The sequence below is a fragment of the Maribacter aquivivus genome, from assembly GCF_900142175.1.
In the GTDB taxonomy this organism is placed as follows: Bacteria; Bacteroidota; Bacteroidia; order Flavobacteriales; family Flavobacteriaceae; genus Maribacter; species Maribacter aquivivus.
Genome location: NZ_FQZX01000001.1, coordinates 865,071 through 922,741 on the forward strand (window position 1 = coordinate 865,071; position 57,671 = coordinate 922,741).

28 protein-coding genes and 1 tRNA gene (2 of these 29 cut by a window edge) are annotated in these 57,671 nt (G+C 35.8%); 13 read left to right on the forward strand and 16 right to left on the reverse strand.

Annotated features, from left to right (window positions below; translation table 11 throughout):
• The 3 genes from rlmF to BUC31_RS03810 all read right to left on the reverse strand — a co-directional run.
• Positions 1–892: the 5' portion of a 23S rRNA (adenine(1618)-N(6))-methyltransferase RlmF gene (gene rlmF, locus BUC31_RS03800; RefSeq protein WP_073241406.1), read on the reverse strand. The gene continues 80 nt to the left of window position 1, outside the view; 892 of the gene's 972 nt are visible here — the first part of the coding sequence; the start codon lies at positions 890–892; its stop codon lies beyond the left edge, outside the window.
• Between the two features lie 42 nt (positions 893–934).
• Positions 935–1,513, reverse strand: coding sequence for a PepSY domain-containing protein (locus tag BUC31_RS03805; RefSeq protein WP_396627737.1), 579 nt, complete (start codon positions 1,511–1,513; stop codon positions 935–937).
• Positions 1,514–1,633: 120 nt separating this feature from the next.
• Positions 1,634–4,402, reverse strand: coding sequence for a M14 family metallopeptidase (locus BUC31_RS03810; protein ID WP_084134934.1), 2,769 nt, complete (start codon positions 4,400–4,402; stop codon positions 1,634–1,636).
• A gap of 258 nt (positions 4,403–4,660) precedes the next feature.
• Here BUC31_RS03810 and katG point away from each other — a divergent pair, with 258 nt between their 5' ends.
• Positions 4,661–6,907: a catalase/peroxidase HPI gene (gene katG / locus BUC31_RS03815; protein ID WP_073241408.1), complete on the forward strand. Its 2,247-nt coding sequence runs from the start codon at positions 4,661–4,663 to the stop codon at positions 6,905–6,907.
• Positions 6,908–6,977: 70 nt separating this feature from the next.
• Here the strand turns inward: katG and BUC31_RS03820 are convergent, their stop codons facing one another.
• Positions 6,978–7,337: a bleomycin resistance protein gene (locus BUC31_RS03820; protein WP_073241410.1), complete on the reverse strand. Its 360-nt coding sequence runs from the start codon at positions 7,335–7,337 to the stop codon at positions 6,978–6,980.
• Positions 7,338–7,553: 216 nt separating this feature from the next.
• On the opposite strand from BUC31_RS03820, the gene BUC31_RS03825 reads away from it, so the two are divergent.
• Positions 7,554–8,483, forward strand: coding sequence for an SPFH domain-containing protein (locus BUC31_RS03825; protein ID WP_073241412.1), 930 nt, complete (start codon positions 7,554–7,556; stop codon positions 8,481–8,483).
• A gap of 276 nt (positions 8,484–8,759) precedes the next feature.
• Here BUC31_RS03825 and BUC31_RS03830 read toward each other — a convergent pair whose 3' ends face one another.
• Complete coding sequence (locus tag BUC31_RS03830) at positions 8,760–10,436, reverse strand: glutamine--tRNA ligase/YqeY domain fusion protein (RefSeq protein ID WP_073241414.1); 1,677 nt, start codon at positions 10,434–10,436, stop codon at positions 8,760–8,762.
• A gap of 224 nt (positions 10,437–10,660) precedes the next feature.
• Here BUC31_RS03830 and BUC31_RS03835 point away from each other — a divergent pair, with 224 nt between their 5' ends.
• Both BUC31_RS03835 and BUC31_RS03840 read left to right on the forward strand, forming a co-directional pair.
• Complete coding sequence (locus tag BUC31_RS03835) at positions 10,661–12,907, forward strand: T9SS type B sorting domain-containing protein (RefSeq protein WP_084134935.1); 2,247 nt, start codon at positions 10,661–10,663, stop codon at positions 12,905–12,907.
• Between the two features lie 7 nt (positions 12,908–12,914).
• Entirely contained in the window at positions 12,915–15,134 is a 2,220-nt protein-coding gene (locus BUC31_RS03840) for a PorP/SprF family type IX secretion system membrane protein (RefSeq protein WP_073241416.1), read from the forward strand.
• A gap of 372 nt (positions 15,135–15,506) precedes the next feature.
• Here the strand turns inward: BUC31_RS03840 and BUC31_RS03845 are convergent, their stop codons facing one another.
• The 4 genes from BUC31_RS03845 to BUC31_RS03860 all read right to left on the reverse strand — a co-directional run bounded on the left by BUC31_RS03845 (position 15,507) and on the right by BUC31_RS03860 (position 17,668).
• Positions 15,507–15,899, reverse strand: coding sequence for a hypothetical protein (locus BUC31_RS03845; RefSeq protein WP_073241418.1), 393 nt, complete (start codon positions 15,897–15,899; stop codon positions 15,507–15,509).
• A 744-nt stretch (positions 15,900–16,643) separates the two neighbouring features.
• The gene (locus BUC31_RS03855; RefSeq protein WP_073241422.1) at positions 16,644–16,841 is read right to left on the reverse strand and encodes a hypothetical protein; all 198 of its coding nucleotides are present in this window, start codon (positions 16,839–16,841) and stop codon (positions 16,644–16,646) included.
• On the reverse strand, positions 16,831–17,013 hold the full coding sequence (locus BUC31_RS20470; RefSeq protein WP_244533999.1) for a hypothetical protein: 183 nt from the start codon (positions 17,011–17,013) through the stop codon (positions 16,831–16,833). The genes BUC31_RS03855 and BUC31_RS20470 overlap by 11 nt, the downstream gene beginning before the upstream one ends.
• 82 nt (positions 17,014–17,095) lie before the next feature.
• Positions 17,096–17,668: a class I SAM-dependent methyltransferase gene (locus BUC31_RS03860; protein ID WP_244534000.1), complete on the reverse strand. Its 573-nt coding sequence runs from the start codon at positions 17,666–17,668 to the stop codon at positions 17,096–17,098.
• Positions 17,669–18,676: 1,008 nt separating this feature from the next.
• On the opposite strand from BUC31_RS03860, the gene BUC31_RS03865 reads away from it, so the two are divergent.
• The 4 genes from BUC31_RS03865 (at position 18,677) to BUC31_RS03880 (ending at position 37,583) form a co-directional block, all read left to right on the forward strand.
• Positions 18,677–36,037, forward strand: coding sequence for a T9SS type B sorting domain-containing protein (locus BUC31_RS03865; RefSeq protein ID WP_073241424.1), 17,361 nt, complete (start codon positions 18,677–18,679; stop codon positions 36,035–36,037).
• Positions 36,038–36,054: 17 nt separating this feature from the next.
• Entirely contained in the window at positions 36,055–37,005 is a 951-nt protein-coding gene (locus tag BUC31_RS03870; protein WP_449817039.1) for a PorP/SprF family type IX secretion system membrane protein, read from the forward strand.
• A gap of 44 nt (positions 37,006–37,049) precedes the next feature.
• Positions 37,050–37,421, forward strand: coding sequence for a dihydroneopterin aldolase (gene folB, locus BUC31_RS03875; RefSeq protein ID WP_073241426.1), 372 nt, complete (start codon positions 37,050–37,052; stop codon positions 37,419–37,421).
• 88 nt (positions 37,422–37,509) lie between these two features.
• A tRNA-Cys gene (locus BUC31_RS03880) sits at positions 37,510–37,583 on the forward strand.
• 44 nt (positions 37,584–37,627) lie between these two features.
• Here the strand turns inward: BUC31_RS03880 and BUC31_RS03885 are convergent.
• Both BUC31_RS03885 and BUC31_RS03890 read right to left on the reverse strand, forming a co-directional pair.
• A complete protein-coding gene (locus tag BUC31_RS03885) occupies positions 37,628–38,032 on the reverse strand; it encodes a DoxX family membrane protein (protein WP_073241428.1) in 405 nt (134 codons plus the stop codon).
• Positions 38,033–38,040: 8 nt separating this feature from the next.
• A complete protein-coding gene (locus BUC31_RS03890; RefSeq protein WP_073241430.1) occupies positions 38,041–39,201 on the reverse strand; it encodes a DNA polymerase III subunit in 1,161 nt (386 codons plus the stop codon).
• A 124-nt stretch (positions 39,202–39,325) separates the two neighbouring features.
• Between BUC31_RS03890 and BUC31_RS03895 the strand changes: the two genes are divergently transcribed.
• From BUC31_RS03895 to BUC31_RS03905, 3 genes are all read left to right on the forward strand, one after another.
• Positions 39,326–40,516: a phosphoglycerate kinase gene (locus tag BUC31_RS03895; RefSeq protein ID WP_073241432.1), complete on the forward strand. Its 1,191-nt coding sequence runs from the start codon at positions 39,326–39,328 to the stop codon at positions 40,514–40,516.
• Positions 40,517–40,635: 119 nt separating this feature from the next.
• Positions 40,636–42,264, forward strand: coding sequence for a LysM peptidoglycan-binding domain-containing protein (locus BUC31_RS03900; RefSeq protein ID WP_244534001.1), 1,629 nt, complete (start codon positions 40,636–40,638; stop codon positions 42,262–42,264).
• Positions 42,265–42,276: 12 nt separating this feature from the next.
• A complete protein-coding gene (locus BUC31_RS03905; RefSeq protein ID WP_073241434.1) occupies positions 42,277–43,281 on the forward strand; it encodes a DUF4837 family protein in 1,005 nt (334 codons plus the stop codon).
• 103 nt (positions 43,282–43,384) lie between these two features.
• Here BUC31_RS03905 and BUC31_RS20625 read toward each other — a convergent pair whose 3' ends face one another.
• The 5 genes from BUC31_RS20625 to BUC31_RS03925 all read right to left on the reverse strand — a co-directional run bounded on the left by BUC31_RS20625 (position 43,385) and on the right by BUC31_RS03925 (position 55,116).
• A complete protein-coding gene (locus BUC31_RS20625; RefSeq protein ID WP_317614936.1) occupies positions 43,385–43,561 on the reverse strand; it encodes a DUF6747 family protein in 177 nt (58 codons plus the stop codon).
• A gap of 322 nt (positions 43,562–43,883) precedes the next feature.
• Positions 43,884–46,427 carry an OmpA family protein gene (locus tag BUC31_RS03910; RefSeq protein ID WP_244534002.1) on the reverse strand — a complete coding sequence of 848 codons (2,544 nt, stop codon included), beginning with the start codon at positions 46,425–46,427 and terminating at the stop codon, positions 43,884–43,886.
• A gap of 334 nt (positions 46,428–46,761) precedes the next feature.
• Entirely contained in the window at positions 46,762–46,947 is a 186-nt protein-coding gene (gene tatA / locus BUC31_RS03915) for a twin-arginine translocase TatA/TatE family subunit (protein WP_073241438.1), read from the reverse strand.
• 166 nt (positions 46,948–47,113) lie between these two features.
• Positions 47,114–48,046, reverse strand: coding sequence for a PorP/SprF family type IX secretion system membrane protein (locus BUC31_RS03920; protein WP_317614937.1), 933 nt, complete (start codon positions 48,044–48,046; stop codon positions 47,114–47,116).
• Between the two features lie 8 nt (positions 48,047–48,054).
• Complete coding sequence (locus BUC31_RS03925) at positions 48,055–55,116, reverse strand: T9SS type B sorting domain-containing protein (RefSeq protein ID WP_073241440.1); 7,062 nt, start codon at positions 55,114–55,116, stop codon at positions 48,055–48,057.
• A 361-nt stretch (positions 55,117–55,477) separates the two neighbouring features.
• Between BUC31_RS03925 and BUC31_RS03930 the strand changes: the two genes are divergently transcribed.
• Together BUC31_RS03930 and BUC31_RS03935 are read left to right on the forward strand one after the other, a co-directional pair.
• The gene (locus tag BUC31_RS03930; RefSeq protein ID WP_073241441.1) at positions 55,478–56,350 is read left to right on the forward strand and encodes a M23 family metallopeptidase; all 873 of its coding nucleotides are present in this window, start codon (positions 55,478–55,480) and stop codon (positions 56,348–56,350) included.
• 6 nt (positions 56,351–56,356) lie between these two features.
• On the forward strand, positions 56,357–57,671 hold the 5' portion of the coding sequence (locus BUC31_RS03935) for a GH3 family acyl-acid amido synthetase (RefSeq protein ID WP_073241443.1). 182 nt of this gene lie beyond the right edge of the window; 1,315 of the gene's 1,497 nt are visible here — the first part of the coding sequence; its start codon is at positions 56,357–56,359; its stop codon lies off the right edge, out of view.

Here is a 57,671-nt window from a genome sequence, read left to right on the forward strand (position 1 = left end):
GTTTATTTCCTTGAGCCATTGGGGTGGTTTTGTGCTCAACAACACCTACTTTCTCTAATCTGTCATAAAAAGCCCTTAAATTTGATTGTTTTGAAACTAAAGTAGAAAACCATGCGCAATTTTTGGCATATTGGGCACTTTCATTAATCATGTTAAGTACAAAACGTTTTTCGCCGCCGTCTGTCCAAAGTTCTCCTCCTTGTCCGCTAAAGTTAAGCTCTGGTTTCTTTACCCTCTTTTTCTTGAGATTGCTTAATTTTCTAAGTGTTCCCGCTTCAGCTTCAGCTTGTGTTGCGTGAAATGGAGGGTTGCAAATAGCTAAATCAACTTTTTCATCAGCATTTAAAATACCAGAAAATATATGTTCAGGTTTCGGTTGAAGTCTAAATTCTACTTTACCGTGAAGTGAAGGGTTAGAGGTTACAATTTTCTGTGCAACTTCAATAGCCTTTGGATCTATATCAGAACCAATAAATGACCATCCATATGCACTATTACCAATTATAGGATATACACAATTTGCCCCTACTCCAATATCCAGGCATTTAATCTGATCTCCTTTGACCAAAACGCCATTATTACTTGCGGCTAAAATATCAGCTATATGGTGAATATAATCTGCTCTTCCTGGTATAGGAGGGCACAAGAAACCATCTGGTATATCCCAAAAGTCTAAACCATATTGAGAAATTAAAATTGCCTTGTTTAGGGCTTTTACAGCAACCGGGTTAAAGAAGTCTATTGTAAAATTTCCGTACTTATTTTTAGTTACAAATGGCTTTAAATCAGTATTTACTAGTTTAAGCGCCTTTAGATCGTAACGACCGGTATGTTTGTTTCTTGGGTGTAAAGTTGGTTTTTCTAAACCTTCTTTTTTCTTTTGGTCTGCCATAATTATTGAGCCTTATTAAGACCCCAAAGCTAACCTTAATTTTTATTCCGTTGTTTTATTTTTTCGCATACGCTTTGGTCCATACCACAACCAAAAGCCGGTTATTGTAAAAAGGAGAAGGGCAAGCCCCATTACTGTTGTGTAAAATACCTTGATTTGATTATTGCTTGTGCCTAAGTAATCATCTAAAATTGAACCATCATGTAGTTGTTCTATTAGGTCAGAATATCTACGATCTACATGAAGTAATTTACCAGTTGCTCCATCCAATTGTAGTCCCCAAAGATGATCTGCGTATACAAATTTGACCATTCCTTTTTCTTTTCTGATGTCAATTCTATCAATCTTGGTTGATAATTCTGGCGATACGCTTTCTAAAAGATATGAATTTGCGAGAATGTGTAAACTATCAATAGGTAACCAATGTTTCAATTCGGTCGAAGTGCCTTCGTACGATTTTGATAAAATTACTCCTCCACTGTGTTTTTTCCATCCTAAAAGAAGTCCGGTAATGGAGATGAAAAAAAAGAATATAAATAATGCTGCTCCTGTGGCTCTATGTGCTTTTCTAAAAAGACGCAACCATTTAGCTTGTTTCTGTCTTTTAGTATCTTTTCGCATTATTTTTGGTTGGTGAACAGGCAATATAATCAGATTTATAAAAGCTATATAAGAAGGAATTGTTAAAATAAAATGTTTAACATTTAAGGGCTCTTTATAACCGGTAATCCTACTATTTAGTTAATTTGAAATTTGCTTTTGTTCTATGGATTTGACCTCAAGTTCTTTCTCTGTTTTTTCGTCTTCGGTAGTAGACCACTCTTCTAAAACTTCATGGTTTTTTGCGATAGAATTTGTGTATAACAACGCGTTGAATAAAGCTCTATAGGTTCCCATAGATTGTCCTCGCCATTGGGGCTGAAATCCAAAAAGAATAACATGTCCATCTTTATACCGAACATCTACAGCCGCAGCTTTGTCATTCATATATTCTTCACCTACCAAATAACCAGATAGTAGAGGCGAACCTTTTTCTTGATATTTAGATAGTATTTCGCCATCAAAACCATCAAGTGTTTTAAAAACGGGACTACCAAAAACAAATACACCAGATTTTTCTGGCATACCCGCCATAATAGGATGTTGATTATTATTGGTCACTTCTAGTATTGAACCGCCCGTGAAAAATTGACTTTTTGTTAATTCTTGTACATTGTTTTCAATTGGTAAATGGAGTTCATTTATTGCAAAACTTGTGCTTTTATTTAGGCAAACTAATGTTCCGCCGGCACTTACAAACGAGTCTATGTTTCTAACGCCCATTCCTTTTAATCCTCCTGCATACTGTGGTGGAGCCATACCTTTTTGAAAGCCATTTTCTATGATTCCCGGTTTTTCTGAAGCCATTAAAATAACATCAAACCTGTCATTTAGACTTCCGTTATTAATATCTGCATTTCTAATTATAACATATGGTATATTAAAATTATCTAAGAGCCACCTTGTCCAGCCCATATCCATACTAGCGGTCCACGGATCATAAACTGCTATTCTAGAGTGCACCTTGGTTTTAGGTTTGGTTGATGTAAGTCTAGCATTTACGGCATAATCTTTCACCCACTTTTGAATTTGTGATCTTGATGCATTACTTATACCATACGTCTGTTGTTTTCCGTTAAAACCAATAGCTAGATTTTGGTTCATTGCATCGCCAATTATTCGAAATGAATTGTTCTCTTTTGGGTCAATAACCAAGGTGCCACCACTACCCTTTAAAGTTCCGGGTAACGGCACTATTCCTGCAGCCACTTCATTAGTGTCAAAACCCGCCCCGCCAATAAAATCTGCTTTACTTAAATCTATACTGGTATCTGTGTTTTCCTCTAATGCTATTCCCTTAACCGGAATTAAAGATGAAGATATTGATTCTGGTAAAGGAGACATGGCTGCAACAACTTCTACTTCCATTTGATATGGTAAAGTCCAACCTGCAGCATCATAGGGTTGTTCTAATGGACCGTCTGGAGATTCCCTCAAATCTGTATATTCTTGAATGTCTATTAATTGTCTTGCCAACTCTCCGAATTCCTGAGCCATAGGAATAACCCAGGTCCCTTTAGGATAGGTATTCCCTTCAAAAAATGTTTCAGAATCTAATTGAGAAATTTTAATTCCGTTAAAAGCTAGTCTTTTCAAGAATTCTACCGGGCGTACGGGATCGCGTTGTTTTTGTTTAATAAAATAGGCATAAGGTGGTTCTTGCTTATATTTTTCAATTGTGGTTACGCCTGCCTGATACTTGTTGAAAAGTAGAGTTTCTTTATATTTTGAGGCATAATCTAAAACTGCTATAGATGCTGTTTGCATATATTGAACAGCGTCTCCTAGACGCCACCACCCACCTTTCCATGGGCTAGAGTACAGAGATTCAATACGTAAATCTGCTCGTTCTTTCGGAAAATCTTTAATGGTATAAAAGTGCGGAGTTGCAAATTTATAAAGGGATGTTTCTGTCCAGAATGATGGTATGTTCTGCATCATTGGCATGTAATCAATATAGCCAGGGTACCAAGCATCAAAGCCTTTGCCCATATGAACAGCGCCTGGTAAACCCTCTGTTTCTAATTCTTGTGCCATAGCCATACCAATCATATTTACTTCTCTGGCCATTAATGGCGGAGTTTGGGGAGCAACGGGTTCTGCAAAAGGTGGCAGCCATATTCTAGTAGGAAATGGGGAAGATTGATGATGTACATGAATAATACTTGGTTCCCACTCACGCCAAGTGCTACCAACAACACGAGATTCAAGCTGATTTAGCATATAGGCATCACGATTATTATCGTGACCTACATATTTTTGATATAGCCACGGTGTAGGCGCAGTTTCATAAGGGGTACCCACATTTCCTAAATACCAATTGGCAATGATATCTTGTCCATCAGGGTTTAAAGAAGGCCATAGAATAAGTATTACATCTTCAAAAATGGCCTGGTACTTTTCTGTTTTGGCATTATTTACCAATTCATAGGCTAATGTTATAATGTGTTGTGCTCCTGCTACCTCTGAGGCGTGTAGACCTCCACTAATATCCACAATTGCTTTTCCTTCTTTTGCCAATCCTTTTGCCATCTCTCTTGTTAAGTTTTCAGGATGTGCTAATTGTTGTGAAATAGATTTGTAGTGATCTATCTTTTGTAGATTTTCTGGTGTAGAGATTAATACATATTGCCATTCCCGTCCTTCAGATGTTTTTCCGGCATATCTCATCTCTACCATATCACTTGTGGTAGCTAGTTTTTCAAAATAATTAATTGACTGATCGTAAGTTGCTAAATTAAAATCCGAACCGATTTCAAAGCCTATAACTTCATTGGGATTAGGAACTACTTGAGCTTTCGATTGCTGTATGAAGGAAAGAATTAGAAATAAGGGTGATAATATCAGATGTGTAAATGCCACTTTTATTTTTGTGAATTTTGATAATATGCTTTTATCAAATGATTTCATGAGGTTTGGTTGTTAGTTTGTCTTACTAAATTATTAATTATGAGATAGCTAGTGTTATAAAGAGGCTTTAAGTGATTATCTTTATGATATTCTAATATTTATGGTAAAATTTAAGTCAGTTTGATAATCGAATTGGCGTAACGCAAAACAATTAAATATTACACAATAGATTTTATCTATTTAAAACGAAATATTGATAAGTAAAATATTTATAGTTTTACTGTTCAGAAGTAAAAACAACTTAAAATTTATATAATCATGAGTAGTACTAACGGAAAAGGGGAAGCTTGGGATGTTAATGATCCCGCTGCAGCAAATTGTCCATTTTTAAATGGTGAAATGCACCAAGCAGCTGGTGGTGGAACAACTAACAAAGATTGGTGGCCAAATATGTTGAATCTTAATATATTAAGATTGCATTCTAAAATGGCAGATCCAATGGACGATGATTTTAATTATACCGAAGAGTTTAAATCTTTAGATTTAGCCGCTATTAAAAAGGATTTAACTGATTTAATGACTACTAGTCAAGATTGGTGGCCAGCTGATTATGGACATTATGGACCATTTTTTATACGTATGGCTTGGCACAGTGCTGGAACGTACCGTATATCTGATGGTAGAGGTGGTGCAAGCGCAGGTAACCAACGTTTTGCACCATTAAATAGTTGGCCGGATAATGCCAATCTAGATAAGGCCCGTTTATTATTATGGCCTATTAAACAAAAATATGGTAAGAAAATTTCTTGGGCAGATTTATTGATACTTACTGGTAATGTTGCTCATGAAAGTATGGGATTGCCAATGTTCGGGTTTGCCGGTGGTCGTGAAGATATATGGCAACCAGAAGAGGATATCTATTGGGGATCTGAAACAGAGTGGTTAGGGAACAAACAACGTTATGATGAAGATGGCAATGAGTTAGAAAACCCTCTAGGTGCTGCTCATATGGGATTAATCTATGTAAATCCAGAAGGGCATAATGCCAATCCTGATCCATTAGAAGCTGCTCATTATATTAGACAGACATTCAAAAGAATGGCAATGGATGATTATGAAACCGTTGCGCTTATTGCAGGTGGACATACATTCGGAAAAACACACGGAGCTGCAGATCCAGAAAAGTATGTTGGTTCAGAGCCTGCTGCTGCAGATATCACAGAACAAGGTTTAGGTTGGAAGAGTACTTATGGTACTGGGTCTGGTGCAGATACTATAACAAGTGGTATAGAAGGCGCATGGTCACAAACACCTACAAAATGGAGTCATTATTTCTTTGAAAACTTATTTGGTTTTGAGTGGGAATTAACTAAGAGTCCGGCTGGAGCTTGGCAATATAAGCCAGTTGGCGATGCCGGTGCTGGTGAAATGCCAGATGCTCATATACCAGGTAAGACACATCAACCATTTATGTTGGTTACCGATATGTCGCTACGTTTAGATCCTGAATATGAAAAAATTTCAAGAAACTTTTTAGAGAATCCAGACGAGTTTAAAGATGCCTATGCAAGAGCTTGGTATAAACTAACTCACCGTGACATGGGACCTACTAATCGTTATTTAGGACCAGAAGTACCAAAAGAAGTGCAGATATGGCAAGATCCAGTACCTGCCGTTGATTTTGATTTGATTGATGATGCCGATATTGAAAATTTAAAGACATTAATTTTAGCTTCAGGACTTTCTACGGCAGAACTAGTTTCTACTGCATGGGCTTCTGCATCCACTTTTAGAGGGTCAGATAAGCGTGGTGGTGCTAATGGTGGTCGTGTGCGTTTAGCTCCTCAAAAAGGTTGGAAAGTTAACAACCCTACACAGTTGGCTAAGGTTACCGCTACTTTAGAAAGAATTCAGAAAGAATTTAATGATAATCAATCTGGTGGCAAGAAGGTGTCTTTTGCCGATTTAGTTGTTCTTGCTGGTTCAGCTGCTGTCGAAAATGCCGCAAAGTTGGCTGGTTTTGATACCAAAGTTGCTTTTAACGCTGGTCGTACAGATGCAACTCAGGAGAGTACCGATATTGAATCTTTTGATGCGCTTGAACCTATGGCAGACGGATTTAGAAATTATACAAAACAAAAACTATCTGTTCAAGCAGAAGAGTTATTAATTGATAGAGCAAACCTATTAACTTTAACTGCACCAGAAATGACTGTTCTTGTTGGTGGTCTTCGTGTACTTGGCGCCAATTATGATGGTTCTGATTACGGAGTATTTACTGATAAACCAGGATTGCTTACAAATGATTTCTTTATCAATTTATTGGATATGGGAACTACTTGGAAAGCTGCTTCTGACAACGATACAGTATTTGAAGGTAGTGACCGTAAAACTGGTCATGTAAAATGGAAAGGGACTAGAGCAGATTTAATATTTGGTTCTAATTCTGAATTACGAGCATTGGCAGAAGTATATGGTACGGAAGATGCGAAACAGAAATTTGTTCGTGACTTCGCAAGAACTTGGACCAAGGTTATGAATTTAGATCGTTTTGATATTAAGTAAGTAAACTTAACACTATATAAAAAAGGCAACTCATACGGGTTGCCTTTTCTTTTTCAATACCTCTATATTTTTAGCCCAATGATTCTCCAAATGTTAGTAAGTTACTATCAGGGTCTAATAGAGCAAACTCCTTTTGTCCCCATGGCTTAATCTCTAGACTGCCATTTGGATGAATGGGCACATTGTTTTTTAATAACGATTGGTATAAGGTTTCTATATCGTTTGTGCGGATATAGACCTGACCGTAGTTCTCTTTTGGATTTAGAGCTTCGAACAAAAAGAAATGTATTTCGATGTCATCCTTTTCTACCATCAAATACTCAGGATAATCTATTGTGCCTACTTTTTTAAACCCGAGTGAATTAACATAATAATCTATGGTAGTACTTTTGTTTCGCATCGGTAACTTCGGATTTATAGAGACAAGCATAGTTTGTGTGTTTTGATTAGCTCTAAATTAATCAATCTAAACCTAAGTTATGAAAGTCAGAAGTTCATTGATATAGTTTGAAAACCTATCGTAATCACAAAGTAGATTGAAGATTATGTATTTCTAGGCGCTATTCTGTAACAAATATGAAATAAATGCTACTAATACTATGAAGGCATTTAGTATCTTTCAATATTAACCTTAAAAGAAATAATTATGGGCTCATTTATTTGGATTCCGATTGCGTTTTTAGTGATTGCCACTATTCTATCGGGTGTATTTATTGTAAAACAGCAAACAGCGGTATTAATTGAAACATTTGGAAAATTTACCAGTGTAAGACAATCTGGTATTCAATTTAAAATTCCTTTTGTACAACGAATTGCCGCACGTATTGGTTTAAAAATTCAACAATTAGATGTTATTATAGAAACTAAAACCTTAGATGATGTTTTTGTGAAACTTAAAGTATCAGTACAATATGTGGTGATTAAGGAAAAAGTTTATGAAGCATATTACCAGTTAGAATATCCACATGAACAAATTACTTCTTATGTATTTGATGTGGTTAGGGCTGAAGTACCTAAAATGAAATTGGATGATGTTTTTGTTAAAAAAGATGATATTGCCATAGCTGTAAAATCAGAATTGCAACAAGCAATGTTAGATTATGGATTTGATATTATTAAAACTTTGGTTACCGATATTGATCCAGATGCACAAGTAAAAGAAGCCATGAACCGTATTAATGCTTCTGAGCGTCAAAAAACTGCTGCGCAGTTTGAAGGAGATGCTGCGCGTATCTTAATTGTAGAGAAAGCAAAAGCTGAGGCTGAAAGCAAAAGATTACAAGGTCAAGGTATTGCTGATCAAAGAAGAGAAATTGCTCGCGGTCTTGAAGAGTCTGTAGAGGTATTAAACAAAGTAGGTATTAATTCTCAAGAAGCTTCTGCTTTAATTGTGGTAACACAACATTATGACACTTTACAGAGTATAGGTGAGGCTACTAATACGAATTTAATATTATTACCTAATTCACCTCAAGCAGGTAGTGATATGCTGAATAATATGGTTGCTAGTTTTACGGCAAGTAATATGATTGGCGAAACAATGAAAAAGACCAATAAGCCTAAACTTAAAGAATAAGTATTTTTAGTTTATTTTTCTAGTATGTAACCCGAGAACATTTGTTCTCGGGTTTTTTTATGTTTTCAAACACTATTCTTGGTAATATACTAATTTAGTTATCGAGCTTTCTTAAAAGCCTATTTTAAAGCCATTAGTGCTTGTTTTTATTTGAATTAATACCAATTAGTCTAAAAAAAGAAAACCACCTGTAGACATAACGTCTACAGGTGGTTTTTTATAGTAAACCTTAATAAAACTGAGGTTTTACAATAAGATATACTTATACTAAGTTATCTATTGAATTTTTGCCCAAGAATCGCGTAAACCAACAGTTCTGTTAAAAACTAAATTATCGGTAGTGGTATCTGGATCAACACAGAAATATCCAATACGTTGAAATTGAAAACGATCTCCTGGTTGGGCATCTTTTAATGCAGGTTCAACATATCCTGTAATTACAGATAAAGAATTAGGATTAATAAAATCCATGAAATCTTTGTCTTTATGTGTATCTGGACTTTCATCTGTAAAAAGACGATCGTATAATCTTATTTCTGTTTTTACAGCGTGTTCTATAGATACCCAATGTAATGTTCCTTTTACTCTACGTAAGCTTTCTTCGGTACCGCTACCACTTTTACTTTTTGGGTCGTACGTACATTGCACCTCTGTTATATTCCCATCGGTATCTTTGGTACAACTTTCCGCTTTAATAATGTATCCGTTTTTAAGACGCACTTCATAACCAAGCTTTAGACGAAAGAACTTTTTATTTGCTGCTTCTCTAAAATCTTCTTGTTCTATATATAGTTCTCTTGAGAAGGGCACTTGTCTTGTACCGGCATTTTCATCTTCTGGAGAATTTTCTGCTTCTAACCATTCCGTTTCTCCTTCAGGATAATTAGTGATAACCAATTTCAAAGGATTCAAGACACCCATAACTCTATGAGTGGTTTTATTTAGATCTTCTCTGATATTAAATTCAAGTAAGGAAACATCTATAAGATTGTCTCTTTTGGCTATACCTATAGTATCTACAAAATTACGGATCGAATCTGGAGTATATCCTCTTCTACGTAATCCTGATATTGTTGGCATTCTTGGGTCATCCCAACCATTTACAACGCCCTTTTCAACCAACTGTGCCAATTTCCGCTTACTTACTACGGTATGGCTTAAGTTACGACGAGCAAACTCTCGTTGCTTAGGTCTTACCTTAGTTTCATCATATACTTGATCTAAAAACCAGTTATATAGCTCACGGTGCATTGCGAATTCTAGCGTACAGAAAGAATGTGATACTTGCTCTATATAATCACTTTCACCATGTGTCCAATCATACATCGGATAAATACACCAATCGGTATTTGTTCTATGGTGTGCTTTATGTAGTATACGGTACATAATAGGATCTCTCATTAACATATTAGAAGAAGCCATATCTATTTTGGCTCTTAATACATGAGTACCTTCCTCAAAGTCTCCGTTTTTCATCTTTTCAAAGAGCTCTAAATTCTCTTCGATAGATCTATTTCTATTCGGACTATCGGTTCCTGGTTCTGTAGGTGTGCCTTTTTGGGTGGCCATATCTTCAGAAGATTGATTATCAACATAAGCTTTGCCCTGTTTCACTAATTCAACAGCCCAATCATATAATTGTTGGAAATAATCCGAGGCATACCGTTCGGTATCCCACTTAAAACCTAACCATTCTACATCCTTTTTGATGGCATCTACAAATTCTTGCTCCTCTTTTGCTGGGTTGGTATCGTCAAACCTCAGATTTACAGGTGCATTATATCTAAGACCTAAACCAAAGTTTAAGCAAATAGAGCTTGCATGCCCAATATGAAGGTAACCATTAGGCTCTGGAGGAAAACGAAAACGTAATTCGTCTTTGGTATAACCATTTACCAAGTCCTCTTCAACAATTTGTTCAATAAAATTCAAAGACTTCGATGTCTCACTCATGTCATTATTTTTCAGGGTACAAAAGTAGCAAAATTGGCTTAATTGGCAGGTTTAAAATAAATACACCTTACATAAAATGAGTTTCACAACAGAAATCTTCCTTCCGACAACATAAAGTTCCACTTCGTCGTATTTAATGACATATTTGTCTAAGAAATGTTGAAGACATAAAAACTTATTAACCAACTTTTCAACCGTAGTGGCCCCCATAACTACAAATACATATGAAAACTTTAAACAAACTTACCGTATTTACAGCACTATCCATGCTATTCTGCGCTTTTCAATTATCTGCGCAAGCAATAGTAATTAATGCTCCAGAACCTGCAGACAATCCAAACCTGTCAGGTAGTACTCCGTGGTCTGCCGTATGTGCAGGTAATGGTGGATTCAACGAATACTTTGTCAATATTACCTGGATAGGTACCGCAAATGCAGGCAATGAGTTTATTCTCGAATTGTCTGATGCCAGTGGTAGCTTTACAAATGCTCAAACTTTGCAAACGATTACGGACCAAAATGCCGTTAAGGATTTTGATACGAGTTTCGCAATACCTACCGACACTCGTGGAGAAGGGTATAAGATGAGAGTAAGAAGTACTGACCCTGTAAAAGTGGGAAGCGAATCTGAGGCATTCAATATGTATTATATGGATGTTACTTCTAATCTTAATATTAGTGAATTGGGTGATGGTGTTCCTCCTGGTACAGTTTGTAGTACAGGAGCTATAACACTTCAAGTTGATAATATAGCTAACCCAGAAACCTATCAGTATATTTGGTTTCGTAGTGGAACAGAATTAACAAGTGAAACTGGGCATACATTAAACGTTACGCAATCGGGTATGTATAATGTATATATTAATTACGGACCAAGATGTACAGGTTCTGGTAATACAGATTCTAATATTGTAGATGTAACTATTGGCGGTTCAGGAACTGGTATTGCAGTTATTGCTCCAACCAAAACTTCTTTATGTAGTACAGATACAGAAATGTTAAGTATAGATCAAACTGATGCTTCTTGGAGCTACCAGTGGTTTAAAGATGATGTTGAGATTGTTGGTGCAACAGCAACTTCATATAATGTTAATGCTGCAAATGCAGGTTTCGAAGGAGATTATGCAGTAGAGATTTCTGGAACAGGTATCTGTAATGAAAGATCAGCTGTAGTAACGATAACCAATGCAGAATTATATACCGTAACTGTAGAAAATGAAATCAATATGGTTTTATTACCTACACAAAACGAAGTTTTATCAGTTAGTACAACAGCGGTTACACCAAGTTATAAATGGTTTAGAAATGCTATTGAGATTTCAGGTGAAACTAATAGCACACTTACAATTACTGAAGATGGCGAGTATTATGCAGAAGTAACACAAACAGGCGGTGCTTGTTCAGTATCTTCTAAAAACTCTGATGTTACTACAGTAGTGTCTCCAGCTTCTTTTGAAATAACCATAAATTATACCGATGCGTATACATCTTGTGAAACCACAAGTACTATATTAGGTGTTGAACTTATAAATGCAGTTGCCGCAGATGGTACCATAACTGATGTTACCAGTGCATTACTTGATGGATTTACTTATGAGTGGAGTAAAGACGGTGCAGCTATAAGTGGTGCAACTAGTAACAGTATTAGTTTGGCTTCAAATTCTGAAAATGGTGATTACGATTTAAATGCGGTAGTTGGTAGTTTCAATGTAGATTCTAATGTTTTACCTGTTCAATTATTAACTAATGAAACAGTTAGTATTACAAGTTCAGGAACTGTTTTCTGTAGCGGTGGCGAAACCATTACATTAAGTACAACCACCGACTTAAGTTCAGCTACATATCAATGGCAACTAGACGGTGTATCTATTAATACTACAGATGAGGTATTAACAGTTTCTACTGCTGGTACATATACTTTAGCGATAGATAAAGATGGTTGTTCTTTAATCTCTAATGCGATCGTGGTAACACCGTTAGATGAAAACCTAATTACACTTGACCCAGGTACAGAAATAGTAATGCCAGAAGGTACTACTAGATTGGTTACTGCAAGTGGAGGTACAGCCTACAGATGGTTAGATGCTAATGCGGTAGAAGTAAGCAACTCTGATAGTATAAACTTTACCGAAGCGGGTAGTTATACTCTAATAGCTTCTATTGACAATTGTGAGATTGTTAGACAGATTGAAGTAACCTACTTAGACACTTTTAAAGTGCCTAATGTAATTACCGTGAATGGAGATGGTATTAATGATCAATGGATCATACCAAACTCTTATTCTAATAAAGCCGATGTCAATGTAATTATCTACAATGAGCAAGGGCAAGAAATTGTAAACGAATTCGATTATAAAAATAACTGGCCGCAGTCAACTACTGCGTTCACCAAACAAAACATGGTATTCTATTATAAAATTAGAAATGCCAGTGAAGTACTTAAACAAGGTACGATCACAGTAATACGTTAAGCTCACCATGCTAAAGAAAAGTGTTTTATATCTATTGTTATTTGTGTTAGCTATCATGAAGGTTAGCGGGCAAGAGGAAAATCCGTTTGTATCATACGATGTTCCTGCCCAGAACCTTTTGAAGTATAACCGATTCTTAATCAACCCAACGTTTTCAACGGTTAGGGAAGACAAATCTTATATCAATTTGTTACACCGAAACCAATCGGTACAATTTGATGATAACAATCAAAACTATTTCTTAAGCTATAGTGGACGTATCAATGATAAAACTGGATTAGGACTTAGTCTATATTCTCAAAGAGAAGGTATCTTAAGTAACTTTGGTGTGTTGGCAAATTATGCCTACGGTATTAAATTGAACGACAAAAGTAACTTTACTTTTGGTGCAAACGTTTCTTACTACCAAAGTGGTTTTGATAACGGTAGAGCATCTACTGTAGAAGAGGATCCTTTTTTAGCTGGATTGCAAGATCAGAATCTTTTATCATTTCAGCCTGGTTTTAACCTTTCTTACGGTAAGTTCGATGTTGGTGTTTTTGCAGAAAACCTTTTTGATTACAACTTAAAGACAAGCGAATCGGTAACGGAGTTTAAAGACAAAACATACTCCGGTCACTTACAATATACCCATCAGTTTGAAAAGCAAGATGGTATTTTTGAACAAGGTCGTTTAATGCCTTTGGCAAGAGTTAGAAAAGTAGGAGAAGAAGATGTTACTTTAGGAGGAAGTTTAATTCTTGACCTACCAAAATTAGGATGGATCCAAGGTGGATATGATAGTTTTTATGGTGCAGCCGCAGGTGTAGGTTTTAACCTTAACCAAAGAATTTCTTTAGGCTATACCATGGAAAAAGGATTGTCTAACAACTTTGATAATTTTGGAGTTACGCATGAGATATCATTTGCCTATTCATTCTCTCCAAACCTTACTGAAGATAGGGTAATGTTAGAAGATGACTTTGAAGATGATTTGGTTCAGAATGATGAAGAACCAGAGAATATAGCTACCAATGAAGAGATAGAAGAGTTGAAGATGAAATTGGCAGAAAATGATGCCATCATTGAAGAACTAATGTTCCGTCAAGATTCTTTAGAAGCTATTCGCCAATCTGATTTAGAAAGACGTTTTGCTATGGTAATGCGTATGGTTCGTAATGAAACCAACGGAGAAAGACCTGACTTAGAAAATAGAGCTAAAGAGCTTTTCCTTGATGAGAATAGCAACACCGAAATTGCATCTAACTACAACCCAAGTAATACGGGAACGCCAGAAGTTGCATCTAATTACAACCCGAGTAATTCTGGTGAGGCAGTTACAGGTAATCAAGCTGCTAGTCAAACACAGCAAGATAGGGTAGCAGTGGTAACAAACGAAAGAAAAGACCCTATAGCAGAAACACAAGAAGTAGCAGAAACAAATACGGATACCAATTCTTCTGTTGATAATAGATTTAAAGAACAAGTGCAGCCAAAAGATGCTGTAGTTGCAAATAGACCTCGAAACTCTTCTGCACCTGTTGCGAAAGCAACTAGAGAAGTGGCGCAAGACGGAGTGAAAAGTAGAAGGTTTAAAGACTTACCAGATGTTACAGACGGTTACTATGTAGTTGCTAATGTATACAAAGGTGGGCAGTATATGAATAACTTTATTGACGGCCTAAATGAGCAGGGCATTAATGCTGATTACATTGACAACCCTAATACTGGTTTAAAGTATGTTTACCTAGAACGTTATGATACTTTTGAAGAAGCAGTAGCGGCACATGATAATAAACTGAACGGTACATATGATGGTGCCACTTGGATTATGAATGTTGATAACAGATACACAAATGAGGCTTACGCAAGCAATGTAAACAAAATCAAAGAAAAATCTTCGAAGTATGATTCTAATGTTTTAACCTCAAATGAGGTGGTTAGAGATAATGTAGATTCTAGAGAGGCTGATTCAAAATCTTATGTTATTGAAGGTGCCGGTTCTGGTTATTACCTTATTGCAAATGTGTTCGCTAATCCTAAGAATGCAAAACGATTTGTAACCTTACTAAATTCATTCGGATTAAATGCGAGTTACTTCATTAACCCTAAGAATAATTACAGATACGTATACCTTAAAAAGCACGACTCTTGGACTAAGGCTTTAATCTCTTACTACTCTAAGCTAAACGACGCTTACAATGAGAAGATGTGGATTATGAGGGTCAATCATGAGCTGCTGGTTTAGAACCACTATAAGTTAACTTAAAGATTATGGAAAGACCTTATCATTTTAGATGATAAGGTCTTTGTTGTTTCTACTGAATACTACTTCTAGCCTATACACAATTGTATTTTATTCTAAATATACTCTTCATTATATTTTAATTGTTGTTGGATATTGATTCATTAAGATTCATCTATAAAATTGAGTTGGAAAAAATAGAATACATATATAGATTATGATACCAATAAGTATTTTTATATATCACTTTTATTTGATTGTACTTTAAACCTAGATTGCATTTCTGCTCAAAAGCGAAAATACCTTAAGTTTAAATTCATCATTTTCATAATTGCTAAATGCTATATATCGATTGAATATTGATTTCGTGATGCATTACTTCTTACTAATTCTTATCAAATGAATCGCAGTCAAATTACTAAGAAGTAAAATCAACTTACATTCTTCAAAAGAGATTTTTGAACGATATACTTCTTGAGTATTCTTTAATTTTATAATAAGATGTTCATCTTCCAAATACCAACGTATCTCCTCTTCATTAGGTAGCTGAAACCAGTCATTATTTGATATGACCAATAGCTGCTGTTCTTCTTTAAATTTAAAAGTAGTCCCAATCATTTCTCTAAAATCATTTTGTAGGCAAACTCCTGTTCTGGTAACTTGAACTTTTTCAATCTTCCATGTACCGATTAATTCTTTCTTCAGTATAATATCAGACGCAACTTGAGTTTGAATTAGTATAAGAAGTACTATTAGTATTCCTTTCATAAATTCAAGACGAATGAAATCACCTCAGGTTACTTGAGATTAAAATTAAGTACCAACTTTTCAATACTAACTTATCATATTGGAAATATGAAAGTACTTGTACATCGGTTGGAACAGTTCTTGTTTTGACCAGTTTATGAGATAATCAATAATCCTGCTGGTACTCTTTTTTGCTCAATTATGTTTTGGTCAAGAGAAAGAAATATCTAAATCTTTTCTAATTGATCGTTGAAAGGTTGATAAGACTATAAAAGAAGGTGATACTGAAATTACAGTTTATAGGCGAAGTAGGACTTTGAAAATTGGTAACGAACTTCTTTTTTTGAGTACAGGCGAATATCGCATAACCTTTAATTCAGGAAGGAGAATAGGGCGTCGGTGCGGAAATGAAATTAGGACGGAAGGGATTAATGGATATTATCGTTTTAATTCCCAAGAACAATCAGTAACCCTTGAAAGCTACAATACAGATCCAATTATTAACTGGGATCTTGTGTGGATTGATGAGAATTCATTTGGAGTAAAAAAGCAAAAGATAACATCACTTATAATTGAGTAAGTCTTTTTGCCGTAGGTATTTTGCCAATCGATATTAAAAAAAATACTTAGCAAGTAACCGGAAACCAAATAGATTTCCGGATGTTACTTGTTATATTAAATCTTGATAATCAAGATTATTGTTCTTCCCGTTTAAATTGAAGTCCGTTTTTTGAAAATCAACCTAGCTGATATTTATTTTCAATGTCATCTACGTTTTTTGTTTACAATGCTATACTTACAAATGCTGTTTTCATCATATCTAATTCTATGTTCAGATAATAGCTGTGTAATTATTTCTCTGGTTTCACCTTCATCTAATTGTATATTTTCTCCTAAGTCAATTTCATTTAATTGATTCTTATTTTCAACCAATGCTTTAAAGTATCTGTCTTTATTTTCCATGTTTTTGTTTTTTTACTGCTATCATCATATGCGGACTAAAAGGTAAAATGTAGCTGTCGTTTTCTGTAATTTTTAATAATTCAATTAAGTTTTCCCTCTTTTTATCATTCTGCATATTTGCAAAGAAGTCTTTATCAAGCCAAGCCATTCCTTCAACCGCATATGTGTTCAAGTAGGTTAAATCTTGATGTCTGAATTCTTCTTTTAATTGCTCGGGATGGTGATAATATGCCTCAGCTAAAAGCCAAGGAAAATCATTTTGGCGGATTGTGTATTCCAGTAGTCAATTCATTCTTACACATTTCAAAGAAAGAACTTTTATGTATTAGACCATTTAAGAGCCCAACTAAAGTTGATGCCGTATAATTGATAGCGAACCCTAAAATGATACCGCCATTTTTTAAAACACGTTGAGCTTCTTTAATGGTTAATTCTCGATCTTCTTTTTTCTGAAGATGATAAAGAGGTCCATGAAGTAGTATTAGATCTGCATAATTATTTTTGAAGTCTAATTTTCTAGATTCACCTAAATGAACCGAGAACTTGTTCTTTAATTTCTTAGCCCTATTTTCTGCTAGTTGTAAATGTTTAGCAACGGGTTCTACTAAATGAACTTCATGACCTTTTTTGGCAAGCCATTCAGCATACTTACCTGTACCGCCGCCAACATCTATAATCTTTGAAGGTGATGTAAAAAGGTATTTCTCTATGAGCCATTTAATTCTCTCGAATTCAAATACACCCATGCCTTTTTCAAGTCTGGTTTCTTCAGATGCTTTGTTATAGAACACCTCTATATTTTTTGATATTAACTGTTCACTGTTCACTTTTCATTTTTGATTCTGGGTAATAACACCACACTTAAAATTGCAAAATGCAATTGAAAGAGATAATGCAATCAATTTTTCAATCAATCTTTTTTGTTTAAAAATTTATAAAACAATGGGTTGTTATTATCTATGCATTAGAAAGCTTCTATGCATTAGGCACTCGTTGGTCGAGTTCGTCTTTTTAGAAAGACCTAGATAATATGTAGAGTTAGTATAACAGATTTTAAAGATAGCCAATCTTATTTAATACCTGTCGTAGGTTAAAGACTATTAGCCAAGTTAGGGTTTAAATAAGACCGCTCATGTCACTTTTTAGCCTCTTTTAGATGAGAACTATTTAGAATTTCAACAAAGAGCTTACAAATAAGGATCTGTTCTTTAAAGCGGCTTTATAGCACCTGAAGCAAGTAACTTTTAATAGACCACTTACGAATTTCTATTTGTGAAATTAGCTTATAATATGCTTTTAAAAAACACTCTTTATGTCGTTTGTTTTAATATGGAATCCTCTTTAATCATACAATTATTTTCATTTCTACGACCCTTTTTTTGACAGAACACACACCATATTGTAATTTAATTGATACTGCATTTATGTCGCTTTCGGCTAAATCATCATCATTTCGTAACAGGATTACATTGAATATTTTATTTTTTAAAAGCCAAATTCATTGATAAAAATTAAGGGGTTTTTAAACGATAATTGCCTCTTTAAAATTCAAAAATTATCAGTTTGTTTTGAGAATATGAACAACTTAAATTTATCTATTTTCCACAAAAGGTAAAATATTAAAGTTGCGCTAGTGCTTACTTAATCGTTGAAATACACTCTTTTCTAAAAAACGTAAACCCATTCTATTTGCTGTTTCACAACAGAAAACATCGTTGCTACAACAATAAATTCTTTAGCCAACTAGTATGGTTAATATTTGTTATTGGAAAATTCCCCATTGAACGATGCGATATTGATATCGAATGATAGGAAGGCTTCAACAAATTTACAAAATGACCAGACTGACTCAATTTTTAGATTTTACCAAACACACTTCTCTCATGGGAAAACAGTACTCAAAATATTTATTTTTCATTTTATTCTTGGCACTAGGTTTACAAACCGTCGTTTCACAGGTTAAAAATGATTTCGACGTTCGTTACGAAGCTGATATTCGAGGTGAACTTACCTTTATTGCCAACAATATTGTTAATAGACGTGTTGTAGAAAGAACAGCGGGGCGTTGGGTTAGAATTGGTAGACGAGAGTGGCGATATGAAACCTATACGATACCTGGAGCTTCACCGAATGAACCTTATAATGATACTGGTAGCGGTTCTACTTCAAATGATTCATTTGATATGAATTACATTGATGTAGATGGAGATTCTTCTACATTTAGTTCAAGTAGTGCTACACTTACCATACCTAATATTGAATGTGCATTAGTTAGATATGCTGGTTTATATTGGGGTGCTGTTTATACTGACTCAGACAGATCTACCATTGATGATATTAAGTTTAAGTTACCAGGTGGAGAATACCAAAATATTACCGGAGCTGAGGAAATTTATGATGGATTTGGTGATTCTGATTTTGGGTATTACTCTCCTTATGTTTTTTATAAAGATGTTACTTCAATGGTTTCGGCAATGCCAAACCCAAATGGAGAATATTTTGTAGCCAATGTTCGTGCAGATACGGGTAATAGTATAAGTGGAGGAGTTTCAGGAGGATGGCAAATGGTAGTTGTCTATGAAGATCCTAATTTACCCGGCGATAAATTCATTACCACTTTTGATGGTTATGCAGGTATTAAATCTGGCGAAAGTGTTGATATTCTTGTTGATGGTTTTACGACTTTACCAGCACCGTTTCCGGTATTTGCTAATATGGGTGTTGCCGCTTTAGAAGGAGATAACGCATTCGGAAGTCCAGATGGATTAGGGGGCGACGCATTGCAAATTAATGCAAATGGGTCTTTTACAACATTATCAAATGGAGAGAACCCAAGAGACAATTTCTTTAATTCTAGTATAACTCAATTTGATACGCAGTATACAACAAGAAACCCAAACAGTATAAATACATTAGGTTGGGATGTTGACCTGTTTGAAATACCAAATGGTGGTGCTAGTAATACGATTATACCTAACAGTGCGACTAGTGCAACTTTAAGGGCAACCTCTTTACAAGATAAATATGATATTTTCTTTACATCGTTTGATGTCGATATTATTGCTCCGAATATTCTCTTGAAGAAGGTTGTAAGGCAACATGGTAGTGATTATGGTGATGATAGTGGTATTATAACTGGACAAGGTGTAAACTTAGGTCAAATTATAGATTACGAGTTAAATTTTGAAAATATAGGTAATGATGATGGCTCTGGGTATACCATAAGAGATATTTTACCAATTAATGTAGGTCCACAAGGTAACCGAAGTTTTTTCAATGCTTCAGATTTTTCATTTCCTGCACCTATTTGTGAAGGCAGCCCAAGAGTTTGTCATGAGATTACATATACCTATGACCCGGCAACGAGAGAAATTGTTTTTAATATACCAGATGTATATGTAAACCAAGATGACGGCGACTATTCTTTATATTTTACCGTACAGGTTGCTGAAGACTGTTTTGATTTCATTGATGCGTGTTCAGATAAAATAGAAAATTTAGCTTATGGAACTTATACGGGTGTACAAAATTCAGCAGTAGTTACAGATGACCCGAGTGTTTCTGATTTTACCTCTTGTGGTTTTATCGTGCCAGGTGCAACCAATTTTCTTTTAGATGATCTTGCTGCATGTAATTTTGAAAGATCAACAGAACTTTGTGGTTTAGACACTCAACTAAATGCTGGTAACGGCTTTGATTCATATATATGGTACCGTGATACTGACAATAATGGTGAACTTAATACTGCTATTGATGTCGAAATTAATGATGGTGATCCTGACAATGACCCAAGTACAATTACGGTTTCTCAAGTTGGCACGTATATAGTTGATAAAATTATAGCTGATCCATGTAAAGGCTTTAAAGAAATTATAACAGTAGTACCATTTGGTTCTGGAGCAACTCCAAACCCGGTAACGGAGTTTTTTAATGAAGTTAATAGTGATACCGACCCAAGTAATAATATACCTGGTGAAATAGTTAACTGTGTAGATGGTACTCAGCTTCCAAAAATATTCTTATGTGGTATTAACGATTCTCAGCCACTTACTGTTAATATAGTTGATGCGCAAAGTGTTACTTGGGAATTATTAGATGAAGGTAGTTGTGGCGTAAATGCAGAGGCTGGTGAAGATTGTGCCAATAGAGCACTTACGTGTACATGGTCAGAAGTTGGTACAGGTAGTAATTACACCTTGAATGCACCAGGTGAGTACAGACTTTCTGTAATATATGATAATGGATGTATAAGCCGTTTTTATTTTAAAGGATTTCAAAATACAGTTGATTTTGGAGAACCAACAAAACGTGACATTCTTTGTGATACCGATGGCAATATAACCATACCTGCTAGTAATGGTTATGCTTTTCAATTGGTTGATGCATTAACTAATAACATTATAATTCCTTTTAGTGCTAATAATGGTTCTAGTTTCGATTTCGGACCTGGCGAAGGTGGTTCATATAGAGTTGAATATACTCCTGTTGACAACAATGGCGATGTTATTGTAGATGCATGTGTTTATTCTACCGATGCTATAGCCGTTCGCGAACGTACAGTTAGTTACGAGGTTGAAGTTACACCAGAATCGTGTTTTAATTTAGGAACAATCAATTTACAAATTTCGAATGCAAACCCACCATATGCATTTGAGATCAGAAGAGATGATGGTGCAAACGGCGGACTAGGTACTCTTATAGATAGCCAAAATGGTCATGCAGATAATAACTATACTTTTACAGATGTAAGCGCTGGTGATTATATAGCTTATATTTCTACAGATGATGGTTGTTCTTACAGTGAAGCAGTAACTGTTATTGACGAAAATGACCTAGAACTTACTGCAAGGGTTTCTCAACATATAACTTGTAGAGAAGGTAATATTTTAATGGATTCTGAAGGGGGTAAAACCCCACATACCTATGCTATTTGGTCTTATGTTGATGATTCTGGCACCGTGGTTACATCTTACCCAACGTATGCTGATATTCCAGCAACCGACTTTCAATCTAGTCAAATATTTGACATTTTAAATCCTGGTGATTATGTTTTTGTAGTATTAGATAGAAATGGTTGTTACAGTGAATCCAATACGGTAACGATAGAGTTTCAACCTGCTGCAGAGTTCGATGCTATTACCTTAGTAGATGTACTTTGTTTTGGAGAATCTACAGGAAGAATTCAGTTTAATTTAATAGATAATAACGGGTATCAATTAACATTCTCTCTTTTTGATTCTGCAAATCAACCTTTAGATGAAAATACAACAGGTATTTTTCCAAATTTGGCAGATGGTGATTATAGAGTTGTAATCAACCAAAGAAAAGGAAGTGCATCATGTGACTATGAAGAGAATTATACAATTTCTGCACCTACTTCTGCAGTTAGTGGTACTTCGGTTCTGATTCAAGATTATACATGTTTACAAGAGGGTATTATCGAGGCACAAAATGTTACCGGGGGTACTGCACCATATGAATATAGTATTGACGGAATCAACTTTATTCCAGATACAACTGCGAATGCAAATCGTTTTGAAAATTTAACGGATGGTACTTATACCGTTACCATAAGAGATGCGAGCGATTGTACATTCCCAACTAATCAAATTGTAATTGACAGACCAAATCCACCAACAGATTTAACAATTGTGGAGTCTCAAATTACATGTCCTACGGGAACTGCTAACTTAACTGTAAACGCCATTAATGGTGCTGCACCATATGTGTATACGATTACTGCACCCTCTGCTCTAACCCCTACAAGTACTTCAGTAAATGAAGCTGTTTTTGAAGGTTTAGCGCCAGATACATATACTGTAAGAGTTACTGATGCCGATGGTTGTTTTTATGAAGAAAACTATACGATAAATGCGATTAACCCAATATCTGCAAGCGGGCAAACAACACAACCAATTAGTTGTTTTGGTGCTGCAGACGGTATTATTCGTTTTAATGTAAACTTCCAAGCGGGTCAAAACTTTACATATACAATTACTGGTCCTGCTGGCGTTGAAAGAACTGGCGGTACTGAAGCTTTAATCGATAATATCAACAACTTAGCTGCTGGTATTTATACCATAGACATTGTTGATACAGATACCAACTGTACATATACTGCTTCACATGAATTAGAAGGTCCGGCTTCGGCATTGGCAATTTCTAGTTTAACAGAAATACAGCCTAGCTGTACATCAGCCGGTAGTGTAAGTGTTCTTGCAACAGGCGGATGGGGTAGTTATGTATATGAATTAAGCAATCCAGATGCTACTGTATTTGGTTCTAATGCTACAGGTTCTTTTAATGGATTAACTCAATCAGGAACCTATAACGGTACAATTACAGATGCTAATAACTGTAGTATTCCATTCACTTTTGATTTAAATCCGGCAACGGCACCAGTTTTAGTAATTACACCAAATCAAGATTGTTTTGATGATGCTGTATTATTGACTTTGACGGCTAGTGTTTCTTCTGGCGGCGATGGTACTTTTGAATATAGCTTAAATGGTGGTGCATTTAGCAGTACCAGTGTATTCCCTGGATTATCAGCAGGAACATATACTATTGATGTTAGAGATGGCAATAATTGTACAGGTACAGAAAGTATTACAATAGACCCGGCATTAACAGTAAGTGCGAGTGCAAGTAATATTACTGCTTGTGGTACCGATACTGTTATCGATATTTCTGCCGCTGGTGGAGATGGTAATTATGTATATGCAGTGGTGGATGACGGAGTTATACCAACTGCGAGCGACTTCGGTATAAACAGTTCAATTTCAGTTACCGGTACAGGTGATTACGATGTATACGTTAGAGATAATAGTGGAAATGTTGATTTCTGTGAAACACCATTTGATATTACTATTGATCAAGATATTCCAGTAGCCGCAACACCAACTGTTGTAGATGTTACTTGTTTTGGCGGTACTAATGGTAGTATATCTTTAGCCCCAAGTGGTGGCGAAGCTCCTTATACCTATAGTATTGATGGTGGCAATTTTGGCACCGTAAGTTCATTTAATAATCTTACTGCAGGTACATATGATGTTAGAGTAAGAGATGTAAATAATTGTGAAGCTATCTTATCTGTTCTTGTAAATGAGTTACCTGAAATAGTGGCAGAAAGCGTACAAACAGAAGCGTATACATGTAACCAATTAGCAGAAATTACCGTTGGTAGCGTAACACCTACAACCGGTGGTTCTGGTTCTTATCAATATAGCTTAAATGGTGGCGCTTGGACGGCGGCTACTGCTGGCGGTACAGTTTTTACCGATTTGACAGATAATACGTATCAGGTTCAAGTAAGAGATGCAAATAACATCAATTGTGTTGTAACTCTTCCAGAAATTATCATTGCTCCTTTACCAACAGTACCTTCTTTAAGTAGTAGTGTTGCTTATAGTTGTGATGGAACAGGGATTATTACAATTCTTCCAGATGATCCAACGTATACATATAGCATTGATGGTAATACGCCTCAAATAGGTGATAATGTTTTTAATAATGTATTAGTTGGTCAACATACTATTACCGTAGATTATGGTAGTGATTGTACTACGGATATTGTTGTAGATGTTCAAGATGGTTTTGCTTTCGAAGCAGCCTTTCTCTCTTCTAAAGATTTAGATTGTAATGCAGATAATTCTGGTTCGATAACTTTTGAAGTTGATAATTATGGCGCAAGCGGATTCGAATATAGCTTAGATAATTTTGCTAGTATTTTAGGTAGTACTACGGTATCACCGCAAACAATATCTGGACTTGCAGCTGGTAGTTATAGAGTTTATGTTAGAGAAGCAGGTAGTACTTTACCAGGTTGTATAACATTTTTCGATGAAACTATTGATGAGCCAACATTGGTTGTTGCCGATGCAGATCTTACACAAGATTTTACATGTAACAATGGTGGGGCAGAAATCACTGCAAGTGCTACAGGTGGTACTCCAGGATATACGTATCAATTGGAAGAAGATGTTCTTGGGATTGTGACTGCTTACCAAACAGATGCTGTTTTTAACGGTTTGCCTGCCGGTACGTATTATGTTCGTGCTAGAGATACAAATGGTTGTTCAGACTTAAGTGATACACCAATTGTAGTTACAGCACCAGAAATACCAGTTTTCACTTTACAGGAAACAATATGTTATAGTGGTAGTAATGATGCAACTATTGTTGTAGATGTTACTGCAGGAAATGGTGATTACCAATTTAGAATCAATGGTGGTTCTTATGTAACCCCGGCTCCAGTAAATGCTACGACATATACGTTCACGGGACTTTCAAACGGTACATATACTGTTGAGGTTACCGATGCTTTTGGTTGTGATGCTCCGGCTCAAACAGTAACCATAGAACAACAAGTTACGGTTAGCGCAAGCGCTAGTACAATAACGGCTTGTGGTACTGATAGTGAAATTAATATTACCGCTGCAGGTGGTGATGGTAATTATGTATATGCGGTAGTTGCCAATGGTGCAACTCCAACAGCTGGCGATTATGCAGCAACCAATCCAGTTACCGTTTCTGGTGCTGGAGATTATGATGTTTATGTTCTTGATAATAATGGAGGCACAGATGCGTGTCCTGCAATGTATGATATTAATATAGACCAAGATGTTCCTGTAGCAGCAACACCAACGGTTGTTGATGTTACTTGTTTTGGTGGTAACAACGGTAGTATTTCTTTAGTACCAAGTGGTGGTGAGGCTCCATATACCTACAGTATCAATGGCGGTACTTTTGGTACCGTAAGTTCATTCAATAACCTTACGGCAGGTACTTATGATGTTCGAGTAAGAGATGCAAATAATTGTGAGGTGGTATTATCACTTCCGGTAAGCGAGTTACCAGAAATAGTAGCAGAAAGCGTACAAACAGAAGCGTATACATGTAACCAATTAGCTGAAATTACAGTTGGCGGGGTAACACCTACAACTGGTGGTTTTGGTTCTTATCAATATAGCTTAAATGGTGGTACTTGGACTGCAGCAACTGCTGGCGGAACTGTTTTCACCGGTTTGTCTGACGGTACATTTACAGTTCAAGTAAGAGATGCAAACAATATTGCATGTGTAATTAGTCTTCCTAATATTATTATTGCTCCATTGCCAACAGCTCCTTTATTAAGTAGTTCTGTTGATTATAGTTGTGATGGAACAGGAGTAATTACAATTCTTCCAAATGATGCAACGTATGCATACAGCATTGATGGAAATACTCCTCAAATTGGTAACAATGTATTTAACAATGTATTAGTTGGTCAACATACCATTACCGTAGACTATGGTAGTGATTGTACAACAGATATCATTGTTGATGTTCAAGATGGTAATGCTTTTGAAGCTGCAATTTTATCTTATGAAGATTTAGATTGTAATGCAGATAATTCTGGTACGATAACTTTTGAAGTTGAGAATTTTGGAGCAGGTGGTTATGAGTATAGCTACGACAGTGCTTTCGCAACTATTGAAGGCAGCGATACCCTTGCAACACATCAAATAACTGGTTTATCTCAAGGTACTTATACAATCTATGTTAGAGATGTCGATAATCCAATTGCTGGTTGTACTGAAATATTGACACAAATAATAAATGAACCTGCAGTTTTAACCGTTTCTAATACGGCAACACAACCTACATGTATAGATGACGGTGCTGTAGATATTACGGTAACAGGTGGTACTGCTGCATATTCTTATATAATTGAATTGCCAGATGCTTCGTTAACGCCAGCACAAAACACAGGAATATTTACAGGTCTTGATCAATTAGGTTTACACACGATTACTGTTACCGATGCTAACGGATGTACAGATACGGATACATTTACCTTGTTAGCACCAGCTATTCCGGTAGCCAGTATTTTGCCAAGTTCAGATGTGTGTTTTGACTCTTCTGTGACTGGGGCAGCAACTATTGAAGTTGGTGCAACTGGCGGTTTGGCTCCATACACCTATAGAATGGGTACGGGTACATTTACTACTTCTAATACTTTCTCAAGCCTTACGCCTGGTAGTTATATTTTTGAAATTAGAGATGCCAATGGTTGTACAGATACAGTAACTTTTGATATTGAGGCTCAATTAACGGCTAACCTTGCTTTAACTAAAGATCTAGATTGCTCGGCTTCACCAGAAGCTAGCATGAATTTAGTAGCAACTGGCGGCTATGCCCCTTACACTTATGAATTGGAGGTTAATGGCGGTGGCTTTGCTGCTTTTGCAGGAACGTTCCCATATTCAACTTCAACAGTTGGTACATATAGATTTAGAATAACAGACGACCAAGGTTGTACTGCTGTTTCTAATGTAGTTACGGTTACAGCAACGGTAAACCCTGTTGCAACAGAAACGGTAACGAACCCTACTTGTTTTGGTGATTCTAATGGTATTGTTGAAATTAACGTTGATCCTAATTTTGGGTCATCACCATATGAAATTAGTTTTGATGGTAGTGCTTTTACAAGCCAAAGAGTGTATACTGGTTTAGTTGCTGGCACATATAATTATATTGTTAGGGATTCTAAAGAATGTATTTATAACGGCAGTGCAACTGTCGCCGACCCTGTATTGTTCGATGCAAATGTTGTGGCTACAGATGTTAGTTGTGGTGCTACTGGCGATATACCAGGTAGTATTGAAATTACGATTACAAGTGGTGGTGAGCCAAATTTTACATACACGCTTTATGACAATTTAAATAATTTAGCTGCAACTACAAGTCCAAACCCTGTGGTAAATACAACGGCAACAGTGGTTAATTTCGGCGGCTTGGCATTCGGAGATTACTATGTTCGTGTATTAGATGCTAATGGTTGTGAATTTTATCAAAACCCAGTTAGAGTACTTTCTAACCCATATTTATCAGTAGATGCAGTAATACCAGCTGTAAGCTGTATTACTGGTGGTACGGCTGAACTTACAGCTAGTGGTGGTTCAGGAAATTATGATTTTACGATTTATGGCGCAGGTACTCCTCCAGATGCTGAGGCCGCAGGAGCTAACCCTAATGAAGAGGTAGCTACGTATAACGGACTAAACCCTGGTCAGAAGTATGTGTTCCAAGTAATTGATGCAACAACTGGTTGTTCGAGTTTCATTGAGGTCGATATCCCTAATTTATCGGCTATTGATGTAGTACCGACGCCAACAGTAACCGATGTGGCTTGTTTCGGTGATACCAACGGTTCTATAGCTTTCCAATTTGAGGGATATGATACTTCGGTTACTACCATTAATTTTGAAATAAGAGAAAGTATAAGCAACACACCATTAGGTGGTGCATATTCAGGTAGTGTAACAGGTCCTATCGGTCCTGGTCCAACACCTACAGAAACAGTTTCTGGTATTCCTCCTGGAGATTATGTCCTATTCTTCCAAGAAGCGGCTACTCCTGAGTGTACAAATACATTTGAATTTAGAATATTAGAGCCTAACCCTGTGACATTGACGTTGGCAGACCAAAATAATGGGTACTGTTCAGAAGATGCTAATGTGACAGTTATCGCTGGTGGCGGTAACGGTTCTTATACGTACGCATATGTTGAAAAGGGAGTTACTCCGGTAGCTGGCGATTATGGTACTAATAACTATGCTGAATTAGATCCTTCTACAAATACAGAATGGGATATTTATGTAATGGACGGAAATGGCTGTTCAACCGCCCTACCAATAGATGTTACTATTGCAGATGACCCAACACCAGCTATTTCTGGTTTGGTAATCAACCAATGTACTGCAGATGAAGGTGACTTTATTATAGAAATTACATTAGATGGCGAAGGGTCTCAACCATACACACTAAGTGTAAACAGTGGTTCATATCAGTCTTCTACGTTAACTACTGCTGGTTCAACGCATCAGTTTACTGACCTTAGTTCTGGAAATTATACTGTTCAGGTTCGTGATTTTAACGGATGTGGAAATGTGGAAAACATTCAGATTTTTGCCCCAGTTTCTATTTCTGCTGAGGTTGTGGCACAACCATCTTGTGCTGAAGGAGACGGTGAAATCTTAATAAAAGGTTTTGGCGGTTCTACAAATTATGAATACGAATTATTTGAAGGTGGCGTAAGTGTAAACGGAGCTCCACAACCATTGGCTAGCTTTACAGGTTTAGATTCTGGTACGTATACTGCATTTGTATATGATACTACGCTAAGTGGATGTAGTGCTCAAACAGTTATTGAACTTGAATTGGCTACACCTGTATTATTTACTACGGTGATGACAGATGTTACTTGTTTTGGTGATTCTGATGGTACTATCGTTGCTACATTGGATGCATCAATGGATAATCCTGTTTATGAATATCAATTATATATTAGAACAGCTCCATTAACATTAACTCCGGTTGGTACGCCACAAACAACAGGTACGTTTACAGGGTTACCTGCAGAAGATTATGTAGTTGGTGTTACTTCTGGTAGAGGATGTGAATTAGAAGTTGATAGTCCGGTAGGTACTCCGTTACAAATAACTAATGTAAGTGCAGACGTTGTTGAATTCGGATGTACAGTGGGTAATAATTCAAACAATGCAACGGTTACCGTAGATACTGCAGCTATTACAGGCGGTAGTACTACTTATGTTACGTATGAGTTTATAGATAGTAGTTCAGCTGTTGTTCAGTCTGGTCCATCAAACGTATTAACGGTTACCGATAGAACAGGGGAGACCTATACTATTAATGTTTATGACGATAAAGGATGTTCAGGTAGCACAACGGCTACGGTATTGCCTTATGATGAACTTACAAGTGCAACGGCAAATGTAACAACAACTGTTACGTGTGCGCCGGGTAGTGATGGTGTAATTACGGTTACAGCAACATCTACTGCTAGTGATGATACGAAATATGAGTATAGTATTAATAACGGTTCAACTTATGTTCCTACCAACGTCTTTGGCGGATTATCTGCTGGAAACCATAACTTCTTAATAAGACATACGGATACAGGTTGTATACTAACTGCTTCAGCTATTATTGAAGAACCAAATACGTTTACTATCGATGTTGTTAAGACAAGTGATGTAGTTTGTTTTGGAACGAACACAGGTGAAGTTACTTTTGAATTGATCGATGCTACGTATAACACAGGATTCGATTGGGAAATTTTCCGTACTGATAACACTTCAGTTGATAGTGGTTCAGAATTGGCAAATGGTCCAACTCCAATTATTAACTTAGGTGTTGGTGAATACTATGTTTCTATTTCACAGGCTAACAATCCGTTCTGTACTAATGTTGAATTTTTCAATATAGCAGGTCCTGATTCCGATATTACAGGAAATACTGTAATTACAGATATTACTTGTGTTCCTGGAACTGACGGTTCAATTACAATTACTGACGTAGTCGGTGGTTGGGGTGGCTATACGTATTATGTAGGTTTAGGTGTTCCTGCTACTACAGATTTCGTAGCAGATGCTGCTTTCACAGGATTAGGAGCTAATACATACCAAGCTTGGGTTCGTGATGCAGAAGGTTGTGAAAGATTAATTCAAGACAATATTGTACTTGATGTTCCAGATCTTATTGATGCCGATTTACTTGTTACTGTAGAGAACTGTACAAACTTACAGGGCGAAGTAACCGTAAGCAACGTAATTGGCGGACAAGGAAGTAACTATACATATCAATTGGTAATGGACGGTTCTAATTTCCGAGCACCACAAAACACGCTAGTTTTTTCAGGTCTTGGTGCTGGCATATATGAAGTAATTGTTTCAGATCAATGGGGTTGTACATTTACAACAGATCCAGTAGAATTATATGAGCAATTAAGCGCTACTACTTCGGTAGATAAAGCAATTGACTGCACAAGTATACCAGGCGGTACAATTACGATTAATGTAACGGGTGGTTCTACAAACCTTGAATTTACTATGACACCTCCAACCGGTGCTGCAGTAACTCAATTGAATGACCCAACATTTACAGGTTTAACCGTTGATGGTAATTATAGTTTCTTAGTTAGAGATTTAGATACCTCAAACCCTGTTTGTGAACTAACGGTAACGCAAGAGTTAGCTCCTGCAATTCAGCCGGTATTTACAGATTCTCATATAGATATTACATGTTTTGGGTCTAATGATGGTTCAATTACATTGACACAAGTTGAAAATGGAGTTAATCCGTTGACATTTACAATATCTCCTGTAGCAGGAACATTTAACCCAAGCAACAATACGTTTGAAGATTTACCTCCAAATACGTATGTTGTAACAGCAACAGGAACCAATGGTTGTAGTTCGGTATCAGGTAATATTATAATTGATGAACCAGCATTAATTTCGAACATCAATACTTCGGTTGTAGAATTCGGTTGTACTGTAGGTAATAATCCTAACAACGCTACAATTACAGTTGACGAGGTTGCCATAACCGGCGGAAGCGGTAACTATGTAATCTATGAGTTTGTAGATAGTAGTTCTGCCATTGTCCAATCTGGTGCGTCTAACGTATTGATTGTTACGAATAGAGCAGGTGATACGTATACTATCAATGTATATGACGATAAAGGATGTTCTGGTAGCACAACGGCTACGGTATTGCCTTATGATGAAATGACAGGAGCAACAGCTGCGGTAACGACAACAGTTACTTGTGCCCCAGGTAGTGATGGTGTAATTACGATTACAGCAACATCTTCTGCTAGTGATGATACGAAATACGAGTATAGTATCGATAACGGTTCAACTTATGTTCCTACCAATGTCTTTGGCGGATTATCTGCTGGAAACCATAACTTCTTAATAAGACATACAGACACAGGCTGTATCGTAACAGCTTCAGCTATAATTGAAGAACCAAATACGTTTACTATCGATGTTGTTAAGACAAGTGATGTAATTTGTTTTGGAACTAATACTGGTGAAGTAACTTTTGAATTAATTGATGCTACATATAGCACAGGATTCGATTGGGAAATTTTCCGCACCGATAATACTTCTGTTGTTAGTGGTTCAGAATTAGCAAACGGTCCAACTCCAATTATTAACTTAGGTGTAGGTGAATACTATGTTTCTATATTACAAACAGACAATCCGTATTGTCCCAATGTTGAATATTTCAATATTGCAGGTCCTGATACTGATATTACAGGAGATACTATAGTAACAGATATTACATGTGTACCTGGAAATGATGGTTCAATTACAATTACTGACGTAGTTGGTGGTTGGGGTGGCTATACGTACTATGTAGGTGTAGGTGTTCCTGCAACTGTAGATTTCGTAGCAGGTGCTACTTTTAATTCGCTTACAGCTGGTACATACCAAGCTTGGGCTCGTGACGCAGAAGGTTGTGAAAAATTAATTCAAGATGATATTGTTCTTGATGTTCCAGACCCGATAGCGGCAATACTAGAAGTAAACATAGAGAACTGCACAAACTTACAAGGAGAAATTGAAGTGAGTGTGCCTACTGGCGGACAAGGAAGTAACTATATATACCAATTAAGATTAAACGGTACTGATTTCCGTGCACCACAGAATACCAGAGTATTTGCAGGCTTAGGTGCTGGTAGTTATGACGTAGAGATTATTGACCAATGGGGTTGTCCTTTTACAACTAATGTGGTGGTACTTTATGAGCAAATGGATGTTTCTACGACAGTAGATAAGTCTATTGATTGTTCATCAATACCAGGTGGTGAAATCACGGTTAACGTAACCGGTGGTTCATCAAACCTTGAGTTTATAATGACACCTCCAACAGGTCCAGCAGTAACACAGGCGAATAATCCAATCTTTACAGGTTTAGTTGCTGAGGGTACATATAGTTTCTTAGTAAGAGATTTAGATACTACAAACCCTGTTTGTGAGAGAATAGTAACTCAAACATTAGATGCACCAGTAGACCCAGTACTATTAGACGCGACTATTGTAAACGTAAGTTGTTTCGGTGGTACAGACGGTAGTATTAGAGCTAACATTGACCCAGCTACGAATACGAATCCTGAGTATCAATATGAATTATATGATATTGCTGATTTGGTTACTCCGATTGCAACACAGACTAATCCGTTATTCAATGGTTTACCAGAAGGTGAATATCAAGTAAGAGTTATTTCTAGTAGAGGTTGTGAAGACATTAAAAATGAAACTATCACACAACCGCTAGAATTAACAGTTAGTGCAGTGGCGACAGAATTTAACTGTTCAGCAGATAATAGTGTTAACACCGCAACGATAACGGCAACTGCTGGCGCAGGTACAGGTACTGCACCATACTTATACAGTATAGATAATAACATCTTCCAAGCACAGAATACATTCAATGTATCTGATACAGGAAGTGCACAAACTATAGATGTTTATGTAAAAGATGCCAAAGGTTGTACTACGTTCGATACGGTTACAATTCAACCTATCAACACGTTCACAGCTTCTATTGCTCAAGATGCGGCTATTAACTGTACTGTTGATGAAACAATTACAATTACTGTTGCAGATAATGGTTTGGCACATAACTATGGTTATGAGTTGTTACCAATAGGAAATACATCGGCTACGTTTATCAGCTCAACAGCAACTTCTGCAACGTACGATTTAAACACTGTTGGCTCTTATGTATTTAGAGTTACAGATTTAGATACTGGTTGTTATGTAAATACAGCTAGTTATACGGTTGCTCCGTTCGATTTTATTACGGCAACGGCTACTCCGGTATCAGAGGTTACGTGTTTCGGCGATGCAAACGGTAGCTTAGAAATTGATATTGATGGATATACTGGTAATTATACGTACGAGGTCTTCAATGCTGCAGGTGTTTCAGTAATAGCATCAACTGCAACTGACACTAGTGTTAACCCAAGAATAATAACAGGATTATCTGGCGGTAGCTACTATGTTACTATTACAGAAACCGATATTCCTTTATGTTCTGAAGACACTAATAGCGTAACTATAATTTCTCCAGACAGACCTTTAAGTGGAACTATATCAAAATTAGCAGACGCTACTTGTACAAATGACCAAGGTGAAATTAGAGTAGAAGTTGAAGGCGGATATAAGCCATATGATATTGTATTAACAAACACTACAACTGGTGATGTATATACAATGGATGATGTCAACGAGGGAATCTTTACAGATTTGGCTGCGGGAGCTTATACAGTAAATATTACCGATGATGCAGGATGTGTAGTAAACTATACAGAAACATTGGCAGCAGCGACTCCAATAGTGGCAAATGCTACTCCGCTTGTAACAGACTTAGCTTGTTATGGAGATACAGGTGCTGTTGTTACTGCAAATGTAACAGGTGGCGGTAGTGGTAGTTATGAATACCAGTTGAATTATTACGATGCAACCGGTACTACGATCACAAATACAACTGGAGCACAAACGAATCCTAATTTTAGAGATTTAGGTGCAGGTTTCTATAGTGTTACTGTAGTTGACGGATGGAATTGTGATACCACAACTAATACAGTTGAGGTAAGAGAGCCAACTGAAGTACAGGCTAGTTTAATAAGAACCGATGCATTAACATGTGCACAAGGTGCAGAATTTGAACTTACCGCATCAGGTGGTAGTGGTTCATACGAATACAGTGTTGACAATATCAACTTCTTACCAATGACAGGCAATGTAGTTTACTTGCCAGAAACAGGTACGTATCAAGCGGGTAGATATCAATTCTATGTACGTGATGCAATTAACGGTTGTGAGTCTGCAATATCTAATGCAATTACAGAAAGCGAAATACCGCCATTATTGTTATTTGTTGATGAAACTGCTGCAGTATTGAATTGTACTGGCGAAAGCACGGCTATTATTTATGCAACTGCTGATGGCGGATTAGGAAACTACCAATATGAATTGTTTACAGATAGTTCTTTAAGCGTAGCTTCTAGAATTGCTGGTCCACAGTCTCAAGGTGTGTTTAGAGATTTAGGTGCAGGTACATATTATGTTACTGTAATTAGTGATGATTGTGAAACAGCACCAGAAACTGTTGTTATTGATGAGCCAACACCATTGTCTTACACAGAAAACGTAATAGATATTACATGTTCTGGTGAAAATGATGGCGAAATTACAGTTACACTTTCGGGTGGAGCTGGTGGTTATCAATATGCGATTTCTCCGAACCTGAATCAATTTTATTCAGATGGTACATTTACCGAATTGACTCCAGGTGAGTATACAATCATCGCACAAGACCAAAATGGTTGTTTCGAATACTTGACATATACTATTTCAGAGCCGTCAAGTTTAGAAGTAACCGCAGTTACAACACCAGAAATTTGTGTTGACAGTAATGATGGTTCTATCATTCTTGAAATAACAGGAGGTACTGCACCTTATAGCACAGCACTGAATTCTAATGACGATGCAGACTTTGTATTGAACAGAACAGAATTCTATGACATGGCTGCAGGTAATTACTTAATAGTAATTAAAGATGCTAATGGTTGTGATACTAACGTTGTAGTTGATATTGAAACCGGTGTAAACCTTAATGCTACCGTAGTGCCTATTTATGAATGTTCTAGTGATACACCAGATAATTTTGTAAATATCACTTTAGAAGATGATAGTGTAATCGGAGATGTGCTTTATGCGATAGATTCTGTTGATCCAGCTGCTTTTCAGTTGAATCCTGATTTTAGAAACTCGGCACCAGGTAACCATTATATTACCATTGCACACTCTAATGGCTGTTTACAGACAATTGACTTTGTAATAGAAGCATTTGAGCCATTGACACTTGTTTTGGAGCAAAATAACATGAATGAAATAACTGCTGTTGTAGAAGGTGGTCGAGAAGGCTATACGTACTACTTTGATGGTTATGACAATGGTGATAATAATATATTCTATGTTACAAGAACAGACACCTATGAAGTGCGTGTTGTTGATGAGAACGGATGTTCTACTATTGCTAACATTTTTATGGAGTTCATAGACATAGAAGTTGATAATTTCTTTACACCTAATGGTGATGGGCAGAATGATTTATGGATCCCTAGAAACATTGAACAATACCCTCAAATACTAATAAAAATATTTGATCGTTATGGTAGAGTGGTTTCCGAACAAGAAGTTGATTCTGAAGGTTGGGATGGAACATACTTAGACAACGAATTGCCAACCGGAGATTACTGGTATGTAATTAAACTGAACGGCGATCGTGATGAAAGAGAATTTGTTGGACACTTTACTTTATACCGTTAAAAACTTAACCTAAAATGATGATGCGGAACAGTCTATTGACACTGGTATTATTTATAAGCGTATTCTCCCTTAGAGGGCAGGAGCTTACTATACCTCAATTATCTCAATATCTTGCCGATAACCCCTTTGTAATGTCCCCAACTTACGCAGGTATTGGTGACCATGTTAAAATAAGACTTAACGGTCTTACACAATGGGTAGGTATTAAAGATGCCCCCGATACCCAATCTCTAGCAGCAGATATGCGTGTTGGTGAAAAATCTGGTGTTGGTATGGTATTATATAACGATAGTAATGGTGAAACAAAGCAACAGGGAGCCAGGTTCTCATTTGCGCACCACCTTACTTTAGACCGTTATGATGATGAGTTTTTGTCATTCGGTATCTCGTATAATTTTAACCAGTTTAGAATTGATAATACAAACCCTGATTTAGTTGCCGATCCAGCATATGTTGGTGATAAGGCAACAACAAATCATAACTTTGACATTGGTGCACTTTATAGGTATGACAAATTTTATTTCAGTATCAATGCTTCAAATATCTTAGATAAAAATTTAAGTAATTTCAACGCCTTATACGAGCCTAATAGACTTAGAAACTATTACGTGTATACCGGTTATAGATACATGAAGAAAAGAACCAGCAAGATGGAAATAGAGCCTTCTGTGTTGTTTCAATTGTTTGAGAGTGATGGGCGTTCTGTTACCGATTTAAACTTGAAATTCAGATTTTACGATTTTGAAGATTATTTCTATGCAGGTGTTAACTATCGTTTCTTAAATGATCAAATTGGTAATCCGCTTTATATTGCTCCAATTGCAGGTTTAAAGAAAAATAATTTTTACTTCGGATATTCTTATCAAGTAATTCTTAATGAACTTCTTGGTTATAGCTCTGGTACGCATGTAATCACCCTAGGGGTAGATTTATTTCAAGGTATCAGTAATTGTCGTTGTACCTATTAATACTACAAGTAGATTGATTAAATTTGATCTCCAGAATACAAATAATGGGTAAAGTACAATTAGAGAATATAAAAGCATATGCCCACCATGGGTGTTTGCCTCAAGAAACCAATATTGGTAGTGATTATTTGGTCAACGTTTCTGTTGATACAAATTTATTGATTGCCTCAGTTTCAGACGAGTTGAAAGATACTGTTGATTATGTTCATATCAATAAGATTGTAAAGCAAGAGATGGCAACGCCTTCTAAATTATTGGAGCATGTCGCCAAAAGAATAATTGACCGAATTTTTATTGAACTTCCAACCGTAGATTCAGCTATGGTATCTGTTTCTAAAATCAATCCGCCTATAAACGGAGACGTAGAAAAGGTAACAGTATCATTGAATTTACAAAGAGGACAATCTGTTCAGTAATCCATCCAACCTTAAATAATTATAATTTCTTAGTTTTTAATGTAGCTTAGATAGGGATAATTGTTTATTTTTGCTCTCGCTAAAAAATGGCATCGTGGCCGAGTGGCTAGGCGCAGCTCTGCAAAAGCTTGTACAGCGGTTCGAATCCGCTCGATGCCTCCAAAACCCTCCTAACTAGGAGGGTTTTTTGTTTTAAGATATAATAGTTATTTATGTACTTGCAGCAAGAACAGTAAAATAATGGTTGGTATAAAATAAACAGCTATTGTCTTTGCGCCTTCATAATCTTTAGCAATTCGCTGGCCGAACAATAGCATTAGTAATGTTATGGCAGATAAAATTGCACCATTAAAGGCAATGGTTCTTCCGCCTGATGTTAGCATTTGATAGATGCCAACACTGCAAAGAATACCTGCCACTATTTCTGTTACAAGTATAATACCTACTAGCAAGGGAACAATATTTTTGAACGGTGTAGCAGAAAAATGTTCTTTTAACCAAGAAATATTACCGTTCCAATCGGTAATTTTATCAAAGCCACTCTGTAAAAAAGTTATGATTAAAAATAAAAGTATTGTTATTTCTGTTGCATTGTTATAGAAGGTGTTCATAGCGAAGGTTATTTAAGTTCAGATTTTTTTCTATGAAGCAATCGTGTTAGTTTAATAGAAAGATCGGTGAATATGATTTTCGAATTTCCATTTCTTTCCACATGGTAAATTGCATCTTCCAGCTCTTTAGTAATATCTAAAATGTTGTTTTCATGTACAAAAGGCGCAAATTTCTTTAATTCAAATCCTTCGGCATGTATTTTTAGATAAGCAAGTTCTTCTGCACCATAATTAATCATGAGTGCCTGTCTCATAACCGTAATACAGTAACTTAGAAAGTTCTTCTGTGTTTCTCTACCGGTTTTTGCAACCTCTTCACTCCACAACAACAATTCATGAATTGCTGCTTTGTTGCCTTTTGCCTTAAAAGCGGTACGCACCCATTGAACAAACCAATTTTCAAACACCAGATCCTCAGAATCTTTATTTAAAAGGTCTAATGCCTTATTGTAATTGCCATTTGCTTCATGAGCCAAAAGCATTGCCTCTGGTTTACTAGCACCTTTCTCCGTTAAGGCTGAGGCAATAGCATCTTCTGCTAAAGGTGGAAAATGAACAACCTGACATCTAGACTTAATAGTTTGTATAATTTGTTCTTCGTCTTCGCACAGTAGTAAAAAAATGGTTTTATCGGGCGGTTCCTCTATTAGTTTCAATAATTTGTTAGAAGCTGCAGTGTTCATTTTTTCTGCCATCCAAATTAACATCACCTTATAACCACCTTCATAAGATTTTAATGATAATTTTTTTACGATATCTTGGGCTTCATCAACACCAATTTGACCTTGTTTCTTTTCAATTTCAATGTACCGATACCAGTCAAATAGATTCCCATAGGGCTGTTCTAGTATAAACTCTCGCCACTCTTTCATATAATGGTTGCTTACTGCGTGAGATTTTACCTTATCAGAATTAGAAACAGGAAAAGCAAAATGAACGTCTGGGTGGGCAAATGACTTGAACTTTAAATTGCAAGCTTCATTACCGCCATTGTTGTCCCCATTAGTGTTCTGGCAGATAATATATTGGGCATAAGCCAATGCCATAGGCAAAAGCCCACAGCCTTCTGGACCAACAAATAATTGTGCATGTGGTATTCTACCTGCATCTGCACTTGATGCCAGGTGTTTTTTAATATGTGAAAGTCCTAAAATTTCATTGAATAACATAGATTCAAATATAGTTGTTTAAAGCACAACAAATTTAATGGTATTGGGTGTAAATTATCCTATTTAGCACTTTATCGCAAGGCATTTAATCTTTACATTTGTTACCTAACAAAAGTAATATCACATGAAAGTATTGAATGACTTTAATTTTGAAGATAAAAAAGCGTTAATTAGAGTGGACTTCAATGTTCCATTAAATGACAAATTTGAAGTAACAGATAACACTAGAATTCAAGCAGCTAAGCCAACAATTATTAAAGTGTTGGAAGATGGCGGTAGTGCAGTACTTATGAGTCATTTGGGAAGACCAAAAGGAGTTCGCAATGCAGATTTGTCTTTAAGTCATATCGTAGATGCTGTTTCTGAAGTTATTGGAGTTGCAGTTAAGTTTGTAGGAGATTGTGTTGGTGAAGAAGCTGAAAAAGCAGTTGCCGAATTAAAAAACGGAGAGGTGCTTTTATTAGAGAACCTTAGATTTCATAGTGAAGAAGAAAAAGGTGATGAAGCTTTCGCAGAGAAACTTTCAAAATTAGGAGATATATATGTTAATGATGCTTTTGGTACGGCTCACCGTGCACATGCATCTACTACTATAATAGCTAAGTTTTTTCCGGAAGCTAAGTGTTTTGGTTATTTATTAGCGAAAGAAATAGAAGCTATTGATAAGGTAATGGCAACAGGTGAAAAACCGGTATTGGCAATTCTTGGTGGAGCAAAAGTTTCTTCTAAGATTACTATCATCGAAAATATTCTTGATAAAATCGACGACTTAATCATTGGTGGTGGTATGACTTATACCTTTATTAAGGCTCAAGGTGGTAAAGTAGGAGATTCTATTTGTGAAGATGATAAGATGGAACTTGCCATGGAAATTCTTAAACAAGCTAAGGAGAAAAATGTTAATGTACACATACCTGTAGATGTTATTGCTGCAGATGCTTTTGATGCCAATGCTAATACACAGGTAGTAGATGTTGACAAAATACCAGATGGTTGGCAAGGACTAGACGCCGGACCAGATACATTACAAAACTTCAAAAAAGTAATTCTGGCTTCTAAAACAATTCTTTGGAACGGACCAATTGGTGTTTTTGAGATGGAAAAATTTGCCGCTGGTACTATTGCAGTTGGTAATTATATTGCAGAAGCTACAAAAGCAGGTTCTTTTTCATTAGTTGGTGGTGGAGATTCTGTTGCCGCAGTAAAACAATTTGGTTTTGAAAACAAAGTTAGTTATGTATCAACAGGCGGAGGTGCAATGCTAGAAAGTTTAGAAGGTAAAACATTACCAGGGATAGCTGCCATATTAGAGTAGTAAAGGGGTTATCGATAAACGGCATATAACGAAAATTTGTGCATTTTAAGAGAAATTATTTTATTCTCATTAAAAAATGTACGATTTTCGTTTGTTCCGTTAACGTAATTTACCCCATTATGAATAAAGTAACCTATAAGTGTTTTTATTTACTAGGATTAGCTTTGATGCCAGTCTTAGGATCTGCACAACAAGAAAATACTGTTTCTGCTGTTTCAGATTCACTATACAGCACTACTATAATTGTCAATGATTCACTCTCAGAAGTGGTTCCTTTGAATCAAATAGATGTTGTAAAAAGTTCTAAAACCGAAAGCTTGGTTTTATACAAACCAACTGAATCTTCTTCTTATAATCTTCAGGATAATGCATTAGCAGCCAAGTTCGATAGTCTTTGGATGAAAGAACTCGTAGATGCAGCTCCGCTTTTTAATGAAATGTACCAAGAGGTATTAGAATTAGACACGGTTTCTACCTTCGTTTTAGATTTGCCAACAGATACTTTAAAAATGCGTTTGGCAAAATTGAATGCGAAAACACCTTTCAATGTAGAATACAATAAGTCTTTAGAAAGTGTCATTAAATCATTTCTTACAAGAAAAAGAGGTTTAATGGAACGTATGCTTACCATAAGCCAATTTTATTTTCCTTTATTCGAACAAGAATTTGACAATAAGAACATTCCATTAGAAATGAAATATTTGTCTATTGTAGAATCTGCATTGAATCCTAAGGCACGTTCTAGGGTAGGGGCAACAGGTCTTTGGCAGTTCATGTACGGTACGGGTAAAGAAATGAAATTAAACATTAACAGCTATGTTGATGAGCGTAGTGATCCTATAAAATCTACTGCTGCTGCTGCTAATTACCTAAATAGATTACATAGAATTTATGATGATTGGGATTTAGCTTTGGCTGCTTATAATTCTGGACCGGGTAACGTAAATAAAGCTATTCGTAGAAGTGGCGGTCAACGTAACTATTGGAATATTAGAAGAAACTTACCTAGAGAAACTGCTGGCTATGTTCCAGCTTTTCAAGCTACCATGTATATTTTTGAGTATGCCGAAGAACATGGTTTAAAAGCAAAGATAGCAGATCGTGCCTATTTTGAAACAGATACAATTCATGTTAAAAGCTTAATAACTTTTGATCAGATCTCTGAATTGGCTGGTATTGATAAAGAAGAATTAAAGGTGCTTAACCCTCACTATAAATTAGACGTTATTCCTTTTGTGGAAGGAAGAGCACATGCGCTAAGATTACCTGTTCATAAAATGGGAAAATTCGTAGCAAATGAAGCTGCTATATATGCTCATGTTGAAAAGGAATTGAAAAGCAAAGAAAGTCCGATTGCTCAAATAACGAAGCAAGCAGACGCAAATAGTATTAGATATCGAGTTAGAGATGGTGATTTTCTTGGAAAAATTGCTGAGCGCTACGGTGTGCGTGTAAGCCAATTAAAACAATGGAACGGTTTACGAAGTAATAATTTACGAATTGGACAACGATTAACAATTTATCCAAAACATAATTCAGGTTCTTCTGTAAAACCAAAACAAACCCCTTCTAGAACGGCTGTTGCAAGCAATTCTAAAACACATGAAGTTAGAAGCGGAGACTCATTGTGGACTATTTCTAGAAAATATCCTGGTGTAACTATAGATAATTTACGAAAGTGGAACGGTATTAGTGGTAACAATTTAAAGCTAGGCACAAAACTTAAATTGTGCGACTGTTCATCGTAAACCAAAACACCAATGAAAAAAAGAATTTCACTTTGTTTTTTAGCAATTTTAGGATTGTCAATTGCCTGTAAAGAAGACGGCAAAGCAGATTACCTACCAGAGTCAGTAGGCGCCATGAACACTTTAACGGTAGTTATAGATAATGATTTATGGAACAGTAATGTTGGTGATGCTATTCGTGAAAACTATACTGCTGCAGCTCAAGGTTTAACTTGGGACGAGGCGCTTTTTAGTGTTACTCAAATACCACAACAAATTTTTACAGGTTCTATTCGTAATACCAGCTCTGTTCTGTATGTTATGGAGGATACCCTGAATGTTGCCCACATGAAATCTAACATGTATGCCAAACCACAGAAAGTGGGGGTGATCAAAGGGCGAAATAAAGAGGAGATAATTGCAAATATTAAAAAGACGGCTCCAGAATTTATAGCTGACTTTAAAGCCCTTGAAATTGCAAAGGCTCAGAAAAGATTTCAGAAATCATTGAATAAAGAAAAGGCGCTAGAAGATAAATTCAATATTTCAATGAAAATACCTTCTATTTATAGAGTTGGAAGGGAAGAGGATAATTTTGTGTGGATAGATCGCCAAATTCAAAAAGGGAATATGAATATTATCGCATACACCATGCCTTGGGATAGTTTTCAGAAAGATTCTACTTTTTCGCAAGACATCATTAGAATGCGAGACTCAATAGGTAACCTATACATTAAGGGAAATGATGTGGCAGGTAAAAATAATCATATGATTACAGAAAAAGCATTTACACCATATGTCTTCCCTGCTGAGGTTTCAAGTAAAAAAGCGGCAGAAGTAAGGGGGATTTGGGAAATGTCGGCTTACCCTATGGCAGGTCCGTTTTTAACCTATATCATAAGTGATAAAGAGAACAACCGTAAATTGATTCTTGAAGGGTTTGTTTTTGCTCCTGCAACCAAAAAAAGAGATTACATGTTTGAGCTAGAAGCAATCATGAAATCTGTGCGGTTCAATGTTAATGAACAAAACAAATAACTAATTTAATTTAGTTTTATAAAAAGTAAAAAGGCTCAGGATATTCCTGAGCCTTTTTTATATGAAATAGGTTCGTTTATGATTACAAACCGTCATTTGCCAATTATAAATTGCTGAAAGAAAAGCCCGTAGACACTCTAAAAATTAAAACGATAGAGGCATAAGCAATCAATACAAAACACAGCCACGAAAATATTTTAAAGTAGTGTTCTAAAAGGAAACTTTTCCAATTTTTAAAAGCTTCAATGTATATTTCTTTAACTAGGGTAATTTTTTCCATGTTCAATGATTTAGGAGTTCTTGCGAGTAAAGATGTTCAATCTTAATGCCTTTATTGAAAAGCTTAGGTAAAAGGTCCAATTAATCTATAAAATGTAATAGGTTAAAATCTACATCTATCAACAGTAAAAAAACTTAGATAAACAGCACATACGGCAAGTATTAGAAAATCGATAAAGGGTATAAAATCATAGACAAATAAAAAGTAACCTGTATAGTAGAGATGACAAGTATTTAAATTTACTAAGCATTAAAACCTAAATGTATTATAAAACAAAAGACCCGCCAATTAGCGGGTCTTTTGTTATTGATGTTATTTTATATTACATATCTACGATAATAAACTCTGATCTACGGTTAAGGTAATGTTGCTCTTCTGTACAACGAACGGTACCATCACAATCATTAATTAACTGTTCTTCTCCATAACCAATAGCGCTTTCAATTCTACTTGGATCAATACCCTGAGCAATGATATAGTCTCTGGTAGATTTAGCACGCTTATCAGATAAGTATTTGTTATAAACGTTATCACCCCTTGAATCGGTATGAGATTCAATTTTAATAACCATATTAGGCGAATCGTTCATTACTTCTACTAGCTTATTAAGTTCTACAGCAGCATCGTCACGTATGTATGATTTGTCAAAGTTAAAGTGAATCATCTCTGTCTTAAGCTTCTTAATGCCATTCTCAACAGCGATCATATCATTAAGTTTTCTCATAGAAACATCTACATTAACAATCTCATTGTCTTTCGTTGCAGCTTCTCTAGTATCATCAAAGTACGAACCTTTGGTGGTCTTTAAAACATATCTTGTATCAGCATCTAAATCTTCAAAAATGAAGTTTCCATTTTCATCGGTTTCCATTTCTTTAAGTTTGATGTTATTTTCATCAAGTAATTCAACTAATGCGTTTGGCATTAAATCGCCAGTGATTAACTCGGTTACGATACCCGATATAGCATTTATACTGGTTGGTATTTCTTCTAGTTGTAATGTTTTAAATGAATAGATATCATCATCGCCTTTACCACCATCACGGTTAGATGCAAAGTATCCCTTCTGAGACTCTTCATCTACAATAAAAGAGAAATCATCTTTACTACTATTTACAGGCTTACCTACATTGCGTACTTCTAAAAATCCAGCTTCATCATCAAAGGCAACTTCAAAGACATCTAATCCTCCTAGACCAACATGACCATCAGATGAGAAGTATAATTTTTTGTCATTTATGAAAGGAAACATTTCTTTATGCTCCGTATTAATTTCTGGACCAAGGTTTCTTGGAGAAGAGAATGTACCGTCTTCAAGTACATCTACAACGAAAATATCTGTTTCACCTAAAGTACCAGGCATATCAGAAACAAAATACAATTGCTTTCCATCAGGACTTAGTGCCGGATGACCAGTAGAGTAATTGTCACTGTTGAAAGATACTTCTTCAGCTTCTAACCATTCTCCATCTACTTTTTTAGAACGGTAGATTTTAAGGTGGTTAATTCCGTTTTTATCACGCTTTAGTTTTTTACCATAATTGTTTCTGGTAAAATACATGGTTTCATTATCAGGTGTGAAAGCAACAGATGCTTCGTGATATTTTGTATTTATCTTTTTAGAAAATTTAATGGCATCTTTAAAATCTTGAGATTCTTCATTTACCTTGGCAACAAATAAATCTAAGTAAGGTTGATTGTTCCATTTATATTTTCTGGTAGTAAATATAGAAGAATCTTTAGCAGATGCATAAACCATTTCATCACCACCATAATACATTGGTGAAAATTCTGAATACTTTGAATTTATGTTCAGGTTGTCGATATCAAATTTCTCTTCCATTCTTAGAAGACCATCTAAAACTATTTCGTTCTGTTCTGTATCTTGTGCAATCTCTTCGCCAGCTAATTTTCTATTATATAACTTTAATAAACGTTTTGATCTTTTATAATTTCCAATACCTTTAAGAGAGTGAGCATATTTAAATAGGTAGTCAGAACTCATGTCAGACTCATATTTGGTATATAGTATGTTGTACCACTTATAGGCGTTTTCCATATCTGTATTAAAGTAATGCGCATCTCCTGCTTTCTTTAATACATCATATGTATAAGCTTTTTCTCCTTTAGATAAAGCTTGCTCATAAATTTTGGCTGCTTCTGCATACCACATTTTATCAAAATACTCATCTGCTCTTTTTATAAGCTTTGATTTAACCGTTGGGTCATTTTCTTTTGATGAAGTTAACATTTCATAAGAAACATCTTCTACTGGTATAGATTCTGTTTCTAACAAAGTTTCTTGAGTTACTACTAGCTCTGGTGTTTTTTCTAATGCTGAGTTTGCTTCTAATGCTGTAGTTGTTTCTATTTCCGATTCGGCTGGTAACTCAGCTACTAATTCTGCATCAGTATATAAATTACTATTGATCATTTTTAGTATCCACACTTCATCATCATAACGATTATCGAATTGTGTAGAACAATCATTTATAGCATCTTCCCAAGATGTATAATGATTTAAATATAGATAATACAGTAGGTTTTGAGGATTTTGAAAGTATCCTGCTTCAAACCCTTTTTTATTTAATTTCTTAATTTGAGATTTAAGATTCTTGCTTTTAGAAAATGTACCAGAAATTATATAGTATCCATTTTTGGTTTCTGGGATATCATGAAAAGCCCTGTAAGGAATGGAAAGCTCTTCTGCGGCTCTTTGAAATGCTTTTTTGTCATCAGTATCTACATCAGAAACTATGGTACTGTTACTATTGTTTGAAACCTCAGACTCAAGTTCGTCTTGAAAGCCTTGGGCTTGAGCAAAAACGATAAAGACCAGAAAAAATAAATTTAATACACTTCTCATAGACATAATTCTTTGTTGAATATTACATTCAACTGGGGTTTTAAGTATAGTACCAACGGTTAGTTATGGATTTTTAGTACTATATGTCTAACGAAATTAGCGGTAAAGCGATATTCTGAATATTAATTGTTGTGAAAGAAGGGTTTTATGTCGTGAATGAATAGTATTTAGTAGCCTCGTAACCAATGAGATCCCGATAAACGGTTAATTTAAGCGTTTTGTGGAGTGTACGGGGGTATAAAACGCGACCCAGTATTTTTATAAAGAATCTGGAAAACAAAAAAAGTCCTGAAAATCAGTACTTTATAAATTATATGAAAGAATAGTTTGTTTACTATTCCTTTTTCTTTTCTTCTAGTTGCTCATCTTCTTTAGAGGCATCTTTAAATTCTTTTATTCCACTACCTAAACCTCGCATAAGTTCCGGAATCTTTTTACCTCCGAATAATAGTAGAATTACGACTACCACTAATATAATTTGTGGAGCGCCTATGGCCAAAAAAGTAGATAATATTGTCATAAGACTATGATTTAAAATGGATTTCAAAGATACTAAAAACTTATTAGTTTGCTGTTAATATTAACACCAAGTGAATTTTTATTTATGATATAGAGGCTCCTAACTGTATTTTGATTTAAATACTAAATGGTATATAATTTTGTATACTCCTGTATTATTGATTTAATTAGAAGAATCGTGGAGATTTTATCCTTGTAATTCTTGATATTAATCTATAACGTAAAAATAGTTCATGTGTGCCTGAGTTGTAGGTTCCCAAGTTATTTGTGGTTAGATCATAGGCATAACCCAAATTAAATTGCGGATTGATTTGAAACCCTAATAAGGCACCAATAGAATCATCCCATCTATAATTTACACCTAGGGTTAGAACTTCATCAAGAAGAAAATTGAAAGATACATCTGCAATTAAGGGAGCCCCTTCAACATATTTTACAAACGTAGAAGGCTTAAATTTTACTGTAGAATTTAAGTTGACAACATAACCTGCAATTAAATATAGATGCATTCTATCTGAACCAACTGCTTCCTCAATAGCATCATACCGTTTGTTATATAATACGTTAGGTGTTGAAAGACCTACATATGCATTGTCTGAATAAAAGAATAGGCCCGCACCTATAGATGGTAAAAGTTCACTATTAATATTTTCATTGAAAAGAACATCTGGATCTCTAAATGTTCCTTTAGACCAATCTACGCTAAGAAAACGAGCACCAGCTTTTAGTCCTAAAGCCAATCTATGACCTTTTCTATTTAGAATTAGATTATGTGCGTAATTAAAGTCTAAATATGTTTCTGAGGATGGACCAATTTGATCCTGTACAATGGATAAGCCTATACCGTCATAGGTACTAAGTGGAGAATCTATGCCTAATGAAATAGTTTTAGGTGAACCATCTAGACCAACCCACTGACTTCTAAATAGAGATGTAACGGTCAAATGACCTTTAGAACCTGTGTAAGCAGGATTTACGGTCATTGTATTATAGTTGTATTGCGTATACTGCGGTTCTTGCTGTGCATTTGCACAATCTATTCCAAGGAGGATTAAGATGAGCGTTGTGCTTATGTATATGTGGTATATTTTCAACTTCATTCCAAGATTTATCTAGTTATATATAACCAACCTGTTTTTGCATCATTTATATCTTCATTTGGCACCAGTATATAATAGTAAGTACCTACAGGTAGTTTTTCGCTGCCATTAACAGTGGCCCTACCTTGAGATGTACCGTCCCAATCATTTTTATATCCTTTTGTTTCATAAACTAAGGTTCCCCAACGGTTAAATACCTGTAGGTTGTTATTCGGATAATCTTCAATACACTCAATAAAGAAATATTCATTACTGCCATCTCCGTTAGGGGAGAACTCATTAAAAATGACCAAACACTCTTCTTCTAGTGGCTCATTTAAGGTAACTGTTGCTTCATCTTGGTCATTGGTCGTGTTTTGATCCATTTGGTCAACGTAATCTACACGGGCAATGTTGGTATATTCATCTGCATCTTGTACGGTTACTGTTAAAAGAAGTTCTGCAGTTTCACCAGGTAGTAACACTGAGATATCCCAAAAGCCAGTTTGCGAATCGTATGCTCCTATGTCACTGCTTTGTGCAGTCAATACAAAACCATTAGGTATATTTTCTTCAATACTTAGGTTTGTTGCTTCTAAACTACCAATGTTACTTGCGGTTACCGTAAAAATGATTTCGTCTCCGATTGCTGCTGTTTCACTAGAAACTGTTTTATTAATAGAAATATCTATTGAAGGTGTAGCTACTTCATACTCACTTTCGTCATCTTCATTTGGAGTATTTGCATTATAATTATCTACGGAAGAATCAGAATCTGGTTGATCTACCTGAGTTACCTGTGCTACGTTTTTATACTCATTTTCAGTTCCTGTCGGAATGTCGAGCATAGCGCTATATGATAGCGTGATGCTTTCTACACTTAAAGAGGCGATATTCCAAGTAATCGTATTATTCGTGAATGTTCCTCCGTTAGATATTGATGATACATCTAGAATTAAACCTGATGGTATATAATCTTCTATAACAATACCAGTTGCGTTTTCAGGCCCAGCATTTGCTATAACAATTTCATAGGTGATGCTCTCATTTATATTCGGACTAGGATTAGAACCCGACGCTAACGTTTTATTTAATGATAAATCAATATTGTTAATTGAAATAGTATCAACTGAATCTTCATCATCTTCAGATTGATCTCCGTCATCATTGTTCGGAGTAGAATTTGGGTCTGTTTGATCACTTGCGGTTACTTGCGCTATGTTTTTATATTCATCGGTTGCGCCAGTTGGTGCGTTTACCGAAACATCGTATGTCAATGAAGTAGTACCAGAAGTAACGGTTGCTAAATTCCAAGTAATAGTATTTCCAGAAAGTGTTCCACTATTTGAGATGGTAGCAACATCTACAGTATACCCAACAGGAACCACATCTTCAATACTAACATTCGTAGCATCGTTCGGTCCGGCATTCGCTAGGTCTATCGTAAACGTTATAACATCTGAAATATCAGGATTGGTATCTGAAACCGATTTGTCTAAGGATAGATCAGCTTGCGCACTAACGCTTACCGTATCCACCGAATCTTCATCATCTTCAGATTGATCTCCGTCATCATTGTTCGGAGTAGAATTTGGATCTGTTTGATCACTTGCAGTTACTTGCGCTAAGTTTTTATATTCATCGGTTGCGCCAGTTGGTGCGTTTACCGAAACATCATACGTTAATGACGTTGTGCCAGAAGTTACAGTTGCCAAATCCCAAGTAATAGTGTTTCCAGAAAGTGTTCCACCATCAGAAATGGTAGCAACATCGACAGTATACCCAACAGGAACAACATCTTCAATACTAACATTGGTAGCATCGTTAGGTCCTGCATTTGCTAAGTCAATAGTAAAAGTTATAACATCTGAAATATTAGGATTGGTATCCGAAACCGATTTATCCAAGGATAAATCTGCTTGCGTACTAACGCTTACCGTATCCACCGAATCTTCGTCATCTTCAGATTGATCTCCGTCATCATTGTTCGGAGTAGAATTTGGATCCGTCTGATCACTCGCAGTTACTTGCGCAATATTTTTATATTCATCTGTAGCGCCTGTCGGTGCAATTACCGAAACATCGTATGTCAATGATGTTGTACCAGAAGTAACGGTTGCCAAATTCCAAGTAATAGTGTTTCCAGAAAGTGTTCCACTATTTGAAATAGTAGCAATATCTACAGTATACCCAACAGGAACAATATCTTCGACGCTAACATTAGTTGCGTCATTAGGTCCAGCATTTGCTAAGTCAATAGTAAAAGTTATAACATCTGAAATATTAGGATTGGTATCCGAAACCGATTTATTCAAAGACAAATCTGCAGAGGTATCAACTGAGGCAATTAAAAATGAAACCGTATTACAGAAGCAATTTCCAACTGAAGGCTCTAATTCTATCAATAGATTTCCTCCGGCGCCACAAAAGTCACTCGTTGTAAAAGAAGCAATTTCGTTTATCGTAGAACCGCTTATAATTTCGGAGTCTAAACTACCAGTATAAATTGCTGTGCCAGATTTATTATCTGAAGCATCAGTACAATAAACAGCGTAAGTTGCTCCTGATGCTACCGTATATGCACCAATATTTTCAATACTAAAATCTAAATCATAAGTATAATCTGTACCATTATTTACATAGGTAGCTTGTGGTGCAGGACTTGCAACCGCTATTTCAGATTTAAATGTTTCAATAGGAATAGTAGCATTACCTGTAGCAATTTTTGTGGTACCGCACGAGACACCCATACAACTTAATGCATTGGTTGTTACATATGTAGTTAAGTCAATATCAGCAGTACCAGTACAACTATTTGATTGATTGCTAATATCAAATCCGTACGTTAAGGTATCGGCAGATGTCGCCCCTTGTGGTAATTTTAATTCTATTTCTTGATGACTACCTACAGTATTTGCACTTACAAAAGTAAGTGGTAAGGCACTGGTAGATGTAAATGATGAAGTTACATATTGTATGCCATCTGGTAAAACTACACGTACATAATCATCATTACCCGAGACACCATCAATAATAATTGTGTTTACACTTACCGTTTCTGCTTCACAACCTTCTAGTCTTGCAGTGTTTGAAACAGATACACTGTTATTGGTGCTATAAGGCGGTTCTGCACCGGTTAATATAATAGGATTAGCTGAGGTTCTACTGCCGCTTCCTGTAGCTGGATCCCCGAACGGACTATTACCAGTTATGGTATATGCCGTACCTGTGTTTGATACATAATTACATTGTGCATTTAAGGTAAGACTAATCACAGCAATTTGTTCATCTATTGAAGCAGCATTCAATGACCCAGGTATTCCATTTTTTGCAGCAATAAACGAGTGATCCAATAGGTTGATGGATACATTATTGCCAGATATTGTAGGTGTCAAGGTTTCAATATTACCAGATCCTCTAGGGAATTCAATAGTTAGACCGTTGATTAAAAGAGCTGAAATATCACCTGGCACATCAAAATTAACAATAGGAGAAATTAAATCTCCTTCCCCAGCATTTCTTGCTTCTAGGGTAATGTTAAAATCTGTACAGGTATCAACTGTTGTATTTGGCTGATTTAGTATTTGTAATTGAATTGCCGCAGGAACAGGATTTAAAGTAAAAACCTCTTCATCAAAATATGGAATGCCCCCGTAACTTGTTGGGTAAGCAATACAGTCATAATTATGAGAAATGTTTAAGTCTATTGGGCTGCTAGAATTATATGTGCCTTCAAATCTTATTTGTCTACAGATCCAAGTTCCACCTTCCATATCACCAAATTCAATATAAGTGACATCACCTTCAGTGGTGAAAGTTAACGCAGTTTCTGTTCCTCCATTTACTAGGTAGGCATTTGTTATCGTATAATTAGCACCAGTATCTACCCGAAGCCAATTGTTGGCAATTTCTGTTGAATTTTGTTTACAAATATCAACGGTGAAGCCTTCTAACTCTGAATTTCCAATTTCTGTAGGATTGTCAGACGTTAAGAAAAAAACAGGTTGGTTGTAAGTGAAGTCTTTAGTATCGGTTTCTGTTTTGGTAACAGGTGAATCTGCGTATGCATACTCATCATAAGAAACAGAAATATTATGCGAACTTAATGCTGGAGTAGCACTAGTTGCAGTTAAATTTATTGAAACACTAGGATAGTTGTTACCACCTTGATCTAAATGAACAAAACGTGGACCAGGGGTTATGGTTACAATATTTCCGGAAACCGAATAATTTAAACCATTGTTCCATGATGTAGGGTCTTCATTTTCTGGCATTAAACTTGGGTAACCGTAACTACTTACAAGATTATTGAAATGCATTCCCATAGGTATTTCAATAGTAGTAGAACTCCATAATAACGGTGGTCTAAATTCATCTGGAAATTTATCATCTACTGAGGAAGCTTGCGCTAGACCTACATATAGCCATTTTTCATCACACCCTTCTGTCTTGTTATCAATGTCTGCAGTAATATTGATTTCATTTTGAAAAAAGTGAGCTCTTTCATTATATGCACCGCAATCTATTTCAGTACCCGTACCGTCTAAACTAAAAAACCGTCCTTGAAAAGTATGAAACTGATACAAAAATGCTTCTTCTGGAAAATCTTCTTTAAATTGAAAAGTTAGATTTAATGATATTTCATCTGCTTCCAATCCTTCTCCATATTGATAGGTTGGTGATATAAGATTTTGATAAGTTGATAGGTCTAATGTAAAACGATTATCATTGGTACCCTGGGTGGTAATTACAGGTGTATTTGTTATAGGAAAGGTCTGTGGGGATCCTGTTGAAAGATCATGTATTGTAATGGTACCACCAGTAAATGCAATAATATCTTGCATACTTACACCACTTTCCGTTATATATCTCATTTCAAAAGACAAATTGTCTTGAGTACTATTTTGCATAACAGCGCTAGTGCTTACCGCCATTTCATCTTTAGGCATGTAATATTTGGTAGCATGTACGTTAGGGTCTAAAACAACTTTGGTTGTCATGGTTTCATCTGTCCAGCCAGTAGTTGTTCTATCCGCATCAAAAGACGTTGTCATTGGTGCACTACAACTATTAGGGCAATGGGTAGTTATATTGAATGAGCCACAATGCAAATCAGTATTATAACAAGAACTTTCATATGATGTGGTGTAATTAAGGTTTAGTTCCTCTGGTCCGGAATAGGTACTACAATCAATATTCAATTCAAAATTGATTGGTATACGCAACCAGTAAGAATTGTATTCAAAATCTGCTAATTGTGTTTCTGTGAAAATTATTTGATTACCCACTTGAACATACCGTGCATCTGCACCAACATCTAATGTAACTCCGTTTGGTACATCAAGTACTGCTTTGTAAATAGTAGACGCATCATTTGAAAACATTTCAATACCATTACAGGTTGGTGATTGTTCAGAGGCAATAAAATTTCCTATGAATGAAAGATTAAATACTGAGCCATCTTCAGCATCTAGGTCATAATCTTCAGGAAAATCTTCATTAAATAATGCTGCTCTATTTACATAATGTCTTTGTAATTCTTCTCGTATGGATTTGTTGCTGCCACCACAAGAATTAACTGCCCAAGCATCCATTTTTAAACTATGACTATTTACATAATCTGCCTTATCTGGTGCACAGGTTGGTGAGTCAGGCAACATACTTAAATCAACATTTATTTCTGTAAAATCGCCTGGTAATAAATCATCAAACAAACCATCTCCATCTAAATCTTGTAGTCCACCTGGACCATCGGGATCTGTTGTAAAAAAATCTTGACCGACAAGATACGAGCCTAAACCTTTAGAGCTGCCTGAAGGTGTATTTATCCACCTTTGAGGAGTGAATGCAGAACCGCCTGTAAATCTGAAATTAGATAATTGCCTTTGCGTATCATTGTCGTCTCCGAACATCGGATTAAAACCTATGCCAGACAATCTATTGTCCCAAGTATAACCAATATTAAAATTAACGTTATAGGCATTAGCTGCACTTGCGTTGTTTTCTAATCTGTAGGTGTAAGTTACAGGAGCATCCCACCGAGGGCGTGGGTCACTAATCGTTTGAAAAGAAATATCTGACCACTCTTGATTAAAACCTATAAAACCTGGTATTGAAGCACCAATTTGGCAATAAGTGCCTACAGTGCATCCCCATCTAGGACTATGGTTTGTAGATTGATTATCTGTACAATCAGTTAAAACTAACTTTTCTACTAGTGTTATATTTTCGTTTTCGAATAGGTTATCTCCATCTCCAATTTGACCAACAAAAGGCGCATCATTAAGATTTATTGAATATGTATAGAAATTACCGCTAATGGTTGGGGTCAATACAGTTCCGTTAAAAGAAAGTTCGTAGTTGGCTTGTAAACCCGGACTAATCTCTACCACATGATCAAATTGAGATATGCTACCATTACCAGAATTATTAATAACAACATTTCTATTGGTAATATCACCTACGAAAGCATCTACTGCAGTAATGTCGTTTACGGCTAAATATGCTTTTAATAAAGTATAGCCATTTGATGTGAGATCGCTATTGTTAGCAGTTTTTGCGGTCGTATCCTGTATGTAGTTTATGGTGTGGACATCTTTGAATAGTCCGCCATTATATGAAAACTGTACGGCATCGCAATCTCCTGTTTTTTCAAAAGTGATTGTAACAACATCAGAAATTTGCCAATTTGCATTACTAGGTCTTTCAATTTGAAAAGTTGGTTGGTTTAAATCTGTAATGTCAAATTCAGACAATAGCAAATCACCAGAGCCAGTTTGATTGTTAATAACAGCTGTTCCTGTTTTATAATTAATACCTTCTGGTAAGTCAAAAATAATTTTAAATGTATGAAGTTGTGTAGATTTTGCAGTAATAGTAACAGTGCTACTGCCATCATTGGAACCTCCGCAGACGCCCATATTTGTCGAGCTAATTTCTACACGATAATCTGTATTGTTTATTTGGGCTTGTATAGATTGAACGGCCGTAAAAAATAGAAGTACGGCGATTAAAACCGAAGATTTCTTTAATTTATGCAAGAATTTGGTATGAGTTTGAAAATGTGCCATTTTTACTTGATGAACAAGCATCTGTTTTAGTGATTTGATTTGTAGGTCTTTTAACAGCTAAATCAAATCTAACTTTAATGAAAGTTTAGGGGTAATTTATGTTGTGAATAGGTATTTTACCGAGGTAACGGCCTAAAGAATTTGATGTTTAGGTATTTAAAGAATAGGAGATAACAGTCACTTTAAATTAATTAAGTGGTAGAATGGTTAAGAAGTAATTTTTTTTAATTATTGTTTTATGAAGCCAATATGGAGCAATTATAGATGTAAGTGAACTAAAATTGTATAAAACAACGTAAGTAAAGTAAAGTTGAACCTCTCTTTCTAAATTAATCAATTCAAAGAAGGTCTAAAATTAAATTCTAAGTTTATCTTTGTTAAGATGGCCAAAAAGAAAGTCAAAAAAAGAAAAGAAATAAAAAGGAAACTACTTCATAAGTACCGTTTGGTAATACTAAACGAAAGTACTTTCGAAGAGAAGATTTCTTTTAAGTTAAGCAGGCTCAATGTTTTTGTTACAGGTTCTCTTTTCATGATAACTTTGATCGGACTAACAACACTACTTATTGCCTTTACTCCGCTAAGAGAATATATACCAGGCTATTCTTCAACAAGATTAAAGAAAGAAGCCACTGAGCTTACGTATAAAACGGACTCTTTAATTAGAACATTAAATTATACCAATAAGTATTTAGATAATATTCGTATGGTTTTAAAGGGTGATATAGAAAATACGGTAGTTAATAGAGATTCTCTTTTTCAGCAGTTTAAATTAGATCCGGCATCGGTAGATTTAAACCCTATTAGAGAAGATTCGTTATTACGGGCAGAGGTCGCTCTTGAAGATAAGTACAACTTATTCGAACGAACAATCGATAAGAAAAATTTAGTGCTCTTTACGCCAGTTTCAGGTTCTGTCTCTATGGGCTTCAATCCAAATGAAAAACACTATGCGGTTGATATTACTGCTGTAACTGATAGTCCGGTAAAAGCGATTGCAAATGGTACAGTAATTTTTTCTGAATGGACAGCAGATACTGGTTATGTAATTATTATTGAGCATGAAGGCGGATTATTAAGTGTATACAAGCATAATGGTTCATTATCAAAATATCAAGGTAATATAGTAAGAGGTGGTGAAGTAATTGCTGCAGTTGGTAATACTGGTGAACTTACCACTGGACCACATCTTCACTTTGAACTTTGGGATAACGGAACACCTATTGATCCTTTAAATTATATTGATTTTAATTAAAACAAAATGTCACTAAAGACTATTGCTGCTAAAATATTTGCGCATCGTATCGCGAAAAGAACCGATAGGTGGGTCAGTAATCCTATTGAGACACAAGCGAGGGTTTTTAGTGAACTTATCGCAAAAGGAAACGAGACAAAGTTTGGTAAAGATCATAACTTAAAGACGATTAAAACCCATAGCGATTTTATAGCTCAGGTTCCTATTAGAGATTACGAAGAACTTAAAGAATATGTGAATCTAGCGGTTGCCGGGCAAGAAGATATTCTTTGGCCAGGTAAACCATTATATTTTGCAAAAACCTCGGGCACCACTTCTGGAGCAAAATATATACCCATTACAGAAGGTAGTATTAAAGAACAAGTAAAAGCATCTAGAAATGCTATACTTAATTACATTCATGAAACAGGCAAGGCGGACTTCGTAACCGGTAAAATGATTTTTTTACAGGGCAGTCCTATTTTAACCGAGAAAAACGGAGTAAAATTGGGTCGGCTTTCTGGTATTTCGGCACATTACGTACCTAATTATCTTCAGAAAAATAGAATGCCCAGTTGGGAAACAAATTGCATTGAAGATTGGGAGACTAAGGTAAATGCCATTGTAGAAGAAACTAAAAATGAAGATATGACGGTTATTGCCGGTATACCTTCGTGGGTTCAAATGTATTTTGAAAAATTAAAAGAAAATACCAATGAGTATGTGGGTGATTTATTCAATAATTTTGATTTATTCATTTATGGCGGAGTCAATTATGAACCGTATAGAAAGAAGTTTGAATCATTAATTGGTCGTAAAGTAGCGAGTATAGAATTGTTTCCGGCAAGTGAAGGTTTCTTTGCTTATCAGAACTCTCAGACAGAAAAGGGTATGTTACTGTTACTAGATGCAGGCATATTTTATGAATTTGTACGATCTGATGAATTTTTTGATGAACACCCTAAAAGGATAACTTTAAAAGATGTTGAAATTGGTGTAGATTACGTCATGATCATTACAACAAATGCTGGATTATGGGCATATAACCTAGGTGATACCATTCGGTTTGTTTCAACGTATCCTTTTAAAATAGTAGTATCTGGGCGTATAAAACATTTTATATCAGCGTTTGGCGAACACGTTATAGCCAAAGAAGTAGAAGAAGCAATGTTGGCAGCTACAAAGGCAACAGATGCCAGTGTAAGTGAATTTACAGTGGCACCACAAATTGTTCCGAAAGAAAATGAATTACCATATCACGAGTGGTTTATAGAGTTTGAAAAACTCCCGTCTGACATGGGTCTTTTTATACAAGAATTAGATTCGGCACTTCAAAAGCAAA

Coding starts and splice junctions, on each gene's coding strand:
- BUC31_RS03805 (WP_396627737.1), bottom strand. CDS start 1,513: ATGCGAAAAGATACTAAAAGACAGAAACAAGCTAAATGGTTGCGTCTT.
- BUC31_RS03810 (WP_084134934.1), bottom strand. CDS start 4,402: ATGAAATCATTTGATAAAAGCATATTATCAAAATTCACAAAAATAAAA.
- katG (WP_073241408.1), top strand. CDS start 4,661: ATGAGTAGTACTAACGGAAAAGGGGAAGCTTGGGATGTTAATGATCCC.
- BUC31_RS03820 (WP_073241410.1), bottom strand. CDS start 7,337: ATGCTTGTCTCTATAAATCCGAAGTTACCGATGCGAAACAAAAGTACT.
- BUC31_RS03825 (WP_073241412.1), top strand. CDS start 7,554: ATGGGCTCATTTATTTGGATTCCGATTGCGTTTTTAGTGATTGCCACT.
- BUC31_RS03830 (WP_073241414.1), bottom strand. CDS start 10,436: ATGAGTGAGACATCGAAGTCTTTGAATTTTATTGAACAAATTGTTGAA.
- BUC31_RS03835 (WP_084134935.1), top strand. CDS start 10,661: ATGAAAACTTTAAACAAACTTACCGTATTTACAGCACTATCCATGCTA.
- BUC31_RS03840 (WP_073241416.1), top strand. CDS start 12,915: ATGCTAAAGAAAAGTGTTTTATATCTATTGTTATTTGTGTTAGCTATC.
- BUC31_RS03845 (WP_073241418.1), bottom strand. CDS start 15,899: ATGAAAGGAATACTAATAGTACTTCTTATACTAATTCAAACTCAAGTT.
- BUC31_RS03855 (WP_073241422.1), bottom strand. CDS start 16,841: ATGGAAAATAAAGACAGATACTTTAAAGCATTGGTTGAAAATAAGAAT.
- BUC31_RS03865 (WP_073241424.1), top strand. CDS start 18,677: ATGACCAGACTGACTCAATTTTTAGATTTTACCAAACACACTTCTCTC.
- BUC31_RS03870 (WP_449817039.1), top strand. CDS start 36,055: ATGATGCGGAACAGTCTATTGACACTGGTATTATTTATAAGCGTATTC.
- folB (WP_073241426.1), top strand. CDS start 37,050: ATGGGTAAAGTACAATTAGAGAATATAAAAGCATATGCCCACCATGGG.
- BUC31_RS03885 (WP_073241428.1), bottom strand. CDS start 38,032: ATGAACACCTTCTATAACAATGCAACAGAAATAACAATACTTTTATTT.
- BUC31_RS03890 (WP_073241430.1), bottom strand. CDS start 39,201: ATGTTATTCAATGAAATTTTAGGACTTTCACATATTAAAAAACACCTG.
- BUC31_RS03895 (WP_073241432.1), top strand. CDS start 39,326: ATGAAAGTATTGAATGACTTTAATTTTGAAGATAAAAAAGCGTTAATT.
- BUC31_RS03900 (WP_244534001.1), top strand. CDS start 40,636: ATGAATAAAGTAACCTATAAGTGTTTTTATTTACTAGGATTAGCTTTG.
- BUC31_RS03905 (WP_073241434.1), top strand. CDS start 42,277: ATGAAAAAAAGAATTTCACTTTGTTTTTTAGCAATTTTAGGATTGTCA.
- BUC31_RS20625 (WP_317614936.1), bottom strand. CDS start 43,561: ATGGAAAAAATTACCCTAGTTAAAGAAATATACATTGAAGCTTTTAAA.
- BUC31_RS03910 (WP_244534002.1), bottom strand. CDS start 46,427: ATGAGAAGTGTATTAAATTTATTTTTTCTGGTCTTTATCGTTTTTGCT.
- tatA (WP_073241438.1), bottom strand. CDS start 46,947: ATGACAATATTATCTACTTTTTTGGCCATAGGCGCTCCACAAATTATA.
- BUC31_RS03920 (WP_317614937.1), bottom strand. CDS start 48,046: ATGAAGTTGAAAATATACCACATATACATAAGCACAACGCTCATCTTA.
- BUC31_RS03925 (WP_073241440.1), bottom strand. CDS start 55,116: ATGCTTGTTCATCAAGTAAAAATGGCACATTTTCAAACTCATACCAAA.
- BUC31_RS03930 (WP_073241441.1), top strand. CDS start 55,478: ATGGCCAAAAAGAAAGTCAAAAAAAGAAAAGAAATAAAAAGGAAACTA.